The sequence below is a fragment of the Entomohabitans teleogrylli genome, from assembly GCF_001484765.1.
GTDB lineage: Bacteria > Pseudomonadota > Gammaproteobacteria > Enterobacterales > Enterobacteriaceae > Entomohabitans > Entomohabitans teleogrylli.
Window position 1 is genome coordinate 229,765 of record NZ_LLXO01000012.1, and the last position, 57,671, is coordinate 287,435.

Annotated in this window: 52 protein-coding genes and 1 pseudogene (1 of these 53 running past the window's edge); 34 read left to right on the forward strand and 19 right to left on the reverse strand. The window is 57.9% G+C overall.

Translation table 11 applies throughout. From position 1 onward, the window contains the following. On the forward strand, positions 1-1,026 hold the full coding sequence (gene ytfT / locus AQ981_RS15130; protein ID WP_161969172.1) for a galactofuranose ABC transporter, ATP-binding protein YtfT: 1,026 nt from the start codon (positions 1-3) through the stop codon (positions 1,024-1,026). Then, positions 1,013-2,023 carry a galactofuranose ABC transporter, permease protein YjfF gene (gene yjfF / locus AQ981_RS15135; RefSeq protein ID WP_058912573.1) on the forward strand — a complete coding sequence of 337 codons (1,011 nt, stop codon included), beginning with the start codon at positions 1,013-1,015 and terminating at the stop codon, positions 2,021-2,023. Before ytfT ends, yjfF begins: the two co-directional genes overlap by 14 nt. Before the next feature lie 16 nt (positions 2,024-2,039). Here yjfF and fbp read toward each other — a convergent pair whose 3' ends face one another. Continuing rightward, complete coding sequence (gene fbp, locus AQ981_RS15140; RefSeq protein ID WP_058912574.1) at positions 2,040-3,038, reverse strand: class 1 fructose-bisphosphatase; 999 nt, start codon at positions 3,036-3,038, stop codon at positions 2,040-2,042. Between the two features lie 192 nt (positions 3,039-3,230). Here fbp and mpl point away from each other — a divergent pair, with 192 nt between their 5' ends. After that, the gene (gene mpl / locus AQ981_RS15145; RefSeq protein WP_058912575.1) at positions 3,231-4,610 is read left to right on the forward strand and encodes a UDP-N-acetylmuramate:L-alanyl-gamma-D-glutamyl-meso-diaminopimelate ligase; all 1,380 of its coding nucleotides are present in this window, start codon (positions 3,231-3,233) and stop codon (positions 4,608-4,610) included. A 125-nt stretch (positions 4,611-4,735) separates the two neighbouring features. On the opposite strand, the gene yjgA is transcribed toward mpl, so the two are convergent. Next, positions 4,736-5,284 (reverse strand): ribosome biogenesis factor YjgA, encoded by a 549-nt coding sequence (gene yjgA, locus AQ981_RS15150; protein ID WP_058912576.1) that lies wholly within the window; start codon positions 5,282-5,284, stop codon positions 4,736-4,738. A 138-nt stretch (positions 5,285-5,422) separates the two neighbouring features. Here yjgA and pmbA point away from each other — a divergent pair, with 138 nt between their 5' ends. From pmbA to AQ981_RS15225, 15 genes are all read left to right on the forward strand, one after another. After that, positions 5,423-6,775 carry a metalloprotease PmbA gene (pmbA, locus tag AQ981_RS15155; RefSeq protein ID WP_058912577.1) on the forward strand — a complete coding sequence of 451 codons (1,353 nt, stop codon included), beginning with the start codon at positions 5,423-5,425 and terminating at the stop codon, positions 6,773-6,775. 54 nt (positions 6,776-6,829) lie between these two features. Beyond that, positions 6,830-7,222, forward strand: coding sequence for a cytochrome b562 (cybC, locus tag AQ981_RS15160; RefSeq protein ID WP_058912578.1), 393 nt, complete (start codon positions 6,830-6,832; stop codon positions 7,220-7,222). 125 nt (positions 7,223-7,347) lie between these two features. Then, on the forward strand, positions 7,348-7,968 hold the full coding sequence (locus AQ981_RS15165) for a malonate decarboxylase holo-ACP synthase (RefSeq protein ID WP_058912634.1): 621 nt from the start codon (positions 7,348-7,350) through the stop codon (positions 7,966-7,968). Positions 7,969-8,567: 599 nt separating this feature from the next. Further along, positions 8,568-8,912, forward strand: coding sequence for a glycine dehydrogenase (locus AQ981_RS15170; protein WP_058912579.1), 345 nt, complete (start codon positions 8,568-8,570; stop codon positions 8,910-8,912). Between the two features lie 16 nt (positions 8,913-8,928). After that, entirely contained in the window at positions 8,929-9,291 is a 363-nt protein-coding gene (locus AQ981_RS15175) for an SFCGS family glycine-rich protein (protein WP_058912580.1), read from the forward strand. 2 nt (positions 9,292-9,293) lie between these two features. Next, positions 9,294-9,590, forward strand: a complete 297-nt coding sequence (locus tag AQ981_RS15180; protein WP_058912581.1) for a DUF4312 family protein — start codon at positions 9,294-9,296, stop codon at positions 9,588-9,590. Positions 9,591-9,620: 30 nt separating this feature from the next. Further along, a complete protein-coding gene (locus tag AQ981_RS15185; protein ID WP_058912582.1) occupies positions 9,621-10,397 on the forward strand; it encodes a DUF4311 domain-containing protein in 777 nt (258 codons plus the stop codon). Between the two features lie 14 nt (positions 10,398-10,411). Beyond that, on the forward strand, positions 10,412-11,056 hold the full coding sequence (locus AQ981_RS15190) for a DUF4310 family protein (RefSeq protein ID WP_058912583.1): 645 nt from the start codon (positions 10,412-10,414) through the stop codon (positions 11,054-11,056). Between the two features lie 42 nt (positions 11,057-11,098). Continuing rightward, complete coding sequence (locus AQ981_RS15195; RefSeq protein ID WP_058912584.1) at positions 11,099-12,232, forward strand: amidohydrolase/deacetylase family metallohydrolase; 1,134 nt, start codon at positions 11,099-11,101, stop codon at positions 12,230-12,232. Beyond that, the gene (locus AQ981_RS15200) at positions 12,216-13,331 is read left to right on the forward strand and encodes a DgaE family pyridoxal phosphate-dependent ammonia lyase (RefSeq protein ID WP_058912585.1); all 1,116 of its coding nucleotides are present in this window, start codon (positions 12,216-12,218) and stop codon (positions 13,329-13,331) included. Before AQ981_RS15195 ends, AQ981_RS15200 begins: the two co-directional genes overlap by 17 nt. Continuing rightward, positions 13,328-14,068, forward strand: a complete 741-nt coding sequence (dagF, locus tag AQ981_RS15205; RefSeq protein WP_058912586.1) for a 2-dehydro-3-deoxy-phosphogluconate aldolase — start codon at positions 13,328-13,330, stop codon at positions 14,066-14,068. Before AQ981_RS15200 ends, dagF begins: the two co-directional genes overlap by 4 nt. Before the next feature lie 65 nt (positions 14,069-14,133). Next, positions 14,134-15,285, forward strand: a complete 1,152-nt coding sequence (locus AQ981_RS15210) for a lactonase family protein (protein WP_058912587.1) — start codon at positions 14,134-14,136, stop codon at positions 15,283-15,285. A gap of 49 nt (positions 15,286-15,334) precedes the next feature. After that, entirely contained in the window at positions 15,335-17,248 is a 1,914-nt protein-coding gene (locus AQ981_RS15215) for a BglG family transcription antiterminator (RefSeq protein WP_058912588.1), read from the forward strand. Positions 17,249-17,364: 116 nt separating this feature from the next. Further along, positions 17,365-17,619, forward strand: a complete 255-nt coding sequence (locus AQ981_RS15220) for a type II toxin-antitoxin system RelE/ParE family toxin (protein WP_249226320.1) — start codon at positions 17,365-17,367, stop codon at positions 17,617-17,619. Positions 17,620-17,690: 71 nt separating this feature from the next. Next, positions 17,691-17,888 carry a type II toxin-antitoxin system RelB/DinJ family antitoxin gene (locus AQ981_RS15225; protein ID WP_058912589.1) on the forward strand — a complete coding sequence of 66 codons (198 nt, stop codon included), beginning with the start codon at positions 17,691-17,693 and terminating at the stop codon, positions 17,886-17,888. 76 nt (positions 17,889-17,964) lie between these two features. Here AQ981_RS15225 and AQ981_RS15230 read toward each other — a convergent pair whose 3' ends face one another. The 6 genes from AQ981_RS15230 to treR form a co-directional block, all read right to left on the reverse strand. Further along, positions 17,965-19,071: a 4Fe-4S binding protein gene (locus tag AQ981_RS15230; RefSeq protein WP_058912590.1), complete on the reverse strand. Its 1,107-nt coding sequence runs from the start codon at positions 19,069-19,071 to the stop codon at positions 17,965-17,967. A 53-nt stretch (positions 19,072-19,124) separates the two neighbouring features. Then, the gene (gene nrdG / locus AQ981_RS15235; protein ID WP_058912636.1) at positions 19,125-19,589 is read right to left on the reverse strand and encodes an anaerobic ribonucleoside-triphosphate reductase-activating protein; all 465 of its coding nucleotides are present in this window, start codon (positions 19,587-19,589) and stop codon (positions 19,125-19,127) included. Positions 19,590-19,798: 209 nt separating this feature from the next. After that, on the reverse strand, positions 19,799-21,943 hold the full coding sequence (gene nrdD / locus AQ981_RS15240) for an anaerobic ribonucleoside-triphosphate reductase (RefSeq protein ID WP_058912591.1): 2,145 nt from the start codon (positions 21,941-21,943) through the stop codon (positions 19,799-19,801). A 408-nt stretch (positions 21,944-22,351) separates the two neighbouring features. Continuing rightward, entirely contained in the window at positions 22,352-24,007 is a 1,656-nt protein-coding gene (treC, locus tag AQ981_RS15245) for an alpha,alpha-phosphotrehalase (protein ID WP_058912592.1), read from the reverse strand. Between the two features lie 58 nt (positions 24,008-24,065). Continuing rightward, positions 24,066-25,484 carry a PTS trehalose transporter subunit IIBC gene (gene treB, locus AQ981_RS15250; protein ID WP_058912593.1) on the reverse strand — a complete coding sequence of 473 codons (1,419 nt, stop codon included), beginning with the start codon at positions 25,482-25,484 and terminating at the stop codon, positions 24,066-24,068. A gap of 222 nt (positions 25,485-25,706) precedes the next feature. Further along, positions 25,707-26,654, reverse strand: a complete 948-nt coding sequence (gene treR / locus AQ981_RS15255) for a trehalose operon repressor TreR (protein ID WP_058912594.1) — start codon at positions 26,652-26,654, stop codon at positions 25,707-25,709. 553 nt (positions 26,655-27,207) lie between these two features. Between treR and AQ981_RS15260 the strand changes: the two genes are divergently transcribed. From AQ981_RS15260 to AQ981_RS15280, 5 genes are read left to right on the forward strand one after another with little or no spacing between them, the layout of a single operon-like run. After that, a complete protein-coding gene (locus AQ981_RS15260; protein WP_058912595.1) occupies positions 27,208-27,888 on the forward strand; it encodes a vWA domain-containing protein in 681 nt (226 codons plus the stop codon). Between the two features lie 6 nt (positions 27,889-27,894). Then, positions 27,895-28,626, forward strand: coding sequence for a PP2C family serine/threonine-protein phosphatase (locus AQ981_RS15265; protein ID WP_058912596.1), 732 nt, complete (start codon positions 27,895-27,897; stop codon positions 28,624-28,626). After that, positions 28,626-30,029, forward strand: a complete 1,404-nt coding sequence (locus AQ981_RS15270) for a hypothetical protein (protein WP_058912597.1) — start codon at positions 28,626-28,628, stop codon at positions 30,027-30,029. The genes AQ981_RS15265 and AQ981_RS15270 overlap by 1 nt, the downstream gene beginning before the upstream one ends. Next, the gene (locus tag AQ981_RS15275; protein WP_058912598.1) at positions 30,026-32,578 is read left to right on the forward strand and encodes an energy transducer TonB; all 2,553 of its coding nucleotides are present in this window, start codon (positions 30,026-30,028) and stop codon (positions 32,576-32,578) included. Before AQ981_RS15270 ends, AQ981_RS15275 begins: the two co-directional genes overlap by 4 nt. A 43-nt stretch (positions 32,579-32,621) precedes the next feature. Further along, positions 32,622-35,126, forward strand: a complete 2,505-nt coding sequence (locus AQ981_RS15280) for an energy transducer TonB family protein (protein WP_058912599.1) — start codon at positions 32,622-32,624, stop codon at positions 35,124-35,126. A gap of 49 nt (positions 35,127-35,175) precedes the next feature. Here the strand turns inward: AQ981_RS15280 and ridA are convergent, their stop codons facing one another. From ridA to pyrB, 3 genes are all read right to left on the reverse strand, one after another. Then, a complete protein-coding gene (gene ridA, locus AQ981_RS15285; protein ID WP_058912600.1) occupies positions 35,176-35,562 on the reverse strand; it encodes a 2-iminobutanoate/2-iminopropanoate deaminase in 387 nt (128 codons plus the stop codon). Positions 35,563-35,641: 79 nt separating this feature from the next. After that, positions 35,642-36,103, reverse strand: coding sequence for an aspartate carbamoyltransferase regulatory subunit (pyrI, locus tag AQ981_RS15290; RefSeq protein ID WP_058912601.1), 462 nt, complete (start codon positions 36,101-36,103; stop codon positions 35,642-35,644). A 13-nt stretch (positions 36,104-36,116) separates the two neighbouring features. Beyond that, positions 36,117-37,052 (reverse strand): aspartate carbamoyltransferase, encoded by a 936-nt coding sequence (pyrB, locus tag AQ981_RS15295; protein WP_058912602.1) that lies wholly within the window; start codon positions 37,050-37,052, stop codon positions 36,117-36,119. 449 nt (positions 37,053-37,501) lie between these two features. On the opposite strand from pyrB, the gene AQ981_RS15300 reads away from it, so the two are divergent. Further along, positions 37,502-37,954 carry a NanQ anomerase/TabA/YiaL family protein gene (locus AQ981_RS15300; RefSeq protein ID WP_058912603.1) on the forward strand — a complete coding sequence of 151 codons (453 nt, stop codon included), beginning with the start codon at positions 37,502-37,504 and terminating at the stop codon, positions 37,952-37,954. A 67-nt stretch (positions 37,955-38,021) separates the two neighbouring features. On the opposite strand, the gene argF is transcribed toward AQ981_RS15300, so the two are convergent. Together argF and argL are read right to left on the reverse strand one after the other, a co-directional pair. Then, positions 38,022-39,029, reverse strand: a complete 1,008-nt coding sequence (gene argF / locus AQ981_RS15305) for an ornithine carbamoyltransferase (RefSeq protein ID WP_058912604.1) — start codon at positions 39,027-39,029, stop codon at positions 38,022-38,024. 7 nt (positions 39,030-39,036) lie between these two features. Continuing rightward, positions 39,037-39,093, reverse strand: a pseudogene (gene argL / locus AQ981_RS28550) (putative translational regulatory protein ArgL); the annotation flags it as partial. A 98-nt stretch (positions 39,094-39,191) separates the two neighbouring features. Between argL and rraB the strand changes: the two are divergent. From rraB to AQ981_RS15320, 3 genes are read left to right on the forward strand one after another with little or no spacing between them, the layout of a single operon-like run. Further along, complete coding sequence (gene rraB / locus AQ981_RS15310; protein ID WP_058912605.1) at positions 39,192-39,608, forward strand: ribonuclease E inhibitor RraB; 417 nt, start codon at positions 39,192-39,194, stop codon at positions 39,606-39,608. A 47-nt stretch (positions 39,609-39,655) separates the two neighbouring features. After that, a complete protein-coding gene (miaE, locus tag AQ981_RS15315) occupies positions 39,656-40,414 on the forward strand; it encodes a tRNA isopentenyl-2-thiomethyl-A-37 hydroxylase MiaE (RefSeq protein ID WP_058912606.1) in 759 nt (252 codons plus the stop codon). Between the two features lie 54 nt (positions 40,415-40,468). Next, the gene (locus AQ981_RS15320; RefSeq protein WP_058912607.1) at positions 40,469-41,278 is read left to right on the forward strand and encodes a hypothetical protein; all 810 of its coding nucleotides are present in this window, start codon (positions 40,469-40,471) and stop codon (positions 41,276-41,278) included. A 61-nt stretch (positions 41,279-41,339) separates the two neighbouring features. Here the strand turns inward: AQ981_RS15320 and AQ981_RS15325 are convergent, their stop codons facing one another. Beyond that, positions 41,340-41,843: a GNAT family N-acetyltransferase gene (locus AQ981_RS15325; RefSeq protein ID WP_058912608.1), complete on the reverse strand. Its 504-nt coding sequence runs from the start codon at positions 41,841-41,843 to the stop codon at positions 41,340-41,342. Between the two features lie 285 nt (positions 41,844-42,128). On the opposite strand from AQ981_RS15325, the gene AQ981_RS15330 reads away from it, so the two are divergent. Both AQ981_RS15330 and AQ981_RS15335 read left to right on the forward strand, forming a co-directional pair. After that, complete coding sequence (locus AQ981_RS15330) at positions 42,129-43,310, forward strand: YjgN family protein (RefSeq protein ID WP_058912609.1); 1,182 nt, start codon at positions 42,129-42,131, stop codon at positions 43,308-43,310. A gap of 2 nt (positions 43,311-43,312) precedes the next feature. Beyond that, positions 43,313-44,338: a M48 family metallopeptidase gene (locus tag AQ981_RS15335; RefSeq protein WP_058912637.1), complete on the forward strand. Its 1,026-nt coding sequence runs from the start codon at positions 43,313-43,315 to the stop codon at positions 44,336-44,338. A gap of 96 nt (positions 44,339-44,434) precedes the next feature. Here the strand turns inward: AQ981_RS15335 and AQ981_RS15340 are convergent, their stop codons facing one another. From AQ981_RS15340 to pepA, 3 genes are all read right to left on the reverse strand, one after another. Continuing rightward, positions 44,435-47,290 carry a valine--tRNA ligase gene (locus AQ981_RS15340; RefSeq protein WP_058912610.1) on the reverse strand — a complete coding sequence of 952 codons (2,856 nt, stop codon included), beginning with the start codon at positions 47,288-47,290 and terminating at the stop codon, positions 44,435-44,437. A 6-nt stretch (positions 47,291-47,296) separates the two neighbouring features. Beyond that, complete coding sequence (locus AQ981_RS15345) at positions 47,297-47,755, reverse strand: DNA polymerase III subunit chi (protein ID WP_058912611.1); 459 nt, start codon at positions 47,753-47,755, stop codon at positions 47,297-47,299. A 213-nt stretch (positions 47,756-47,968) separates the two neighbouring features. After that, positions 47,969-49,480, reverse strand: a complete 1,512-nt coding sequence (gene pepA / locus AQ981_RS15350; protein ID WP_058912612.1) for a leucyl aminopeptidase — start codon at positions 49,478-49,480, stop codon at positions 47,969-47,971. A 272-nt stretch (positions 49,481-49,752) separates the two neighbouring features. Between pepA and lptF the strand changes: the two genes are divergently transcribed. The 3 genes from lptF to AQ981_RS15365 all read left to right on the forward strand — a co-directional run bounded on the left by lptF (position 49,753) and on the right by AQ981_RS15365 (position 52,493). Continuing rightward, positions 49,753-50,856, forward strand: a complete 1,104-nt coding sequence (gene lptF, locus AQ981_RS15355) for an LPS export ABC transporter permease LptF (protein WP_058912613.1) — start codon at positions 49,753-49,755, stop codon at positions 50,854-50,856. Beyond that, positions 50,853-51,935 carry an LPS export ABC transporter permease LptG gene (gene lptG / locus AQ981_RS15360; RefSeq protein ID WP_058912614.1) on the forward strand — a complete coding sequence of 361 codons (1,083 nt, stop codon included), beginning with the start codon at positions 50,853-50,855 and terminating at the stop codon, positions 51,933-51,935. The genes lptF and lptG overlap by 4 nt, the downstream gene beginning before the upstream one ends. 96 nt (positions 51,936-52,031) lie before the next feature. Continuing rightward, positions 52,032-52,493: a hypothetical protein gene (locus AQ981_RS15365; protein ID WP_058912615.1), complete on the forward strand. Its 462-nt coding sequence runs from the start codon at positions 52,032-52,034 to the stop codon at positions 52,491-52,493. A 44-nt stretch (positions 52,494-52,537) separates the two neighbouring features. Here the strand turns inward: AQ981_RS15365 and AQ981_RS15370 are convergent, their stop codons facing one another. Next, on the reverse strand, positions 52,538-54,040 hold the full coding sequence (locus AQ981_RS15370) for a helicase HerA-like C-terminal domain-containing protein (protein ID WP_058912616.1): 1,503 nt from the start codon (positions 54,038-54,040) through the stop codon (positions 52,538-52,540). 139 nt (positions 54,041-54,179) lie between these two features. Here AQ981_RS15370 and AQ981_RS15375 point away from each other — a divergent pair, with 139 nt between their 5' ends. Continuing rightward, positions 54,180-55,832: a dihydroxyacetone kinase subunit DhaK gene (locus tag AQ981_RS15375; protein WP_058912617.1), complete on the forward strand. Its 1,653-nt coding sequence runs from the start codon at positions 54,180-54,182 to the stop codon at positions 55,830-55,832. 47 nt (positions 55,833-55,879) lie between these two features. Here AQ981_RS15375 and ahr read toward each other — a convergent pair whose 3' ends face one another. Then, on the reverse strand, positions 55,880-56,899 hold the full coding sequence (gene ahr / locus AQ981_RS15380; protein WP_058912618.1) for an NADPH-dependent aldehyde reductase Ahr: 1,020 nt from the start codon (positions 56,897-56,899) through the stop codon (positions 55,880-55,882). A gap of 263 nt (positions 56,900-57,162) precedes the next feature. Here ahr and AQ981_RS15385 point away from each other — a divergent pair, with 263 nt between their 5' ends. Beyond that, on the forward strand, positions 57,163-57,671 hold the 5' end (the start) of the coding sequence (locus tag AQ981_RS15385; RefSeq protein ID WP_058912619.1) for a ribosomal protein uL16 3-hydroxylase. Its footprint extends 613 nt past the window's final position; 509 of the gene's 1,122 nt are visible here — the first part of the coding sequence; the start codon lies at positions 57,163-57,165; the stop codon falls past the right edge of the window.

The window sequence follows — 57,671 nt, forward strand, 5'->3', positions numbered from 1 at the left end:
GTGATGCCCCGATCGTTAACAAACAGCGGCGCCTCTGGCCGCAAATTTCGCTGGCCTCCCGGCGTGCCGCAACTGACGGCGCTGTTGCTGGTGCTGCTGGTGGATGGCATGGTCGCCAGCCATTTCTTCCAGATTGTGTTACAGGACGGGCGGCTGTTCGGCAGCCCGATCGATATCCTTAACCGGGCGGCGCCGGTGGCGCTGCTGGCATTGGGGATGACGCTGGTGATCGCCACTGGCGGTATTGATCTGTCGGTCGGCGCGGTGATGGCGATTGCCGGCGCTACGGCGGCCTCCCTGACGGTACAGGGTTACAGCCTGACGGTGGTGCTGCTGGGGGCCCTCGCCAGCGGTGTGTTGTGCGGGCTGTGGAACGGTATCCTGGTGGCGGTCCTGAAGATTCAGCCGTTTGTCGCCACGCTGATTCTGATGGTGGCCGGGCGCGGCGTGGCCCAGTTGATTACCTCCGGCCAGATAGTCACCTTCAACTCGCCGTCGCTGGCATGGCTGGGCAGCGGTTCGCTGTTGCTGTTTCCGACGCCGGTGATCATTGCGCTGGTGACGCTGATTCTGTTCTGGCTGTTGACCCGCAAAACCGCCCTCGGGCTGTTTATTGAGGCGGTGGGGATCAATATCCGCGCGGCGAAAAACGCCGGTGTGAAAACCCGCCTTGTGGTGATGCTGACCTATCTGCTCAGCGGCCTGTGCGCCGCTATCGCCGGCATTATCGTTACCGCGGATATTCGCGGCGCCGATGCCAACAACGCCGGACTGTGGCTGGAGCTGGACGCTATTCTGGCGGTAGTGATCGGTGGCGGCTCTCTGATGGGCGGGCGCTTCAACCTTGCGCTGTCAGTGGTGGGGGCGCTGATTATCCAGGGCATGAATACCGGTATCCTGCTTTCCGGTTTTCCGCCGGAGCTCAATCAGGTGGTCAAAGCGCTGGTGGTGTTGTGCGTGCTGATTGTGCAATCGCCGCGGTTTATCAGTCTGTTAAAAGGAATGCGCCGTCATGATCAAACGTAACCTGCCGCTGATGATTACGCTGGCGGTGTTTGTGCTGGGGTATCTGTATTGCCTGACACAGTTTCCCGGTTTCGCGTCCACCCGGGTGATTTGCAACATTCTTACCGACAACGCTTTTCTCGGCATTATCGCGGTCGGCATGACATTTGTGATCCTCTCCGGTGGGATCGATCTTTCTGTGGGGTCGGTCATCGCCTTTACCGGCGTGTTTCTCGCCAAAGCGATCGGCGTGTGGGGAATTTCGCCGCTGCTGGCATTTCCGCTGATCCTTGTGATGGGCTGCGCCTTCGGGGCGTTGATGGGGCTGTTGATCGACGGTCTGAAGATCCCGGCGTTTATCATTACCCTGGCCGGGATGTTTTTTCTGCGCGGCGTCAGTTATCTGGTCTCCGAAGAGTCGATCCCGATTAACCATCCGATTTATGACACCCTCTCCGGGCTGGCGTGGCGTATTCCCGGCGGCGGACGCCTGAGCTTTCTCGGCCTGCTGATGCTGCTGGTGGTGGTTCTGGGGATTTTCCTCGCTCACCGCACCCGCTTCGGCAACCAGGTATATGCCATTGGCGGTAGCGCCACCTCCGCCAGCCTGATGGGGATCTCCACCCGCAGTACCACTATCCGGATTTATATGCTGTCGACCGGGCTGGCGACGCTGGCGGGGATTGTGTTTTCCATTTACACCCAGGCTGGATATGCGCTGGCGGGGGTCGGCGTGGAGCTGGACGCCATTGCGTCGGTGGTGATTGGCGGTACGCTGCTCAGCGGCGGAGTCGGCACTGTGCTGGGTACCCTGTTCGGGGTGGCGATTCAGGGATTGATTCAGACGTATATCAATTTTGACGGCACGCTCAGCTCGTGGTGGACCAAAATAGCCATCGGTATTCTGCTGTTTATCTTTATCGCCCTGCAGCGTGGGCTAACGGTGCTGTGGGAAAACCGCCAGCATGCGTCGGTCACTCGGGTGGCGACAGCGGGGCAGGAAAAACAGGGCGCCTGAGCGCCCTGATAAGAGGTTAATCGTCCGGGAATTCGCGGATAAAGCGTTCCACGTCGTCGACCATATGCTGGTTGCCGACAAAGAACGGGCGGCGCTGGTGCAGGCTTTGCGGGATAATATCCAGAATACGCTGCTTGCCGTCGCTGGCCTTACCACCGGCCTGTTCGGCGAGGAATGCCATCGGGTTACCTTCGTACAGCAGACGCAGCTTGCCTTCGGGATGGCTGGCGGTGCTGGGGTAGAGATAGATACCGCCCTTCAGCAGGTTACGGTGGAAGTCCGCCACCAGCGAGCCGATGTAGCGTGAGGTATAGGGGCGCTGAGTGGCGTGATCCTCTTCCTGGCAGAATTTGATGTACTTTTTCACGCCCATCGGGAATTTGATGTAATTCCCTTCGTTAATGGAGTACATATTGCCGCGCGCCGGGAAACGCATACGCTCCTGACTCAGGCAGAACACCCCGAGTGATGGATCATAGGTAAAAGCATGGACACCGCAGCCGGTGGTGTAAACCAGCATGGTGGAGGAGCCGTAAACCACATAACCGGCGGCGACCTGTTTGTTGCCGGGCTGCAGGAAATCTTCGATGGTGACCGGGGTGCCGGGCGGCGTAATGCGGCGGTAGATAGAGAAAATCGTGCCGACAGAGACGTTAACGTCAATATTGGAGGAACCGTCCAGCGGGTCCATCAGAATCACATACTTGGCGTGCTCGCAGCCGTCAAAAACGACAATTTCATCTTCTTCTTCAGAAGCGATCCCCGCCACAATGCCACGGGCTTTCAGCGCTGCTTTGAGTTTTTCGTTAGCGAACAGGTCGAGCTTCTGTTGCACTTCGCCCTGCACGTTTTCAGCACCGCTGGCACCCAGGATATCGACCAGACCGGCCTTGTTGATATCGCGGTGGATGATCTTGGCGCCGAGCTTTATTGCCGACAGCAGTGAGGTCAATTCACCGGTGGCGTGGGAGAACTCATGCTGCTTCTCGACAATAAATTCACCTAGCGTTTTCATAACACTCTGTTCCCTGCTTTAGTAGGTTGCGTTTATAGGTTGGGTAAAACGAGCACAACAATCTTAACAAACTTTCAAAACCGCGTGCGTGGGTGAATCGCTACAGCTATAGGTATAAATTCCCAAAAGACGTTTATTAGCGGATATATGAACGGGTAGAATGTGCGGCGAACGATAAAAAGGATAGTGATTATGCGCATTCATATTCTGGGGATTTGTGGCACGTTTATGGGCGGACTGGCGCTGCTGGCTCGCACTCTGGGCCATGAGGTTACTGGCTCCGATGATAACGTTTATCCGCCGATGAGCACCCTACTTGAAAAGCAAGGTATTGAGTTAATTGAAGGTTATGATCCTGCGCAGCTTGAGCCGCGTCCGGACCTGGTGATCATCGGCAATGCGATGAAGCGCGGGAATCCGTGCGTCGAAGCGGTGCTGGAAGACAATATTCCCTATATGTCCGGCCCCCAGTGGCTGCATGACTTTGTGCTGCGCGAACGCTGGGTGATCGCCATCGCCGGTACTCACGGCAAGACAACCACGGCGGGTATGGCGACGTGGATTCTGGAAGTGTGCGGCTATCAGCCGGGCTTTGTTATCGGCGGGGTGCCGGGCAATTTCGACGTGTCTGCCCGCCTTGGCGACAGTCCGTTTTTCGTGATCGAAGCGGATGAATATGACTGTGCGTTTTTCGACAAACGCTCTAAGTTCGTCCATTACTGCCCGCGCACCCTGGTACTGAATAATCTGGAATTCGATCACGCCGATATCTTTGACGATCTGAAGGCGATTCAGAAACAGTTCCATCATCTGGTGCGCATTGTGCCAGGGAAAGGCAAGATTATCTGGCCGGAAGGCGATGCCAATCTTAAGCAGACGATGGCGATGGGCTGCTGGAGCGAGCAGGAACTGGTCGGCGAACAGGGACACTGGCAGGCGAAGAAGGTAAACACCGATGCCTCTCACTGGGAAGTGTTCCTGGACGGCGAGCGGGTCGGGGAAGTGAACTGGTCGCTGGTGGGCGAACACAATATGTTCAACGGCCTGATGGCGATCGCCGCCGCGCGTCATGTGGGAGTCTCCCCGGCTGAAGCAGCCCGGGCGCTCGACAGCTTTGTTAACGCCCGCCGCCGCCTGGAGTTGCGCGGTGAAGCCAATGGCGTCACGGTGTATGACGATTTCGCCCATCACCCGACGGCGATTCTGGCTACCCTGGCGGCGCTGCGTGGCAAAGTCGGCGGCACGGCGCGGATTATCGCGGTGCTGGAACCACGCTCCAACACCATGAAAATGGGCATCAGTAAAGACGATCTGGCGCCGTCCCTGGGACGCGCGGACGAAGTGTTTCTCTACCAGCCGCCGCATATTCCGTGGCAGGTGGCCGAAGTGGCTGATGCCTGTGTGCAGCCCGCGCACTGGAGCGCCGATATTGATACCCTGGCTGAGATGATCGTGAAAACCGCTCAGCCCGGCGATCATATCCTGGTGATGAGCAACGGGGGTTTCGGTGGCATTCATCAGAAGCTGCTGGAGGGTCTGGCGAAGAAACAACAGTCAGAGCCGCAGGGGTAAGGTAAGCGGCGATTGCGCCAGCCCATAAAACGAAAAGCCGCATTCTGATGCGGCTTTTTTCTGCCATTTTGCCTGGCGGCTCTGCGGGATGGCTTATCAAACGCCGCCGGTTACTCCCGGGGCCGTTATTCCTGGCCTTCCGCCAGCTCGCGCAGATACTGGAAAATCTGGCGTGACGATTTCGGCGGTTTATTGCCGGCTTTCTCTTTCTGGGCATTGCGCACCAGCGAGCGTAGCTGCTGGCGATCGGCAAGCGGATACAGCCCGATAACTTCAGCAATCACATCGTCGCCTTCATCAATCAGCCGGTCGCGCAGGGATTCCAGTTTATGGAATAGCGACACCTGCTGGTTATGGCGGTTTTTCAACTTATCCAGCGCCTGGCGAATGGGATCGACGTCGCGCTGTCGCAGCATTTTACCAATCAGCTGTATCTGGCGGCGGCGGCCCTCTTTTTTGATTTTCTGCGCCAGGTCAATGGCGGCGCGCAGATCGTCGTCAAGGGGGATTTTATCCAGGGCATTTTTGCCCAGTTCAACCAGTTCCACGCCAAGGCGCTTCAGCTCTTCGGCATCGCGCTTAATTTCACTTTTACTGACCCAGATAATCTCGTCATCGTCGTCGTTTTCGTTATCCGGAACGTCATCGAGCCAGTCTTCGGGCTGCTTCGTCATCTCAGGCTCCTTAAAAAAGAGGCTAATACTACCAGTTCAGGCGCACACTGAGAAAGGGTTCTCTGTTAGACTTCAGTGCAGTCTATCTGTTTTGGTTGAGTCTGAAGGGCGTCACTGCGACGCGGCTTCCCTTACATTATGGCACTCGCGATGAATCTAATCACACAAGTTGCGCAGCAGCGCAAAACCCTGGAACAGGCAGTGGCTCAGGCGCTGGAACTGGCTGCCGGCAAGGCCGACGGCGCGGAAGTGGCGGTCAGTAAAACCACCGGGATCAGCGTCAGCACGCGCTATGGCGACGTCGAGAATGTCGAGTTCAATAGCGATGGCGCATTAGGCATCACCGTTTATCACCAGAATCGCAAGGGTAGCGCCTCTTCCACGGATTTGAGTCCGGATGCTATCGCGCGCACCGTGCAGGCGGCGCTGGATATTGCCCGTTACACCTCAGCCGATCCCTGCGCTGGCGTAGCGGATAAAGAACTGCTCGCCTTTGAAGCGCCGGATCTGTCGCTGTTTCACCCGGCGCAAATCGATGCCGATCGCGCCATCGAACTGGCGGCCCGGGCCGAGCAGAGCGCCCTCGACGCCGACCCGCGCCTCACCAATACCGAAGGCGGAAGTTTTAACAGCCACTACGGGATTAAAGTTTTCGGCAACAGCCATGGCATGTTGCAGAGCTACTGCTCCACCCGCCACTCGCTGTCGAGCTGCGTGATTGGCGAAGAGAATGGCAGTATGGAACGAGACTACGCCTATACCATCGGTCGCGCGATAGAAGATTTACAGAGCCCGGAATGGGTCGGGGCGGAGTGCGCGCGCCGTACTCTGTCGCGGCTGGCGCCGCGCAAACTCTCCACCATGCAGGCGCCGGTGATTTTTGCCGCCGAAGTGGCGACCGGGCTGTTCGGCCACCTGGTGGGGGCCATCGCTGGCGGCGCCGTATACCGTAAATCGACGTTTCTGCTCGATGCGCTGGGCAAACAGATTCTGCCTGACTGGCTGACCATTGAAGAACATCCTCATCTGCTGAAAGGGCTGGCGTCGACGCCATTTGACAGCGAAGGGGTCGCCACCCATCGGCGGGATATCGTTAAAGACGGCGTGCTGCAGCAGTGGCTGTTAACTAACTACTCGGCGCGTAAGCTGGGCCTGAAAAGCACTGGCCATGCCGGCGGGATCCATAACTGGCGCATTGCCGGTCGCGGTCCGGACTTCGCCGGGCTCCTCAAAGAGATGGGGACCGGCCTGGTGGTGACAGAGCTGATGGGCCAGGGCGTGAGCGCCATTACCGGCGACTATTCGCGTGGTGCTTCCGGTTACTGGGTGGAGAACGGCGAAATTCAGTATCCGGTCAGCGAGATCACCATTGCCGGTAATCTGCAGGATATGTGGCGCAATATCGTAACGATTGGCGACGATATTGAAACCCGCAGTAATATTCAGTGTGGTTCGGTACTGTTGCCGGAGATGAAAATCGCTGGTCAGTAAGTTCACGGGCGCAGTCTGCCGTGCCCGTCTGTCTGATAGTAAAGAGGTGAGCCAATGCGTAAATCTGTGGTTGCTATGCTGGCGGTATCGGCGCTGTTATTAACCAGTACCAGCGCGCTGGCGCGGGATCTGGCAGATGATATGGATACCCTGAACGACAGTTACAAAACGGTGCTGAAGACCGATAGCCCGACGGAACTGAAGGATGCGCTCAACACGATGCGCGCCGCCGCGCTGGATGCGCAGCAGGCCACCCCGCCAAAACTGGAAGGCAAGGCGCCGGACAGCCCGGAAATGAAGGACTATCGTCACGGGTTGACGATTCTCGTCGGCCAGATTGACGGCGCCCTGAAACTGGCGGCTGAAGGCAAGCTCAAAGAGGCGCAGATCGCGGCGGAAGGATTTAAGCAGACCCGCAATACTTATCATGAGAAATACCGTGAGTAAGCCGGGAACGGGCGCTGGCGCATTGCTGTTCAGGCGCTGTGCGGCAGGAAATGACCACTGCCTGGTCGCTGGCGAAGCGGCGTAGTGGTCTGTCGCCATTTATCTGGTTACAGGGATTTGCACCGATGAATAGCACACCACGTCCCCATGATTTACTCTGGCTTGCCGATAGTAGTGCGCTGGAAGGCTTTACCGAGCCCTGGGTTGCCGCTCAGTGGCGCCCGGCATTGCCGGTGGTGGTGCGGCGGGATGCGGCGCGTATCGGGCGAATTCCGGTGCTCATTCGCGGTATGCGCCACCAACAGCTGGCCGCCGGTTGGGTCAACGCCAGCCGGATTATACGGACGGTGATGCCGGAGTCGCTGACGGATACCCGGCGACTGCTATGCTCGCCGTTTGTTTCCCAGCCGCCGGTGCAGGGAGCCATTCAACTGGCGATGCAGATCTGGCCCTGGACATGGGGGATTACCGGCGATGTCGGTTATAGCCTGGCGACCGAAATCCCGCTGCTCCATGCCACTGGCGAACTGAATTTGCTAATTCGGGCGCCGCTGGCGCACAGCCGGGAGGCCTTTCGGCCGTGGCTGAGTCGGGTAAACCAACTTCCCTGCCGGACTGCGACCCAGGTAGAGACGCCTTATGGCGGTTTCGCGCTGGCGGAGTGGCTACAGGAAGGGCGTGTATTACTGAAAACTCACTACGGAACGCGTCTGGTCAGCGATCCCTGGCATATCCCCGGAGAATGAAATCTCTCGTCCTGTCTTAAATTTTTCACCGCCGCGGCGGACTGGCGCCGCCAGGCGTAACCTTCATATCCCTTATCGATAATCCCTGGTCACAGCAGGCGCTTTTATGCGGCAAACTGCGCGTCAGATGTCCTGACCCTCTGAGAATTCACCGGGCTTGATGTCGTATTTGATGGGCGTTAATGCAGGTAAGTTCATCATTATTAATGAGTTATTGCTATTTAAAGTGGCGTTAATGGCTGGCGCCATCGGCACTACCTGACATTTGGCGACGCTATGAGGGTAGAGCGCCAGATAAGTATTCCTGATAGCAAGCCTGAATTTTGCGCTACTTCGCAAAAACAAACATTAGCAACCCTGTTATTTCTGCTCATCCCCTGGCGCCGTAACGTGATTTCAATCACATAAAACCGCGGAAAAACGGTCATTCACGTTATTTATGTGGGACAGATCACTCTGACCTGCCCCTTTTCCACTTCGAAGTGGAAAACAACTCGCTACAAACCTTTCCTTGCGGGAACTAAGTTTATACCCATCAACAGTCAGGTTACTGCCCGCAGGCAGTAGCGAAACCATCAGGCAACAGCGAAGCAGGCAGTATGAATAAGGGAGCCGTAACAGTGAACGAAGCCGGAAACGGTCAGGCACAGCAAACCGAACAATTAGCAGTACGCGCGCTGGGCTGGGTATTTGACCTGCTGAAAAGCAGAAACATTATCCCTAATCCGGTGCAGGAACAGATGATGACATCCCACGTACGGGCCATGGCGCACCGTTCTGTGACCGGCGAACCGCTGCCGGAAGTGGACGCCAGCCTGTTTGAAGAGATCTCTGATGATTCCATGGAGATGGCGCGGTCGATAGTCCGGGAATTTGGCAATTTGCCTGAAGAAGAAGCCTGGCTGCTGTCGGTGCACTTCGAAGTGGCAAAAGACAATCTTTAATTTTCAGGAGAGCAACATGGAACAGATTACCGTAGTGATTGGCGATCGTCTGGGTAAAGGCCAGAAAGTGGCGGCAGGCGTCGAGCTGGCGGGCGGTCGCGCCGTGGTGGTACCGGGCGTGGCGGCGGATATGAAGCTGGGTGACGTGATGAAAGCGGAAAACGCCACCTTCGGGATCTCATTCTGCGGCAGCGGCGGCGCCGGGGCGATCACCGCGCAGAACAAATATGGTTATAAGGCGAAATACGGTATGCGCTCTGTGGAAGAGGGCGTAACGGCTATCAACGAAGGCTTCAACGTACTGGGCTTCGGCTTCATGGACAAGGAAGAACTGGGCACGAAACTGGTGGAAGCCTGGAAGAAAAAATACGGCGGCTGAACATGAAAGAACAGTTCACCACGACAGTCACCGTAAGCGGTAAGGGGAGCAGCAAGGCGCAGGCCTTTGCTGATGCCCTGAACCATGTCCAGGGCGCAGTAATGAAAAGCCAGCCGCATATTCTGTTACGCATTGAGCCTCAGGATATTCGGGTTATCCAGGCGCAGTACAAGTCGCGCAAAGAAGCGTTTCTGTTCTTCTTCCTGCGCCGGGAGCGGCATACCTTCAGCGTTACGCTGGAGGTGACGGTCAACGTGACAGCCATCAATCTCGACAAGGTGGATTTTGTCGCGCAATAACCACCGAAGCATCAACAGAAGGTTACCAGGATGTTCTTAATAATATTAATAAAATCGCTCATTATCGGCGCCCTGGTTGGCGTGGGTGTGGGCGCAGGGGCTGCACGCATGTTCCACGCTCCCACCACGCAAGGGATGGGGGCATTCCGCACATTAGGTGAGTTGAATTCCTGCGAAGGGGATCCGGCATCGCATTTCTCCTTTGGTCTGGGGTTCTTCTTTAATGCCTGGGCATCATCCGTTGCCGCGGGCTCATTCACTCAGGATGTCGATCACCGCATCATTCCTAACTGGGGCGCAGCCGCGCTGATGATCAAAAACCGCAATGTCGCAGAGACACTGCACGATCCGAAGAAAATGGCGATCTCCTGCACCATCATCGGCATGATCGTCGTTACGTTCCTTAACCTGACCGCCTCGTCAGTACCGGAATCGCTGCAGGTCACCGCCGTGAAAGTGCTGGTGCCCGCCGCGAACCTGCTGGTCAACACTGTGATGCCAGTGATTTTCTGGCTGGCGGCGATTGAAGCCGGTAAGAAATCGGGCTTCTGGGCGACGATTTTCGGCGGCTGCGCGCAGCTGATTATGGGTAACGCCGTACCGGGTCTGGTACTGGGTATCCTGATTGGTAAAGGCGTGGAAGAGAGCGGCTGGAACCGCGTTACCAAAGTCATGATGGGCGCCATCATTGTCCTGTTCGTACTCAGCGCCTTCTTCCGCGGCTTCGACATGAAGATGATCGAATCCTTCAACATGACGGTGCCGAACTGGCTTGAGCTTATCCATAACTCAATGAGCGGCAAATAACGGGAAGAGACACAATGGAACAGAATAAGAACTTTTGGTATGCCGACTGGTCGTTCCCGATCTTTGTTGGCCTGTTATCTTCCGGCGTGTTCGCCGGGACCCATATGTACTACCTCTATGGTATCGGGGCATTCAACGAAGTGGCGTTTGTCTCCATGCTGCGCGCCGGGATTGATACCGGCGTCTACGGCGCGGTAGCCGCGTTCGGCGCCAGCTTCCTGTTTGCGCGCATCATTGAAGGCTCGCTGGTGGGGATTCTGGATATCGGCGGTTCCATTCAGACCGGTGTTGGTCTGGGGATCCCGGCGCTGCTGCTGGGGGCGGGTTTTGTCTTCCCGGTCGCGAACTTTGCCGCTTCCCTGGTGACGGGTCTGGTGATTGGTCTGGCGATTGGCTATGTGATTATCGTCGCCCGTAAGTTCACCATTAACCAGAGTAACTCCACCTACGGGGCTGATGTGATGATGGGGGCCGGTAACGCCTCCGGCCGCTTCCTCGGTCCGTTGATTATCCTCAGCGCGATGACCGCGTCGATTCCGATCGGTATCGGATCGCTGCTTGGCGCACTGTTGTTCTATGTATGGCAAAAGCCGATTACCGGCGGGGCCATTCTTGGCGCCATGATCTTCGGTTCGATTTTCCCGGTCGCTATCAGCTAAGTGTTGCGGGGGCTCAGGCCCCCGCTGCATCAGGAGAGTTCCATGTATGATTTAGTTATTCGTCGGGCGCATCTGGTGGACGATACGCTCATTGATATCGCCATTCAGGACGGCCGGATTGCGGCGCTCGGTGAGGTAGCCGGAGCGGGACGGCAGGAAGTGGATCTGAAGGGAGAACACTACGTCAGCGCCGGATGGATCGATTCTCACGTTCACTGTTATCCCAAATCACCTATCTATCATGATGAACCGGACAGCGTAGGGATTGCTACCGGGGTGACCACCGTCGTTGATGCCGGCAGTACCGGGGCGGACGATGTCGATACCTTTTACCAGATTACCCGCAGCGCGACGACCGATGTCTACGCGCTGCTTAACATTTCCCGTGTAGGGTTGATCGCCCAGAACGAACTGGCCGATATGAGCCATATTGACGGCGACGCGGTACGTGAAGCGGTGAAGCGTTACCCGGACTTTATCGTTGGCCTGAAAGCGCGCATGAGCAGCAGCGTGGTGGGGGAGAACGGCATTACGCCGCTACAGCGCGCCAAAGCTATCCAGAAAGAGAACGGCGACCTGCCGCTGATGGTGCACATCGGCAATAATCCGCCGAACCTTGATGAAATAGCCGATCTGCTGACCTCCGGCGACATTATTACTCACTGCTATAACGGCAAACCGAACCGCATTCTGACCCCTTCCGGCGAACTGCGCGCCTCGGTTTCCCGGGCGATTCAGCGCGGCGTGCGTCTGGACGTGGGCCACGGCAGCGCCAGCCTCAGCTTCGCGGTTGCCCGTCAGGCGATTGCGATGGGGATTTTGCCGCATACCATCAGTTCCGATATTTATTGTAAGAACCGGATCAACGGCCCGGTGTACAGCCTGGCGGCGGTGATGTCGAAATTCCTCGCCGTCGGACTCTCCCTGCCGCAGGTGATCGATTGTGTTACCTGTCATGCGGCTCAGGGGCTGCGCCTTGACGACAAAGGCAGTCTGGAGATTGGCAAAGCGGCCGACCTGACCATCTTTGAGCTGCGCCGCCAGCCGACGGTGATGCTGGATGCGGAAAACGACGCGCTGCAGGCCGATGAGCAACTGGTGGCGCTGGCCGCGGTACGCGCCGGGAAATGGTTTACCACCGAACAAGGGAAAGCCGAACATGTCTTCGATTTATGAGAAATATAAATTAAAACAGGTCATTAACGCCTCCGGACGGATGACGATCCTCGGTGTGTCCACGCCGCGGCCGGAAGTGGTGGAAGCGGTCAACACCGGTATGAACCACTACTTCGAAATGAAGGATTTGGTGAATAAAACCGGGGATTACATCGCCGGTCTGCTGAACGTCGAGGCGGCGGTGGTAGTCTCCTGCGCTTCCGCCGGTATTGCGCAGTCTGTTGCCGCGGTGCTGGTGAAAGACAGCGACTGGCTGCTGGAAAATCTCCATACCACGGCGCTGGAAAAAAACGAAATCGTCCTGCCGAAGGGGCATAACGTTAACTTTGGCGCGCCGGTCGGCACCATGGTGGCGCTGGGCGGCGGTAAAGTGGTGGAGGCGGGCTATGCCAACGAATGTTCCGCCGAACAGTTGGCGGCGGCAATCACCCCGCGCACCGCGGCAATCCTGTATATCAAATCCCACCACTGCGTGCAGAAGAGCATGCTGAATGTCGCCCAGGCGTCGGCGGTGGCGCGTATTCATAACCTGCCGCTGATTGTTGACGCGGCGGCGGAAGAAGATTTGCAGGCTTATTACCAGGCCGGCGCCGATCTGGTGATCTACAGCGGCGCCAAGGCGATAGAAGGGCCGACCAGCGGGCTGGTGATCGGCAAACGCAAGTATGTCGAATGGGTGAAGCGCCAGGCAAACGGTATTGGTCGGGCGATGAAGGTCGGTAAGGAAGGTATCCTCGGCCTGACCTGCGCCATCGAACACTATCTGACCGCCGCCAAAGAGAGCGGAGCGGAGATGGTGGCCAAAATGACCCCGTTTATTGATGCCCTGAACACCCTGAACGGCGTTAGCGCCCGGGTGGTGTGGGACTCCGCCGGCCGCGATATCGCCCGCGCTGAAATCAAATTTGACGAGACCGTCACCGGTATCGCCACCGGCGATCTGGTGCAGGCCCTGAAACAGGGCGAATACGCTATCTATTTCCGCGGCTATAAAGCCAATGAGGGCATCATCGAGGCCGACGTGCGCAGCGTGACCGCCGCTCAGCTGGAGATTATTTCCCGCCGCATTAGTGAATTACTGAAGGAGAAACAGGCATGAAACTGACCCCGAACTTTTACCGCGACCGCGTTTGTCTGAACGTACTGGCCGGCTCGCAGCAAAACGCCAAAGAGATTTACGAGGCGGCGGAAGGTCATGTCCTGGTGGGCGTACTGTCGAAGAACTATCCGGACGTGGCCAGCGCCGTGGCGGATATGCGTGAATATGCGGCGCTTATCGATAACGCGCTGTCGGTAGGGTTGGGCGCCGGCGATCCCAACCAGTCGGCGATGGTGAGCGAAATCTCCCGCCAGGTTCAGCCGCAGCACGTTAACCAGGTGTTTACCGGCGTGGCGACCAGTCGGGCGCTGCTCGGCCAGAACGACACTGTGGTGAATGGGCTGGTGTCGCCCACCGGTACGCCGGGCATGGTGAAGATCTCCACCGGACCGCTGAGCTCCGGCGCGCCGGACGGTATTGTGCCGGTGGAAACCGCGATTGCTCTGCTGAAAGATATGGGCGGCAGTTCAGTGAAATACTTCCCGATGGGCGGGCTGAAAAGCCGCGACGAGTTTGAAGCGGTGGCGCGCGCCTGTGCGCAGCACGATTTCTGGCTGGAGCCGACCGGCGGTATTGACCTGGAAAACTATACTGAAATCCTCAGGATCGCCCTGGATGCCGGGGTCAGCAAAGTGATCCCGCATATCTACAGCTCAATCATTGATAAAGCCAGCGGCAACACCCGTCCGGAAGATGTACGCGCCCTGCTGGCGATGACAAAACAACTGCTGGGTTAAGCCTGGCTGCCGATCGCCTTTCCGTCCGGAAAGGCGATCTTTTTCCGTTTACCTGAGGGTCCGCTATGCCATCATCACGTTCATTACTTGTCGTTGCTATGGCTATTCTGGTGTCCGCGCCGCTGACGGCCGGGGCGCAATATGCCTGGGTTGGTACCTACAATCCCAACGGCGAAGGGTTGTACCGTTTTCAGATTGACGCCGCCACTGGCGCCCTGAGCCAGAAAACCCTGGTCAGTTCGCTGCCAAATGCCGCGCAGCTAACCCTGTCGGCGGACGGCTCAATCCTGTATGTCGCCAGTGAAGTGGAACAGGGGGTGATCCAGGCCTATCAGGTAAACGATAAAGGCGAACTGACGCCGCTCAACCAGGTCAGTTCCGGCGGCGCCGGGCCGGTTTATCTCTCGCTGATGCCCAATGGCCGTCACCTGCTGGCGGCTAACTATGTTAGTGGTTCGGTGGCGGTATTCCCGGTGCGCCAGGACGGTAGCCTCGGCGAAGCCAGCGATGTGAAACAGGATCAGGGACCGGCGGGCGCCGCAAAACCGGCCGCGGCGGTGGAAGGCAGTTTTGCAATCAGCGATCACGACGGGCCTCATGCCCACATGGTAGCCAGCGATCCGGGTGGTAACTATGTATTTTCTACCGATCTCGGGCTGGATCGCATTTATCAGTACCGTTTTGATGAAGCCAGCGGCACGCTGCAACCCAACGATCCGCCGTTCATTGATGCCTCTTCCGCAGGGGCCGGTCCGCGCCATTTCGTGTTTACGCCGCAGGGCGATGCGCTGTGGTTGATTAACGAAGAAGCCTCCACCCTGACGCATTATCAGCTTAACGATAACGGGACGCTGAAAGAGGGGAAAACCGTGAGCGCCTTGCCGGCGCATTATAAAGGCACCAGCTTTGCTGCCGGTTTAGTGCTCAGCCAGGACGGCAAACAGCTTTACGTTGCTAATCGTTTACTGAATAGCGTGGCCCATTTTTCGGTGGGCGCCAACGGTACCCTGACGCACCAGGAAGATGTCTGGACCCGCGGAGATTACCCGCGCACCCTGACGCTGGATCCATCCGGCAAACATCTTTATGTGATGAATCAACGCAGCGATAACATTACATATTTTAATGTATCTGCGGCTGACGGTAAGTTAACATTCACTGACACGTGGACGCCGGTAGGTGGACCGTCACAGATGGTTATCTCTCCGGCGCAATAAGCAGTTTGACGGGCGCAGCGATGCGCCCGGGTAAGAAAAGGAAAATCTTGTGCGATTCCCCAACCAGCGGCTGGCACAGCTGTTCGACATGTTGCAAAACGAAACCCTGCCCCAGGATGAGCTGGCGCGCCGTCTGGCGGTGACGACCCGGACGGTCAGGGCGGATATTGCAGCACTCAACGCCCTGTTACAGCCGTACGGTGCCCAGTTTATTCTTAATCGTGGGGCGGGGTATCAACTCAATATCGTCGATGACCAGCGTTATGCGGCTCTGAAGAGCCACTCGCCGGCGCCGCTGCGTATTCCGCGCACCGGGCCGGAGCGGGTGCGCTATTTGCTGGTGCGCTTTCTGACGTCGGCATTCTCCATCAAGCTGGAGGATTTGGCGGAAGAGTGGTTTGTCAGCCGGGCGACGCTACAGAATGATATGGCGGAGGTCCGGGAGTGGTTCAATCGCTATAACCTGATCATTGAAACCCGCCCCCGCTACGGGATGAAGCTGTTCGGCAGTGAAATGGCGATTCGCGCCTGCCTGACCGAACTGCTCTGGCAGATGGCGCAGGAAGATCCGGACAACCCGCTGATTACCAGCGAAGCGCTTAACGCTGGTATTCAGGAAACCCTGGCCCGGTCGCTCCAGGAGTGTTTCAGCCGGTCGCGGGTGCGGCTGACCGATGAAGGGGAGCGTTTTATCACGCTGTATTGCGCGGTAGCGGTGCGGCGTATCAGCGAAGGCTATCCGCTGGGAGAGTTCCGCGCAGACGATGTGGTGGATGAAAACGCCCGGGAGATCGCGCATCAGATCGCCGGCGTTCTGCGTTCCCTGACCGGCAAGCCGCTGGCCGCCTCAGAAGAGGAGTGGCTGCAGGTGCATATTGCCGCGCGCCAGATTCAGGAGATGGCGCCCAGCGACATCAGCGCCGACGACGATGAAGCGCTGGTGAACTACATTCTGCGCTACATCAACACGCACTATAACTACAATCTGCTCAACGATAACCAGTTGCACGCCGATCTGCTTACCCATATCAAAACCATGATTACCCGGGTGCGCTACCAGATAAATATTCCCAATCCGCTGTTGAGCAACATCAAGCAGCATTACCCGCTGGCGTGGGACATGACGCTGGCGGCGGTGAACAGCTGGGGTAAACACACGCCGTATACCATCAGCGAGAACGAAATCGGTTTTCTGGTGCTGCATATCGGCGTTGGGCTGGAGCGTCATTATAATATCGGCTATCAGCGCCATCCCCGGGTGCTGCTGGTGTGTGATACCGGCAATTCGACGGTGCGGATGATTCAGGCCATGCTGCTGCGGAAGTATCCGCAGATTGAGGTGACGCGGATTATCTCTCTGCGCGACTATGAGCAGCTTGCCGCGCCGGAGGAGGATTTTGTGATTTCCACGGTGCGTATCGCGGAAAAGGATCGCCCGGTGGTGGTGATGTCGCCGTTTCCTACCGAATACCAGCTGGAGCAGATCGGTAAGCTGGTGCTGGTGGACAGGACGCGCCCGTGGATGCTGGAAAAATTCTTCGACAATGCCCATTTCCTGATTCTTGACGAGCCGATAAGCCGCGAAGCGCTGTTTGAGCGGCTGTGCCTCCAACTGGAGCAGGAAGGGTATGTCGGCGCCGATTTCCTCGATTCCGTAATCGAGCGTGAGGCGATTGTCAGCACCATGCTCGGTGAGGGGATTGCGCTGCCGCACTCCCTGGGATTGCTGGCCAGAAAGACCATTGTCTATACGGTGCTGGCCCCTCAGGGGATTGTCTGGGGGGAGGAGACCGCCCAGGTGATCTTCCTGCTGGCTATCAGCAAGAATGAATATGAAGAGGCGATGGCGATTTACGATCTGTTCGTCACTTTCCTGCGCGAGCGGGCGGTGGCGCGGTTGCGCGACAGCAAAGATTTCGCCAGCTTCAAAGCGGTGGCTATCGAGTGTTTGAGTAAGCTGTGAGCGACAGGCTTTCTGATACTGCGGCGTCGCGGTATCTCAGAGGTTCGGTGTCTTGTCTGTTGTTTCTTTTTTACATCAATATCTTGCGATCCCATTGGCAGGTTCTGGCAGAAAGCGTGGCAACATCGTACTATGACTATACCTTTCAGCAGGTTGGTCAAACTCAGGCCGATCGCGACACGGAATCGCTGGATACCTCTTTTACTTTACTCGCCGATATGCCGCAAATCGGCAGAGATTATCCCGCGGTTGACGATATGATGTGTATAGCATTTCAGCGTCATACGGTGTTTTACCGTGTGCGGGATAGCGATATTCTGATTGTCCGTCTTCTTCATCAACAAATGCATTCAATGAACTATCTGAGCTAAATCCCCGAGGGGAAAGGCACAACAGCGTGATACACATTGGGCTGGCAGGGTAACGATAATAAGGAACCATCATGGCAGTGATCAAAGCAGATGTGGTGCGGGCGCGCATCGATCCGGCAATTAAAGAGGATGCAGAGCGCGTACTGGAGAAACTGGGAATGAATATGTCGGATGCGATCCGCATCTTCCTCACCCAGGTCAGCCTGCGTCAGGCGTTTCCGGTAGAGCTGAAACTACCGCAGGCAAGTGACAAAACCAGCAAGTCCTGAGCCGGCGCAATGCCGGCTTTTTTATCGGCTCAGCCATCCACGACGGGCTGACGTTAATGCCGGACGTTTAAACCGGCTAATGACCAATCCTCCACGATTCAGGAATCAGACGGAAATAGATCTGTTCCGGCACCGGGCTGTCCCACGCCCCGATCAGCATGGCAAACGCGACGGCGGCGAAAAGTATGCCGAGCACCAGCGCGGCCATCGCGGCGCCGGAAACCGCCGTTTGCCGCCACAGCGGTTTAACGCCAGCGTCTGCCTGGTACTGGCCGCCCGGCGGCTGGCGCAGGGAAAAGTTGAGCGTCGAGGCCACAGGGCAGGATTCCACGCAGCTCATACAGGCCGAGCATTCAACGGTGGTGACCTTAATTAACCGATCGACCGGGATAGCGGACGGGCAGGCTTTGGCGCACTTGCCGCAGTCGATACAACTGTCCGCATTGCGGCGAATGCGAAACGGCGAGAGCAGTGAGAACAGCCCCAGTAGAGCGCCATACGGGCACAGATAGCGGCACCAGAAGTTGCGGATAAACAGGCTGGCAAAGGTGAAGAAAACGACGCAGGAAAGCGTAATGGTGCCGATATTGCGGAAAAAATCGAGCATCTTCACGTCGATGATCAGGCCGTAGGGAGACATCAGGAAATACTGAATGCCGCGGGCTGACATGGACAGAGAAATATACAGGAAAAAGCTCAGCAGCAGATATTTCAGGCCGCGCAATGGGATATCCAGCCAGCGCGGCAGCGTTAAGTGGCAGCCAAAAAGCTTTTTACCCAGATTTCCCACCAGTTCTGAGAGTGTGCCGATGGGGCATAGCCAGGAACAGAACGATTTTTTAAGCAGCAGGCTGGTGAGGATAAAGGCGCTCAGCAACAGCATTGAGGCCGCGTGGACCGGCGGAAGATGCCCGGTTTCCAGACTGTACTTGATGTTCATCAGTCCGGCTATCGGCAGCCAGCCTTCAATGCCGCCTGGACGGGACACAAAGGTGCTGGCGCCGCCGGTTTCGTAATAGCGCACCCAGAACCAGAACGCGATGCCGATATAGATATTGATGGCCAGCATTAAGCATTGCGTCGCCCGGCGCCAGGTTAAGGCGTTGCGCCAGTCGTTCCAGGGGCGTTTACCGCCGATAGTACCGGGACGGCGCTGCCAGCGTGTTGACGGTCTTTCACTCATACCCTGCTGTTTCCTTGTGGGCCCGGTGGCTGAAGAACCTGACGTGCTGTCACTCAGCGTAAGTGATGTACCACCTGGTTGCTGCTGCCGCGCCAGATCAGGGCCGGGTCTTTTAAATCCTCAACAAATTTCCCATCCACCAACACGTTAATCAGATCCACCACCGCCATTTGTCGCTCGTCCAGTTCGCCAAGCCGATAGCCGGTCCAGATCCAGATATCCTTGCCAGGACATTCGTCACGTACCCGCTGGACCAGCGCCAGCACCGGCGCCACGTTCTGCGGATGCAACGGATCGCCGCCGGACAGTGATAATCCCTGGCGGTGAATGCGGCTGTCGTTCAGATCGGCAATAATGCGATCCTCCATCTCCCGGGTGAAGGGAACGCCGGAATTGAGCCGCCAGGTGCTCTTGTTGTAGCAACCCGGACATTCATGGACGCACCCGGAGACGAACAGTGTGCAGCGGGTACCGGGGCCGTTGACGATGTCAACGGGGTAGTATTGGTGGTAGTTCATCCTGTTCTTATTCTGCTTATCAATTACCGCCATAGCGGCGTTGGCTGCGCTCATTCGCCCGGGTCACTTACTCCAGTAAGCTCCCCGGGACTTATTCACTGGCCGCCTTGCTCTGACGTTAATTGCGTTGCGGCATTTTCCGCTGTTCTTTAAGGTTGCTGCGTTGCTGCTCCATCCTGACGGTGACGCCAGAAAGGCCGGCGATAGCTTTATTCCAGCGCTTCCATCTGCCCGTTGCCGAGATGCTTCACGCGCCGCTTCACCTCTTCCTGCTTGCCGGCGTTGAACGGGCGGGCGTCCGGGCTGCCGAGATAACCACACACCCGGCGAGTGACCGATACTCGTGAGGCGTCGTGATTACCACATTTCGGGCAGGTGAAACCCTTGCTGGTACATTCAAATTCACCGGTATAACCGCACTCATAACACTCGTCGATCGGCGTATTGGTCCCGTAATACGGCACGTGCTGATAGCTGTAATCCCACACGTCCTCCAGCGCCCGCAGGTTATGCTGAATGTTCGGGTATTCGCCGTAACAGATGAACCCGCCGCTGGCCAGGGGCGGATACGGCGCCTCAAAGTCGATCTTGTCGTAGGGGTTAACCTTTTTCTCTACATCCAGGTGGAAACTGTTGGTGTAATACCCTTTATCGGTCACCCCTTCCACCACGCCGAAATCAGCGGTATCAATGCGGCAGAAACGATCGCACAGGTTTTCGCTCGGCGTACTGTACAGGCTGAAACCATAGCCGGTTTCCGCTTTCCAGGCGTCCACCGCCTGGCGCAGGCGCTCAACAATCTGCACCGCTTTGGCGCGCAGCGCCGCGCTGTCATAAATGTGCTGTTCGCCGAACAGCGCATTGATGGTTTCGTGGATCCCGATATAGCCCAGCGAAATAGAGGCGCGGCCGTTTTTGAAAATATCGGCAATGTTGTCGTCGGCCTTCAGACGCACGCCGCAGGCGCCTTCCATATACAGAATCGGCGCAACCCGGGCCTTGACCCCTTCCAGACGGGCAATACGCGTCATCAGCGCTTTTCTGGCCAGCTTCAGACGATCGTCAAGCAGCGCCCAGAAGGCCTCTTCGTTCCTGCCCGCTTCCAGCGCGATACGCGGCAGGTTAAGGCTGATAACCCCGAGATTGTTGCGTCCGTCGTGGATCATCTCGCCATTTTCTTCATACACGCCGAGGAAACTGCGACAGCCCATCGGCGTTTTGAATGAACCGGTCACCTTCACCACCTGATCGTAGTTAAGGATATCCGGATACATACGTTTACTGGCGCACTCCAGCGCCAGTTGCTTGATGTCGTAGTTCGCATCGCCGAACTTGTGGTTCAGGCCGTCGCGAATAGCGAACACCAGTTTCGGGAACACGGCGGTTTTGTGGTTTTTACCCAGCCCGGCGATGCGGTTGCGCAGAATCGAAGTCTGGATCAGACGCGACTCCCAACTGGTGCCGAGGCCGAAACCAAAGGTGACGAACGGCGTCTGGCCGTTGGCGGTGTGCAGGGTGTTAACTTCATATTCCAGCGACTGGAAGGCGTCATAACACTCTTTTTCGGTGCGCGCTCGGGCATAGCCTTCGGCGTCCGGGACCTGCCACTCTTCGGCAATCTGCTGGTGTTTTTTAAAGCTGGCGGTCACGAACGGCGCCAGCACTTCGTCAATACGGTTGATAGTGGTGCCGCCATAAATATGGCTGGCGACCTGGGCAATGATTTGCGCCGTCACCGCCGTGGCGGTAGAGATGGATTTCGGCGGTTCGATTTCCGCGTTGCCCATCTTAAAGCCGTGGGTCAGCATGCCTTTCAGATCAATCAGCATGCAGTTGAACATCGGGAAGAAGGGCGAATAGTCCAGATCGTGGTAGTGAATTTCACCGCGCTCGTGAGCCAGCACTACATCGCGGGGCAGCAGGTGCTGCCTGGCATAGTGTTTGGCCACGATGCCCGCCAGCAGATCGCGCTGGGTGGGGATCACTTTACTGTCTTTGTTGGCGTTTTCGTTGAGCAGCGCGGAATTGGTCTGCTCCACCAGACCGCGAATTTCCTGGTTCAGGCGGCCGCGCTTTTCCCGGGCGATATCCCGGTCATGGCGATATTCAATATAAGCGCGCGCCAGCTGTTTGTAATTACCGGCCATCAGCTGGTTTTCTACTGCCGTCTGGATCTCATGGATGTCCACCTGACTACGGTTTTCCATCTGGGTCCGGACGACATCTGCGACGGTGGCGCAATAATCTGCGTCATCGACTCCCGCTGCTTTAGCCGCACGAAGAATCGCTTCTTTGATGCGCTCTGAATTGAAAGGTACTTTGCACCCATCTCGTTTCATCACATGCGGTGTCATGATCTCTCCATATTGAGTAAAAAAGGTTATCCACAGAGGTCTGGATATTTCCGGGGGCGCTGTTTCGCTTGCGCATCAGCGTCTTTCCCGGGTCCGGCCCTTTTTATCCACAGCAAATCCCCACGTTATTATTGGTGGGTTGATGCTATTGTAGACGGAAAATACAACATATTGGGCCGGAATGCATTTTAAAGTCTATATATAGTGATTTTCATCAAAGATGTTTGCGAGTTTCTTGATGCAGAACAAAGTAAATCCTGTGGTCCTGCTCTGGCGGGCGCTACGGGGAAACAGAAATATCTCTTAAATGTATTGTACAAAAACCGCGTTTTTTCTATGGATACCCTGAGGTAGCCGGAGCATTGGCGCTCCGACCAGTCCGCTATTGTGCAGCTTGTGCCGCAGGCGTTACGCGCTTTGCAGCCACCAGACTGCTTCATAGGGGCGCAGTGTGATGTCACTGCCCGGCGTCGGCGCGTCAGGGTAGTTGTGCATCATGACCTGGCCGCGGGCGGTAATCTGCTCCAGCGGCAGCGTCTCTTTGCTCAGGTTGGCGACCACCGTCAGGGTTTGATCCTGCCAGTTGCGCTGATAACACCACAGGAAAGGGTGAGCCGGCAGCAGGTCCTGGTAATCCCCGAAGGTGAGTACCGGCAGCATCTTGCGCAGTTGGATCAAACGTTGATAGGTGAAGAACACCGAATCTTCGTCGTCTAGGGTGGCGCGGGCGTTAATGGCGGGATAGTTATCGCACAGTCCGATCCATGGCGTGCCGCGGGTAAAACCCGCGTTGTCGCTGTCGTCCCACTGCATCGGAGTGCGGCCATTATCCCGCGACTTACTGGCGAGGATCGCCAGTAGTTCGTCGCTGTCGCGGCCAGCGGCGCGCAGTTCGGCGAACATATTGTGGCTCTCGACGTCCCGATAGTCGCTAATGGCGGAGAAATGCGGGTTGGTCATCCCCAGTTCTTCACCCTGGTAGATATACGGCGTACCCTGCATGCCGTGCAGCACCATGGCCAGCATTTTCGCGGCCGGCACCCGCAGCGCCCCTTCGTCGCCAAAGCGTGAGGCGATGCGCGGCTGATCGTGGTTACACCAGAATAATGCGTTCCACGCCGCACCGTGCATGCCCTGCTGCCAGTGGCGAAACAGCGCTTTTAGCGCCACGTAATCCGGCGCCGCCAGGGTCCATTTCTCGCCGCCGGGGTAGTCTACTTTCAGATGGTGGAAATTAAAGGTCATCGACAGCTCGCTGCCGTCCAGCGCGCCGTAGCGCCGGCAGTGTTCCAGCGTGGTGGAAGACATTTCCCCGACCGTCATCAGGCCGCGCGGAGTAAAGACGTCACGGCTGAACTCCTGCAGGTATTCATGAATACACGGGCCGTCGGTATAAAAGCGCCGGCCATCGCCGCCGTTGTTATCGTCCTGAAAATCCCGGTCTTTGGAGACCAGGTTAATAACGTCGAGGCGCAGTCCGTCGACCCCCCGATCGGCCCAGAATTCGCAGACTTTTTTCAGCTCATCGCGCAGCGCCGGGTTTTCCCAGTTGAGATCTGCCTGTTCCGGCGCAAACAGATGCAGATAGTACTGACCGCTTTCCGCATGCCAGCGCCAGGCGTTGCCGCCAAATTTGGAACGCCAGTTATTGGGTAACTTGTCCGGCGTGCCGTCACGCCAGATATAAAATGAGCGGTACGGGCTGGCTTTATCCTGCGCCTGGCGGAACCAGTCATGGCGGGTGGAGGTGTGGTTAAACACCATGTCCAGGATAATGCGGATATCGCGCCGGTGGGCCTGCGCGACCAGGGTATCGAAGTCGTCAAGGGTGCCATAGGCCGGGTCGATGGCGGTGTAATCGGCTACGTCGTAGCCATTATCCACCTGCGGCGAGAGATAAAATGGCGTCAGCCAGATAGCATCCACCCCGAGGGTTTTCAGGTAGTCGAGGCGCTGAGTCACCCCCGCCAGGTCGCCGGTGCCGCTGCCGGTGGTGTCCTGAAAACTCTTCGGATAGATCTGATAAATAACGCCGTTTTGCCACCAGGGCAGAGTTGTCTTCATGGTGCAGTCCTGCAATAAAACGGAAGAGGCGCGGATCCCCGCGCCCGGGAGAGCGTCATCAGGCAACTTCCAGTACGCCCTGGCGGAATTTACGCCGGTACATGGCGCTGGTCAGTACCAGCGGCACAACCACCGCGACCAGCATCGCCAGCGCGCAAAGGGTCCAGTAACGCGGCTGGATTGAGAGGATCCCCGGCAGGCCGCCGACGCCGATGCCGTTCGCCAGTACGCCGTTCAGGCCGCACAGCAGGCCGGCAAGGCCGGAGCCAATCATGGCGCACAGCATCGGGAAGCGATACTTGAGGTTAATACCGTACATCGCCGGCTCAGTGACCCCGAGATAAGCGGAGATGGCGGCGGGAACGGAGATTTCGCGCTCGTTGTGCTTGCGGCTACAGATAATAATCCCCACCACCGCAGAGGCCTGGGCGATGTTCGACAGCGCGATCAGCGGCCATACTGGCGTACCGCCCATGCTCTGGATCATCTGCATATCGATAGCCAGCGTGGTCTGGTGGACGCCGGTAATCACCAGCGGCGCATACAGGAAACCGAATAATGCCGCGCCTATCGGGGCAAAACTGCCGGTCATCAGATGACGTACGGCGAAAGCGACGCCGTCGCCGATCATGCGGCCGAACGGGCCGATCAGCGCGTGAGCGAGGAACACCGCCAGCAGCAGAGAGCAGACCGGCACCACTACCAGGTAGAGGTAATCGGGGACCAGACGCTTGAGGCGCGTTTCAATCATACCCAGCGCCAGGCCCGCCAGCAGGGCGGGGATGACCTGCGCCTGATAGCCGACTTTGGCGATGGTGAACAGACCGAAATTCCACACTTCCGGTGCCTGGGAACCGAGCAGATAGGCGTTCATTAACTGGGGCGACACCAGAGTGACCCCCAGCACAATACCGAGGATCGGCGTGCCGCCCATCTTCCGTACTGCCGACCAGCAGATCCCCACCGGCAGATAGAAGAAAATCGCCTCGCCGATCAGCCAGAGAAAATCGTAGATAGACTGTAGTGCGGGATACATTTGCGCCAGCGTCTGGCCGTTGCTCATTGGCACATCGCCAATAACGTTGCGGAAGCCGAGGATCAGACCGCCGCTGATCAGCGCCGGCAGCAGCGGGAAGAAGATCTCCGCAAAATGGGAGATGGCGCGTTCGTGCCACTTCATATTCTGGCGCGCCGCCAGTTTGGCCTGCTCTTTATCCGCCGCGCTCCGGCCGGTACTGCGCAACAGCGCCTGGTAGTAATCGCCTACTTCCGTACCGATCACCACCTGGAACTGGCCGGCGTTGGTGAAGCAGCCTTTGACCATCGGCAGCGCTTCGATCTCTTTAGGTCTGGCGCTGGCCGGGTTGTTCAGTACGAAACGCAGCCGGGTAATACAGTGGCTGACAGTAGCGATATTGTCGCGGCCGCCGACCAGTTCGATCAGCCTGTCGATGTCCTGTTGTTGTACTTTGCTCATGATAAGACCCTGTGGGTGTCCGCACGCGATCGCTCTGGCCGGGGGATACCGCTCCCCTTTGCTGGCGCCTGTCCCGTAAACCAGACGCCGCCGGAAGGGTGCTGTGCAGAGAAAGTGTGTCAGGTGAAAGCCTGAAAACAGGGTAGCGGTGAACGGATTTTACTGGAATGGGAACGTTCCCTATCCTGGCGCGCGATCACAAAATTTGTGTCGCGGCGGCGATTAGCTCAGGGTGGCAGGGACCACTATCTGGCGTAATTCAGCGTGCTGAGAGATCTGGGCGATCAGTTGGGAAGCCGCTTCCAGCCCGGCCTGCGCGTAACCGGGATCGACGGCGATAATCTCCGGATGGAGAAATTTCATCAGCGGCGTATTGCCGACACTGGCCAGTTGCACGTCGCCACGCTGCTGTTCCTGGAGGTATTTGCTGGCCCCCAGCGCCAGGGTATCCGTGGCGCAGATCAGCGCGCTGGTCTGCGGGGTCAGGACGCCGGCGACCTGCTCATAGCCCTGCTTCATGGCGAGGCCGGGCAGGGCGTCGACCGGGGTAAGGCGCAGTTTTTTACACCAGGCGAGGTAGGACTGGTGGCGGCGTAAACCGGTGGTGGTATCGCTGTGCGGTACGCCGAGAAAGCTGATATGGCGGTGCCCCTGGTCGTAAAGCGTTTGCATCAGGATGGCGATAGCCCCTTCATCGTCGTAACACACGGAGGCATAGCCTTTGGCATCCCGGGCGATCAGCACCAGCGTGGACTGCCAGGGCTGGAGCATTTTTTCGCTGATGCCGGTAAAACCGAACAGGATAACGCCATCGATATTGCGCCGGCTCAGCATTCCGAGGTGCTCGTCCACCAGTTGCGGGGAGAACTGACTCTCCATCATGATAGGGTCATAGCCTTGTTCATAAAGGCTCGGCAGGATGGTCTGTACCGCCAGGTTTTCCGACAAAGAGTCCAGGCGAGTGACGATAATGGCGACCACTTTATCGCTCTGGCCGCGCATCGCCCGGGCGGATCGGGAAGGGGAAAATCCCTGTTGTTGCATTACCGCCTCCACCCGTTCCCGGGTGCGGGCGCTGACGCCGCTTTCATTGTTCAGAACGCGTGAGACCGTGGATTTGCCCACCCCGCTCAGGCGTGCGATATCTTTGATGGTCAGTCTGTTTTGCATGGTCTCTGCCTTATGATCGCCGCTACGCACCCAGTGAGGTTATGCTACTCACCCGTCAGGGTTGGGTAAAGCGCTGCTTTCTCTGGATTTGTATGTCGGCGGATTATGCAGGGCGTAGGGTGATGGCGTGGGGGCGCGATAGTGCCCTTCATTATTGCTCCGGGCGGAGACGGTGAAAATACGCGGATATTGCTGGTTAATAATATTGATATATATTATTTGAAATTATCTATTATTGATATTTAATATTATTAACTGGAAACTTTCGGAATTATTAAATATTTCTTCAACTATTCAGGATCTTTTTCGCAAAGAGTGCTACTGTTCATAGCGGTACCTTTTTCCATTTCAATTAACGATTCTTTCATTGATAATTCCTTTTTCAATTGCCCCTTTTTCCGCAGCTCCGGCTGCGGCTTTTTCTTATACTTGCGGATCGGCGCCAGGTCTGATGTGTGAAGTTATCTATCTCCAAAATAAAGTAGGTTATATTTTAAATCGAGGTTGCTTACTGTAGCCTGCCCTTTTTTATGGATAACTAAGGATTATATTCATGAACGGAATCATTCCTGACGTTTCATTTATTAATAATAATGAACAGCGTACACCGCTAATTCTGGTTCTGGATTGCTCGGGAAGTATGTCCGGGGAGCCGATAGAGCAGCTTAATCAGGGGCTGGCGTTGCTGGAAAATGCGCTGAAAACCGATGTTATTGCCGCTAAACGGGTACGTCTGCTGGTCATTCAGTATGGCGGCCATGATGAATGCCGTATTCTGGGGGACTGGTGCGATGCGATGGCGTTTAACGCGCCACGCCTTGAGGCCAATGGCCTGACGCCTACCGGCAAAGCGGTAGAACTGGCGCTCAATGAAATTGAAGCGGAAAAACAGCGCCTGAAGCAGGCGGGTGTGGCCTATACACGTCCATGGCTATTCCTGATGTCCGATGGCGTGCCGACCGATCTCTGGGAAGGGGCGGCGGAATATTGTCGGGCTTCGCAAGCGGCTCATAAAGTTGCCGTATTCCCGATCTGCGTCGGGGAGGGTGCCTCCGCGGATGTGATGGGACATTTTTCACAGCACGGTATTCAGGGCGTGAAGCGTCTGCAGGGGCTGCAGTTCCGCGAACTTTTCCTTTGGCTGAGCGCCAGTATGCAGGTGGTTTCGCAATCAGTACCCGGCGGGCAGGCGCAATTGCCGCCTACCGATAACTGGTCCAGCGCGCCGGTATAACGTGCTATGTGGCGAATTTATGGTGCCTCGGCGGTGGGCTGGTCCCATCAGCAACATCAACTGCCCTGTCAGGATGCGTTTTATGCGGTGTCTGATGGCGAACGCATGATCGCCGCCGTATGCGATGGCGCCGGCTCCGCTCGTTTCAGCCATGATGGCGCGACATTTGTGACCCGGCAAATTGTCGCGCGTCTGCTGTTAATGGGGGATCGGACGCTGACAGAACAGGCACTGCGCGGCGAAATTGAACAGGTTCGTCTCGATCTCAGTCTGCTGGCCGCGGAGTACGGTCATGACGTGGAAGAATACGCCTGTACGCTGCTGGTCGTCTGGGTAGACGCCAGCCAGGGGTGGATCATGCACCTGGGCGATGGCAGCGCGCTGATGCAGGGGGCAAGGGAAGATGAACGGGTATTTTCTGCTGCCGAGAACGGCGAATATGCCAATCAGACCTGGTTTTTAACCTCTGAGAGCTGGCGGGAACATCTGCGTATTCAGCGGGTCGCTTTTCCGGTGCAACAACTGGTGATGATGACCGACGGGGTCCAGCCCTTTGCCCTGGATAAAGGTGGTGAAGGTTTGTTTGCGCCGTTTATGACGCCGGTTATTGATTACCTGCGCCGCCAGTCGGTTCAGGAGGGCAGCGCGGCGCTGCGGGCGACACTGGACGATCCGCGTACGCAGGCGATTACCGGCGATGATAAAACGCTGCTGATTGCTCTGCGTGGGGCACTGTAATGGCCGCGCTCTGTTTTTATGATTCCCGCGGCCAGGCGGTGGTCGCCGGGGAGCTGATTAAAAGCGGCGGCGCTGGCAGCGTATACCATCTCGCCAGCTATCCGGGCGCCGTGGCGAAGATTTACCATCCGGGTCAGGACAAAGCCAGCTGTCAGCGTAAGGTCAGGGCGATGCTGGCGCTGGCGCCGGATATCGCGCCGGTGACGCTGGATGATCAGACCCAGGTGATGCAACTGGCCTGGCCGACGGACACGCTGCACAACGAACGCGGCGAGTTCATCGGCTTTATCATGCCGGAACTGGACGTTAAGCGCAGTATTGAGCTGGAGTATATTCTGCAGCCGGGGCAGGCGCAGAGCGCCGGTATTGCGGATAGTCTGGGCGTAAAGGTCAGTCTGGCGATGAATCTGGCGTCGCTGGTGGCGGCAATCCATACCCGGCGCCACTATATTATTGATATGAAGCCCGTCAACCTGCGTTTTTACCGGGAGAGCCTGTATGTAGCGCTGCTGGACTGTGACGGATTCAGCATTCAGGGGCAGGGAGAGCGTTTCCCGGCCGGGCAATTCACGCCGGAGTATCTGGCCCCGGAATTTCAGCAGTCCGGCAGCGTGCCGGGCAGCCAGGAGGAGCAACAGGATCGTTTCGCGCTGGCGGTGATCATTTTCCAGTTGCTGAACTTTGGCCTCCATCCCTACAGCGGTCGGCCACTCAGCGGGCAACTACCTACCCATATTCCCGGGCGTATCGGCGCTGGCGCTTATGCCTATGGGCAGACCGCCAGCCAGTTGATTAAACCGGCGCCCGCCAGCGGGCATAGCCAACTCCCCGCCGATGTGCGGCGCATGTTTGATCTGGCTTTTGGCCGCCATGCGCATCTGCGGCCTTCCGCGGCTCAGTGGGTACAGACGCTGCGCCCTTACGCCCTGCGTAATACGCGCAAAATCGTCGCCTGCCAGCGCGACGCAAAACACCAGCATTTCGCCGGCCAGGGTTGTGCACTTTGCGAGCGAGAGCGGCAACATAAAAAAGCGCTTCAGGCGCAGAAAAATACCGCCAGCGTACCTGCCGCGGCGCGTTCCGGCCCGCGGCGATCCGCTGGCCCGACGGTAGCGCCTCCTCGTCCCACAAGGCCACAGCCCCGGGCCGCTACGCCGCAGCCGGTGTCTCCGCCATGGTGGCTAACGCTGAAACAGCGGGTGCCGACAGTGGTCTGGCATACGCTGCTGGCACTGCTGGTTCCCCTTGCGATTGGCTGGCTGTGCGCACAGCCTGAAGAGTGGCAAGTGAAAAGCGTAATGGGAAATTCCTGGCGGGAAGGTATGCAGTTTGTGGTGATAGCGGCGGCTGGCATCGCGGTGTTATACCGAACGCTAAGGGCGATTGTGCGGAGCGTACCGTGACGGACAATACGCTGCCGATCGTCCTGTCGTTTTCCGTGATTTTGCTGCCGTTAGGCTGGATCTACATTAAGGCTCCTCACCTGAGAGTCGCGCTGACGGTCGGTCTGGCGATTGTGGCGTTAGTAATGCCTGCGAGCGTTATCGGTATCTGGAAGGGGTTGATGCTGGCGACAGGTATGCTCTGGCCGTCGGCGCTGAATTTTCAACAGCGGAATTTTTTCTCCGGATTGTGGCTGAGCGGGCTGCTGTTTTGTGCGGCGCTGGGCTATGTCGCGGCGGCCGCCCGGCGACCCGCATACGGGGCAGCGGCCGGATTATCTCTGGTGGCGATGGCGTTTCTTTCGTCGCTCAATATGCCGATTTCCGAACAGGAATCCCGTCGCCGGCTGGCGCAAAACCAGTTTGCAGCCTCCCCGGAGTGGAAGAAGTATCGCGCGGACAGCGCGGCGCTTTTTTCCTCGCTGGTCTCGTCGTCGCGTTTTCCGCCGCTGTTTTCTTCCTCGCCGCCTCCTGCTTTGCGGGAATCCTTTCAGGTTTTTTTCTGGTTCGGGGATTATTACCAGTTGCTGAAACTAAGCCGTGAGTTTCACGCTGCGTTTGTGCCTCACGCTATCGCTGCTGATGTGGAAAACACGGAGCAGATATGGCGCCAGGCGTTGCGTAATGCGCCAGTGGTTGATCCGCGCGCCGAAGCGCAGGCGGCCAGGGCGTTACAGGATGCGGCGGTCTGGATGGCGGATCGCGGCGATGTGCGCTTTGCCGCGGCGCTATTCGCATTAATCAGCGCCGATCCGGAGCAATGGCGCGCGGGGACATTGGTTGACGGTTTCGCCCGGGCGGCGCAGCTTAATCCGGAAAATCACGCGGCCTGGCTGGGATGGGCGCTGGCGAGCACGTTATCGGTGCAACAGCAGTTAAATACCAGCAAGATTGATGACCCTATCCGGCAGATTATCCAGGCGCTGATGATTGCCGAAAAGTGGCCCGATACCCCCTCATCGCCGCTCCAGTTGCGGTTGCAGCAGTTTATTGAGCAACTACCGCGCGTACCACGAGAAAATTTCGCCATTTTGCGGGCGCGGGCACGAGTACAGCTCGATCGCCTGGAAAACCGGCTTTCGCGGCCAGAGGTAGTGGCGCAGGCAAACAGGGTATTGCTACTGAACCCGGTGGTTAACGCCGCGGAATCCGCAGCCACTAAATATCGCAAATATTCCCGGGATGATCAGGGGATTGGCCTGGCGGAATGGCCGGGTCGGGAGCAGCCCCTGACGACGATTCCCTGGCCTTATAGCGCTCCGGAAACGTCGGCGCGGCAGTGGCATTCGGTGCTGGTGTCTGTGGACGTATCTGCCTCCGGCGATCCTGTCGCCGCGGCGATTGAGCATAGTAGCGGCGTCGTGGCCTTTGAGCGCCAGGCGCTGGAAAGCGCCTGGGGTCACCGCTACCCGACGCGATCGCAGGGGCAGCGTTATCTGCTGCCGGCGTTGTTTATCAGCCTGCCCGGGAGTCCTGGTGCCGATAGCGGGTTTAACGACAGTAAGCTCTGGGCTGAGCGACTGGCGCGGCGGGCGGCGCGGCGCGACCTCGCCGGGGCCAGGGCGCTGGGGAATGTATTAAGGTTGCTGGCAAGCCGTGCGACGCGCGGCAACAATCAGCAATCAGCGTTCAGCAGCGAGCTTTGGCAGTGGGAAAAGCAGCGGCTGGCGTTATCGTTGGGGGCAACGTCCATCTCGTCTGATGTGGAACGTGCGCAAATATCGCTGAAAACCCTGGAACCGTTGTTCACTCGTTATCCAGGGCAGGCCAGGCTGTATCAGATTCGGGCTGAGCTATATAAGGATCTGTGGCGCGGGAAAAACGATCCCGAGGCTTTGCGCCAGGCTCGTGAAGACGATTGGCGGGCGCTGGTTCTGGATTGCGATAATCCGCGGCACTGGATGGAACGGGGAGTGGAATGGATCGATAGCGATCCGGAGCTGGCCGTCGGCGCGCTGGTGTATGCCCGACATCTGCAAATGGCAAAGGGTGATAAGGGGCCGGGAGTGCTGGCGGTAACAGAGGTCGGCATCAGAGATCGCTTATTGCATGCAAAGCCGCGTGGTCCAGTCCTCCTGGCGCGATTACGCCATGATTTTCCGGAGATCCTGGGGACCGGGGAACCCGGGAAGTCTCAGCCCGCGCTGTCGCAGCCGTTACCGCTATTACCCAGCCAGCAGCCTCGTCAGGCGGCCTATTACTGGCCGGATGCCCGGGGTCAGGTGGTCGTGGACTGGCAGCAGGCCGGTATTACCACCCCTCATTTACCGGTATTCCCGAGAACAATGCCGGATATTGTCGGCAGCGGCAGTAAAACGGTGACGTTGCGCATTGATGTGGATCGCCACGGCGCGCCATACCTGGTGATGGTGGCGCGCAGCAGCGGCGTGCGCGAATACGATGAGGTCGCGCAGGCCCAGGCCTGGCGCTGGCGCTTCACCCCCCAGGCCAGTGAGCGGCCAGTCGACGTCCCGGTTAGTTTCCGCTGGCCAGTCAGGGCGGCACAATGAGCTTGCCGTTAGGTCCTGCCAGACCGATGGAGATAAGACGCGCATGAGTGTGTTCTGGATCTCTGTCATTACAATCGGCTTATTTTTCTGGGGCTGTGTTTATCCGCCGGCTTTTATGTATGCCGTACTGGCAGTGGTTTTCGGTTTGCTGCTCCCCGGGCCGTGCGTCAGATTGTGGGAGTTAATGCTGGCGATACCGAACCTGATGTGGCCGGAGGTGATGAGCTATCAGGCGCGCCATTTTTTGTCCGGGATGTGGCTGACCGGGCTCTTGTTTACTGGCGCATTATTGTATGTGGCGGCTACCCGCAATGTCGTGTACCTGGCGTCCGCGCTGGTGGTACTCCTTTCCTTGGTGGCGATCAGCGTGATTTCGGTGCCTTCTGAACAGCGGATTCAGCATCTGCTGGCAGAAAAACGGCGCACCGACAGTTGGCTGAACAACTACATCGCACTCAGTGAATCGCTCTTCTCTGACATTCTCAGTCTGCCGTATTCTGCGCCTTCTCAGGGGCATGTCACGGGATTTGAACATTACGATACGCTGGTGAAGGTAAACCAAAACTTCCGCCGTGGTTTTATTCCGGGTTATCTCAAAAGAGACGTCCGTATCGCGGAAGAGCTTCATCAACGCGTCAATTTCAAATATCTGGATGCGCAGCTCGCCCGGCAACTGGCCGATGCGGTAAAACCGCTGGCGGATCGCGGCGATCTGCTGTTGACCTCTGCCGCGCTGAACCTGATGACCGCTCCCGCGAAAACCTGGCATCAGATGTCGCTGGCGGATGACTTTGCCGTTGCGGCCCAGCGCGAGCCGCAGAATGCCGGCGCGTGGCTGGGCTGGGGTATCGCCCGGACCCTGGCCTTTGAGCGGAAACTGACGGCGCAGGAAAAAGAGCGACACGTTAACCCGGCGCAGCAGGTGATTCGGGCGTTTATGGTCGCTCATAAAAAGCATATTGAAACGAAGAGCATTGATGATCTTTCCAGTGAACTGCGGGGGTTTATCTATCGGGTGAACTCAGATAACCCGGCGCTATTTCACGCCTTGTACACCCTGATGGCCAGAGCAAGCGTTCAGATTGATCGCCTGAACAATAGAGTATTACCTACGGAAACGGTGGTGAAAGCCAATGCGCCTTTATTCCGGACACCGTTAAAAAACAGCACTGATCTGGTACGCAATGGGCGGTTTATTCCGCTGGCGGGGGCTGATTCACCGTATCCCGGTATCGCATTTGCCGACTGGCCGGGCAGCGGTGCGCAGATTCGCTGGCCGATGCTGGAAAGCCCACCGCCGACGCAGGCGACAGCGCTAGTGTCGATTGATGCCTCTGCCGGAGGAGAGCCCCAGGTTGTCACCATTGAGCAGAGCAGTGGGGTACAGGCGTTTGATGATATGGCGCTTTACCATGCCGGCTGGCATACCTTTCCGGTGAGCGAACAGGCGCGGCGTTACCTTTTGCCGGTGACATATATCAGCCTGCCGCAAACGGTACGCCTGAGCGATATCCAGCACTGGATGCTGCGCCTGGCGCGCCAGGCGGCGCGTCATGATACCGCCGGATATTACCAGTCGGTGGCGGTTGTACAGGAATTACATCGTCGGCAGGCGGCGGGAAAACCGGACGATCCGCGGGTTCGACAGGAGTGGCGGGCGTATGAAACCCAGGCCGCCCGGGAAAAAGATCCGGCGCGCCGACACATGCTGCTGATGCAGGGGCTGGCGCGTTATAGCGCCCGCTATCCGGATCAGGGATGGCTGTCGACCCTCAGCGCTCAGCAGCAGCTTACGCGCTGGAAGCCAGGCAACTACGATACGCTCTTCAACGCTGTGCGCCCGGCATTTTCTGTCGCGATATCGCGAAACCCGCAGGACAGCGAAGCATGGCTGGGATGGGGAGCCAGTTGGCTGAACGACGATCCGGAAGTGACCGTCGGCGCGCTGATTCATGGGATATCGCTGATGCGTCAGCATCCGCCGCAAGGCAGCGCGACGGTGATATGGCAACGCATCCAGCCTCTGATGTTGATGGACCTGTTACGCTGGCGAATCATACTGGCCCGGACCATTACTGATTATCCTGAATTCCTCGTTGATGGGCAGAAAAACGTGCCGGCACTACCGCCTGAGTCGCTGCTGGCCGTCCAGGAGCATGGTAAGCGACAGGCGCTGGCCCGTCAGCCGTTGTCGCCGCTGTCGGCCAGGGAAAGCGACTACCCCCATCCGCCAGCGCCCGATATTCCAGCAGATGGGCGCGGCAGGGTTGATGTCGAGCGGCAACAAATGTTCGGCCTGAGCGACGCGCCGCTGCCGGCGTTTCCGCAGGTGATCCCCGATCGTCTGATCGGCAATGATCGTGAAATCGTCAAACTGGCCATTGATGTCGGCAAAGATGGGCGCCCGGTGATGGTGATGGTCCGGAGCAGTAGCGGCGTACCTGACTGGGATGCTGCGGCGCTGGTCAGCGCTTACCGCTGGCGTTTTACGCCGCGGGAAGCCCCCTGGCGCGTTGAAATACCGGTGGTATTTTACTGGCGGGAATGAGGTGGGTGAGTCAGGAACAGGGCCGCAGCGGTTCTGCGGCCCGACAGGATCAGCGGCGAACCGCGATAGCTTCGATCTCGATTTTCACGTCTTTCGGCAGACGGGCCACTTCCACGCACGAACGCGCCGGGAAGGGGGCGCTGTGCTCGGTGAAGAAGGCCTCATAGGCCGCGTTCACCGTGGCGAAATCATTCAGGTCTTTAACGAAAACGGTCGTTTTGACGATATCGCCCACTTTCAGGCCGGCCGCTTCAACAATCGCTCTGACATTTTCCAGCGACTGGCGCGCCTGGGCCGCTACGTCTTCCGCGACGCTACCGGTTTGCGGGTCCACCGGGATCTGGCCGGAGGTGATAATCATATTGCCAAGGTCGACGCCCTGAACGTAAGGACCAATAGCCGCCGGGGCCTTTTCCGTACTGATGATGCCGGACATGTGTTCTCCTGAAATCGTTGACCACGATAGATTAAGTTATCCACCCACGATCCGGGTGGAATAACCTATTTACCAGACATCATCCGGCCAGCACAACCTGATGCGCAAACTCTTTCTCACAATATTTGCATTTCAGCGTAATGTTTCCGGCATTGCTCTTCACGGCAAAGCAGGAGTCCACCGGCTCGGCGCGGCTGATGCAGTTGCTGTTCGGGCAGATCAGCACTTTTTCAATGCGCTCCGGCAGGCTGGGGCGGCTTTTACCGACCACATCGTAATTATCGATGCGGTTGACGGTGGCGTGGGGGGCGTACAGCGCCAGTTGATTGACCTGCTCATCGGTGAGGAAGGTGTTCTCAATTTTGATCAAGTCCTTGCGCCCCATCTCGCCGGAAGGTAGGTTCAGACCGATGGTAATGCGCTGGTCGGTTTGCGTCAGGGCGAACAGCGACAGCAGCTTAAAGCCGACCTGAGCCGGGATATGGTCGATGACCGTTCCGCATTTAATGGCTTCAACCTGTAATTTGTTATCGTGTGTCATGTCAGAGTCTCCCTTACAGAGCTAAATCGCGGTTCAGAACCAGGGCCAGCAGCGCCTGACGGGCAAAAATACCGTTGCCTGCCTGCTGGAAATACCAGGCGTGCGGCGTTTTATCCACATCAATGGTGATCTCATCGATTCGCGGCAGCGGATGCAGGACTTTCATGTCCGGGCGCGCCCCTTCGAGATCGGCGGCGCGCAGAATGAACTGCGCCTTGACGTTGGCGTATTCGGACGGGTCGAGGCGCTCTTTCTGCACCCGGGTCATGTACAGAATATCCAGTTGCGGCACCACCTCTTCGATAGTGCTGTGCAGGCTCCAGGCAATGCCTTTTTCAGTGAGCATATCGAGAATGTACTGCGGCATGGCCAGCGCATCCGGGGCGATGAAGAAGAAGCGGTTACCGTTGAATTTGGCCAGCGCCTGGGTCAGGGAGTGTACGGTGCGGCCATATTTCAGATCCCCCACCATGGCGATATTGACGTTTTCCAGCCGCCCCTGAGTTTCCTGAATAGTAAACAGGTCGAGCAGCGTTTGAGTCGGGTGCTGGTTGGAGCCATCACCGGCGTTGACCACCGGAATACCGCCGGAAAACTCCGTGGCCAGCCGCGCGGCGCCTTCCTGAGGGTGGCGCATGACAATCGCGTCCACATAGGTGCTGATCACCGAAATGGTATCGGCGAGGGTTTCGCCTTTTTTGCCCAGCGACGTGTTGCTGCTGTCGGAAAAACCGACCACCGACGCGCCCAGGCGATGAATTGAGGTCTCAAACGACAGCCGGGTGCGGGTGGAGGCTTCAAAGAAGCAACTGGCGATCACCTTGTGCCTGAGCAGCTCCGGCTGCGGATTGGCTTTCAGTTTTGCGGCCGTCTCCAGTACCAGTTCAAGCTCATCGCGGTTGAGATCGTTGATGGAAATTATGTGTTTCTGATAGAGCGGATTGGCCATGGGTATCTCCTTTATCGCATCACACCGGGCGATCGCTGGGCAAAAAAAAGCCCCTCAACGAGGGGCTTGTGAAATACGGTATAGCAACGGGAAGAAGAACGGCGCCGCCGCGCCTGCATTCAGGCGGCGAGGGGTGATGAATTGTTCAACACACAGAACCATGCTTCCTCCCGGCAAATTGTCGGGCATTATACGCGCCTGAAATCGCATATCAAGCCCACTAATCCACATTTTTGCCAGGGTAATCGGTTGCTTTGCATAGTCAGTCACAATCAGCCATTTTTTATGCCGCGAGGATTTGCGCTGTGATGGCCGGTTAGCGCAGGCGCACAGGGGGAACAAGGGTGAAATATGCGCCACGACAGGTTTTGGTTAAATAGCACTGGTATGGTAGATGACGGCGGCGTATAACAGCTGTTTTGAAACGTTGTTTTATTAAGGGAAAAGAGATGATCATTGGCAATATTCATGCGCTGCAGCCGTGGCTGGCGGAGACCTTGCGCAACGCGATTGAGCACGTGAAGCAGCACGTCTCGCCGCAGACGCCGGTCGGCAAATATGACATTGACGGCAACCGGATATTTTATATGGTGTCGGAAGATACCACGGCGCCGCTGGCGGAACGCCGGGCCGAGTATCACCGGCGTTACCTGGATATTCAGATAGTACTGGCCGGACAGGAAGGCATGACCTTCAGTTGCCTGCCGCCCGGTAAAGCGGAGACCGACTGGCTGGCGGATAAAGACATTGCTTTCCTGGCGGCGGGGGAGCAGGAGAAAACCGTGGTGCTGGATGAAGGGGATTTTGTGATTTTCTGGCCCGGCGAAGTACATAAGCCGCTGTGTGCGGTCGGGACGCCAGCCGTGGTGCGCAAAGTAGTGGTGAAAATCGAGATGGCATAACGCCACGCATAATTTGACGAAGGCCAGGGCATGGTGCGCTGGCCTTTTATTTCTGGCTGGTGGATGGTTATTGCCGCGCGAGGGTCGCCACCATCACCGCCTTAATGGTATGCATCCGGTTCTCCGCCTGATCGAAGACGATGCTGGCCGGCGATTCGAAAACCTCGTCGGTCACTTCCATACCGCCGTGCAGGCCGTACTGTTGCGCCATCTGCTGGCCAAGCGTGGTTTGATCGTCGTGGAAGGCTGGCAGACAGTGCAGGAACTTCACCTGCGGATTACCGGTCAGCGCCATCATGGCCGCATTGACCTGATAAGGGCGCAGCAGGGCGATACGCTCGGCCCATTTCTCTTTCGCTTCTCCCATCGAAACCCAGACATCGGTATAGATAAAGTCGGCGCCGTTGACCCCTTCGGCAATGTCTTCCGTCAGGGTAATTTTGCCGCCGGTCTGCGCCGCCAGCGCCTGGCATTCCGCAACCAGGGCCTCTTCCGGCCAGCAGGCGCGCGGCGCCACCAGCCGCAAATCCAGCCCGGTCAGCGCCGCGGCTTCCAGCACGGAATTCCCCATATTGTTGCGTGCATCGCCGGCATAGACCAGGGTCATCTCGTTAAGCGCTTTGCCGGGCAGATGTTCCTGCATGGTGAGCAGATCCGCCAGTAACTGGGTCGGGTGAAACTCATTGGTCAGGCCGTTCCATACCGGCACTCCGGCATACTGCGCCAGGGTTTCCACCACCTGCTGGCCGTGGCCGCGGTACTGAATACCGTCATATATCCGGCCCAGTACCCGGGCGGTATCTTTAATCGATTCTTTATGGCCAATCTGACTCCCGCTCGGCCCGAGGTAAGTGACCCGGGCGCCCTGGTCATAAGCGGCAACTTCGAAAGAGCATCGTGTACGGGTTGAGTCTTTTTCGAAGATGAGCGCAATGTTTTTACCGGTCAACAGCGGGATTTCGTTGCCCTGTTTTTTGGCGCTTTTCAGCGTGGCGGCCAGTGTCAGCAGTTCGGCGATTTGCGCCGGCGTGAAATCGAGTAGCCTGAGAAAGTGTTGGTGATAGAAGTGGCTCATATGTACCCCCATGGCGCATGCCGCTGATTGAATTAAAATTCAATTTATATGTATGAATATTCATTTGCAACCCTGTCGCACAAATCTTTCCTGCGAAGGGTAGAGGCAATTCTCGCGGTATGTGACAATAATGCTATCTGCCGACACACTGAGGAACGAGCCATGGCAAACGCGGAACGACTGGAAGAACAGCGCGAAGAGACGCGCCTGATTATTGAGGAATTACTGGAAGATGGCAGCGATCCGGACGCGCTGTATACCATCGAACACCATTTCTCCGCCGATGATTTCGAATCGCTGGAAAAAATGGCGGTCGAGGCTTTCCGTCTGGGCTATGAAGTAACCGACCCGGAAGAGCTGGATCTTGATGAAGGCGAGGTAGTCATCTGCTGCGACGCCCTGAGCGAGAGTGCGCTGAATGCCGAGCAAATCGACGCTCAGGTTGAGCAACTGATGGATCTGGCGGAAAAATTTGATGTCGAGTATGACGGCTGGGGCACCTATTTTGAAGATCCGGACGGCGAGCAGGGCGACGAAGAAGACTATCTGGATGACGACGACGACGGTGTGCGTCACTGATTGACCCGGTACGGCGGCCAGCACCGCCGTACCGCAAGGACTGGCTCATGGATTACCAACAATTACTCGCTCCGGTTTATCAATTCCTGCACTGCGTAACCCCTCAGTCCTGGCTGGATAAAGCCCGGCAGCCGGAAAACCTGGCGCTGCTGCTCACTGACCATATGATTTGCGAGCTGAAAGCGGCCCAGACGGCAATGCTGCTGATTCGTAAATACGTTGCCGACAAAACCGGCTCGGATACGCTGCTGGGCTGGCTGCAGCCGTATGAATCCTTTACCTTTCGCGATGGCCCGGAGCCGGATTTCGCCGCGGTGCATAAGCGTATCAGCAAAAGCGTGATGCCGAAAACCGACGATCCGTGGGGCCAGCAGCTTATCGACAGTATGGTGTTGTTGATTAAAGAAGAGCTGCATCACTTCTGGCAGGTGCGGGAAGTGATGACGGCGCGCAATATTCCGTACCGCAAAATCACCGCCAGCCGCTATGCCAGAGGGTTACTCAGCGAAGTACGAACCTGGGAACCGGCCACTCTGGTGGACAAACTGATCTGCGGCGCTTATATCGAGGCCCGCTCCTGCGAGCGCTTTGCGGCGCTGGCGCCGTATCTGGATGAACCGCTGCAGGCCTTTTATCTGTCGCTGTTGCGCTCCGAAGCCCGCCACTATCAGGACTATCTGACGCTGGCACAACGGGCGTCGCCCGACGATATCGCCTCCCGGGTACGCCACTTTGGCGAAGTGGAGGCGGCGCTGATCAGTGCGCCGGACCGTGAGTTTCGTTTCCACAGCGGTATGCCGCAATAATACCTGAAAGCGCTCTATGCTTAGCAGAGAGCCTGAATTATTCAGAGAATTAACATGACTTATTTACCGATTATCGCCCTGCTCGGGGTGTTGCTGATCGTGGTGGTTTATCTGGTCATGCGCAAACGATCGCCGGTCATGCGCCTGCTGTCCGTGGCCATCGCCCTGGCCGCCGTCATCGCGGCGGGGTTATTCTGGCACCACCAGCGCGGCGCGCCAGAGCAAACCGGGCAGACGACACAGTTTGATGAGGCGATGGCGCGGGTGCCGCTGTATCAGGCGATTCAGGAAAAAGACCCTGCGCTGTGGCATCACCTGCGCGAGCAGGCGCTGGCGATGCAGCGCCAGGGGAAAAGCGAGCAGGAACAGCTTGATACCCTGCAGCAGCAGATCCTGCGCGTCTCAATGCTGCGTCTGCAGCAAACGCCGGACGCCGATGCCGTGGCGTATATGAAAGCCAATATGGCCCAGACGGCGCTGATGGAGAAGCAGGGAGAGGATATTTGCTTCCGCTTTCTTTATCCGGCGGTGAAAGGGGGCGTTAATCCGCTGCGCTGGCTACCGCCGGATGCGGTGGCGCAGCGCATGAAGGTGGATGCGCAAATGTACAATGCCTCGTTTGGCGCTCAGAAACATACGGTGACGGAGGATGAACGCGAGCAGGCGCATCGCGATGTTCAGCCGATTATCCGCAATCTGATCCAGCGCTATGGCGACAATTTCGATCTTACCGCGCACCCGGAGCGCGCCGTAGGCCAGGAAGCGCTGGTGTGTGATATGGTCCAGGCTCTGTGGGAAGAGGTGTTTAAACTGCCGGAAGATCGCGCCGCGGCGATTATTCGCTACTCGGTGGCGGTTAAGTAAACCGCCACTGGCGGCGCCGCCCGCGTTGAGCTATTAAAACCGTTAAACCGCGGCGGGGGCATTACAGGGTTTTTAGCATCCGCACTTCGCAGTCTACGTGGCCGGTGCAGCCCAGCGCTTCGGGGATATGCTCGAAGCCCAGCTTTTCATACAGCCCAATGGCCTGGTTGAGGAAGCCGGTAGTTTCCAGGTAGCACTGGCGGAAACCCTGTTCGCGGGCAAACTCCAGCGCCTGAAGCGCCAGGGTTTTCGCCAGCCCTTTACCGCGCGCTGCTGGCAGGAAATACATCTTTTGCAGCTCGCAGATACCCGGATCGCTGCAGGCCAATGGCGCGACGCCGCCGCCGCCCGCGATCTGCCCGTCGATTTCCACTACCCAGTAAGCGTGGCCTGGCTGGCTGTACAGTTCATAGAGCTGGTCCAGATTGGGATCGGCGACGGTATAGCCTTTATCGGCGGTCAGTCCAAATTCGGCGGAGACCTGGCGAATGACCCTGGCAATGGCTAAATTGTCCGCTTTTTTTATCAGGCGCAAATTAATGTTCGGAAAGCTATTGTTTCTCATACATATAACTCAATAATATCCGTGTCTATTTAATATCATTTGTCCCGGCCCTGGTTCAAGTTGCATGTTAGCCAGGCGTGGCGACCCGCATTTTTCCCCTGCTAAACCGTGTTAAGACGCTACAAAATACCTCTGGCAGCGCGGCGGTAATCGGAATTTTCAGGAATGGCTTCCATGGCAGATAAGGATATTGCGACACTATTCGCCGTCGGGTTTATTGTTTAACAAGTCTATGGTTAAATGACGCCGATGGGATAGTTTCTATGTTTGCAAAAGGGATCTTTTATGGATGTTCAACAGAGCGCACAGACGCGCCTGAATAAAATAAATGCATTTATTTTTCATGGTAAGAGCGGCGAGTATTTTTCAATCTGGCTGGTTAATTTATTATTAACGATCATCACCCTGGGAATTTACTCTGCCTGGGCGACGGTGCGTAATAAACGTTATTTCTATGGCAATCTCGAACTGGATGGCGATCGGTTCGACTACCACGCCAGGCCGATGCAGATTCTGCTGGGCCGACTGCTGGTGATTGGCGCTATCATTATTTTTTATCTGGCGATGTTTCTGATGCCGGCCTTTGGGGCGGTGATAGCGATTGTGTTTGCTGCGCTGATCCCGTGGATAATCATTCGTAGCTGGCGTTACCATGCGATTATGAGTAGCTATCGCGGCGTGCGTTTTAATTACCATTGCCGCATTGGCCGGGCTTACTGGGTGATGTTCGGCTTTCCGGTGGTCGCGGTACTGGGTGTCGTCGTGTTGTTTTCTGGCCTGAATTTCGCGGTGCACTCCTCCGGTAGTATCGCGGCGGCGCTGATTGTGGGCCTGCTGATGATTATTGCGCTGGCCGCCGGCAGCGTAGTACTGAGCGGTATTTTCGCCGCTATGCGCTATGACCTGTATGTCAATAATCTTTATTTTGGCAATCAGAAATTTACCGCGGCGCTGAGTAAGAAAAAATTTATTAAGATGGCTTTTATCTCCGTATTAATCATCTTACCGTTCGTCCTGTTAAGCTCCGGCATGATGGTGGTATCGCTGGGAACGGCGCTGGCTTCTCCGGATGCATATGCCGCGCTGTTAGTCGGCAACGTTTTCATGATTATCATGGTGTATCTGATTATGCTGGCAGGCTTTTTTATTGCCGCCTGCTACCTGTTTGTCGCTCATCGTAATTATCTGTTTTCCCGGACCTCGCTGTGTGACGGGCAACTGGTGCTGCGCTCTTCGCTGACCACCGGGGAGTACCTCGGTTTGCTTATCACTAACTCTCTGCTGGTGATATTCACCCTGGGTCTGGCGTCGCCGGTCGCTCATATTCGCCATGCCCGCTATCTGGCGGAAAATACCCATATCGAAGGGGATACGTCGCTGGCGATGGTAAATGCCCACGGCGATACTGCCGGCGTGGCGGTCGCTGAAGAGATGGTGCAGGCGCTGGATTTGAACATCGGACTGTGATGATGGTCTGCGAGGGGTACTATCAGCCTCCCGGACGGGCGCAGCGCGTTGCCGCGTCGCTGCGCCCCGGTACGACGTTGGTACTGCATACTGATGACGGGGAGCGGCTATTCGCGCTGGAGGACATTACGGTGTCCGACGCGCTGGGCACCATTCCGCTGTTTATCACTTTTCCCGATGGCGGGCGCTTTGTGCCCGCCGAGGATGCGTCTTTCCGGGCGTGGTATTTCAGTCAGCGCAGGCCGGGTCTGGTTCACCGTCTTGAGCGCCACAAGTTTGGCGTGATCATCGCGCTGTTGATTTCGCTATTCTGTGGCGCATTCTGGTATTACGGCGCGCTACCGTGGCTGAGCCAGACAATAGCACGTAGTGTACCGGCGGCGGCCGAACAGCGAATCGGGGAATATGCGCTGTGGCTGCTGGAAAAAGATAGCGGCTTCAGGGCGTCGGCGCTGCCGGAGGAGCGTCAGCGGGCGCTGGGGGCGCTGTTCCGGCAAACCCTGCCGGCGGAGATGCGCCAGGACCCGACGCCGGTGAAACTCAGGCTGATGCGCATCCCGCAGGGGGCCAACGCGTTTATGTTGCCTGACGGCACGCTGGTGATGAGCGATCAACTGGTGGCGCTGGCGAAAAGCGATGATGCGCTGGCGGCGGTGATGCTGCATGAAATGGGCCATCATCATCACCGTCACGGTATGCAGATGCTGGTGCGATCGTCGCTGGTGACGCTACTGATGATGTGGGCGATGGGGGATGTCAGCGGGATTGGCGATACGCTGTTGCAGTCCGCGGCGTTCCTTGACCAGATGCAGTTTTCCCGGGATATGGAGCGCGAAGCGGATCGGTTTGCGGTTGCCGGGATGCGCGCGCAGCAGCGTTCGTTGGCGGCGATGATCGAGGTGTATCAGGCGCTGGAACAGAGTGCCGCAAAAGAGGAAGCCGTGTCGGATGAGTCGTGGAGCTGGGTAAGCACGCACCCGGCAATGAGCGAGCGTCTGAAGATGCTGCGGGCGGAAGCCGCGCGCTGACCGGCAATAATCGCTGTGGGTTGTGCTGACCTGCGTGTGGCAGACAATAAAAAGGCCGGTTTCCCGGCCTTTTCCGTACTTAAGCTCAGACAATCATTACAGCGCGGCAATGACCGCCTGCTGCTCAATCAGCTTCGCTTTCGCCTGCGCATAACCGTCCAGCTTCTCGCGCTCTTTGGCGATCACCGCCTCCGGCGCCCGGGCGACAAAGCCGTCGTTGCCCAGCTTGGCTTCAATACGGCTGATTTCACCTTCGATTTTGGCCACTTCTTTCGCCAGGCGCGCCAGTTCGGCGTCCTTGTCGATAAGCCCGGCCATCGGGATCAGCAGCTCGGCGCCATCGATAATTTTGGTTACCGATACCGGTCCTTTATCATCCGCCGGCAGCACAGTGATGCTTTCCAGACGCGCCAGGGTTTGCAGGAAGTTACGGTTGTCGTTCACGCGACGCACGGCATCCTGGCTACAGCCGCGCAGCAGCAGCTCCAGCGGTTTACCCGGGGCGATATTCATCTCCGCACGGATATTACGCACCGCGACAATCGCCTGCTTCAGCCATTCGGTATCGGCCAGCGCCGCTTCATCCACCTGCGCGGCGTCGAACTGCGGGAATGGCTGCAGCATGATGGTATCGGCGCTGATACCTTTAAGCACCTTCACGCGCTGCCAGATGGTTTCCGTGATAAACGGAATAATCGGATGCGCCAGACGCAACAGGGCCTCCAGCACCGTCACCAGCGTGTGGCGGGTGCCGCGCAGTTCGGCTTCGCTGCCGCCGTTCATTACCGGTTTGGTCAGCTCCAGGTACCAGTCGCAGAACTGGTTCCAGGTGAATTCATACAGAATGCCCGCCGCGATATCGAAACGGTAGTTATCCAGCGCTTCGCGGTACGCCTTCACGGTCTGGTTGAACTCCGCGAGAATCCAGCGATCGGCCAGCGACAGGGTCATCTCGCCGCCGTTAAAGCCGCAGTCCTGATCTTCGGTATTCATCAGCACGAAACGGCTGGCGTTCCACAGCTTATTACAGAAGTTGCGGTAGCCTTCCAGACGCTTCATATCCCAGTTGATATCGCGACCGGTGGACGCCAGCGCCGCGAGAGTGAAGCGCAGGGCGTCGGTGCCGTGTGGTTCAATACCGTTGGGGAACTGTTTTTCAGTACGCTTGCGGATCTTCTCAGCCAGCTGCGGCTGCATCATATTGCCGGTGCGTTTCTCCAGCAGATCGTCCAGCGAAATACCGTCCACCATGTCCAGCGGGTCGATAACGTTGCCCTTGGATTTGGACATCTTCTGGCCTTCTTCGTCGCGGATAAGCCCGGTCATATAGACGGTCTTAAACGGCACCTGCGGCTTGCCGTCTTCATCTTTGATGAAGTGCATGGTCATCATGATCATGCGTGCAATCCAGAAGAAGATAATATCGAAGCCGCTCACCAGCACGCTGGTGGGGTGGAAGGTTTTCAGCGCTTCAGTGTTTTCCGGCCAACCCAGCGTTGAGAAGGTCCACAGCGCTGAAGAGAACCAGGTGTCCAGCACGTCGTCGTCCTGGCTGAGGGCGATGTCCGCCGGGATGTTGTTTTCCTGACGTACTTCTTCCTCGTTACGGCCAACGTAGACGTTACCCTGCGCGTCGTACCACGCCGGGATCCGGTGGCCCCACCACAACTGGCGCGAAATGCACCAGTCCTGAATGTCGCGCATCCAGGAGAAGTACATGTTTTCATACTGCTTCGGCACAAACTGAATATCGCCGTTTTCCACCGCTTCGATAGCCGGTTTGGCCAGCGGCGCAACCCGGACATACCACTGATCGGTCAGCATCGGCTCGATAACCACCCCGCCGCGGTCGCCGTACGGCACCGTCAGGTCGTGCGGTTTCACCTCGTCGAGCAGGCCCAGCGCGTCGATAGCGGCGACCACCGCTTTACGGGCGGCGAAACGTTCCAGATTGCGGAACGCCTCCGGCAGTTCGCTGCTGTAGACAGTGGATTCGACGCCGTTAGTATCGAAGACTTCGGCGCTGGCGCGGATATCGCCATCGAAGGTAAAGATGTTGATCATCGGCAGCGCGTGGCGCTTACCGACTTCGTAGTCGTTAAAGTCGTGGGCCGGGGTGATCTTCACGCAGCCGGTGCCTTTTTCCATATCGGCATGTTCGTCGCCGACGATCGGAATACGGCGGTTGACCAGCGGCAGCATCACGAATTTGCCAATCAGGTCTTTGTAGCGCGGATCTTCCGGATTAACCGCCACGCCGGTATCGCCCAGCAGGGTTTCCGGACGGGTGGTGGCGACCACCAGATAATCTTTGCCGTCCGCGGTTTTGGCGCCGTCGGACAGCGGATAGCGGATGTGCCACATCGAGCCTTTCGACTCGCGGTTTTCCACTTCCAGATCGGAAATCGCGGTGCGCAGTTTCGGATCCCAGTTCACCAGGCGCTTACCGCGGTAAATCAGGTCCTCTTTATACAGGCGCACAAAGACTTCTTTCACCGCGTTGGACAGGCCTTCATCCATGGTGAAGCGTTCGCGCTCCCAGTCCACCGAGTTACCCAGACGGCGCATCTGACGGGTGATGGTGCCGCCGGATTCCGCTTTCCACTGCCAGATTTTTTCGATAAAGGCGTCGCGACCGTAATCGTGGCGGTTTTTCCCTTCTTCGGCGGCGATTTTGCGTTCCACAACCATCTGGGTAGCGATACCGGCGTGATCGGTACCGGCCTGCCACAGGGTGTTTTTACCCTGCATGCGCTGGTAGCGGATCATGGTATCCATGATGGTCTGCTGGAAGGCGTGACCCATATGCAGACTGCCGGTGACGTTCGGCGGCGGGATCATGATGCAGAAGCTCTCCTGGCCGGTGTCGCCATTCGGTTTAAAGTAGCCCTGCTGTTCCCAGTGCTCGTAAAGCGGCTGTTCGATTTCTTGTGGGTTGTATGTCTTTTCCATTGTCTGCTATGTCGTTCCGGGCACCGGCGGGGTGGCCGTGGTCAAGTGGAAACCGGCGACGCGGTAGGCTTTGTAGCGTTCGCGCGCCAGCTGTTTCTGGGATTCCTCGTAAGGAACGAAGTCTATCACTTCCGGGAAAGCGGTGGCAAAATCTGCAAACTGCGGCAGCAGGCTGATCAGCAGGTCGCGGGGGGCGCTGCCGCGCCGCGCCGGCCAGGCCAGCTCCACCGGCGCGCCGGCGCGCGGGCCTTCCCCTGCCAGATTGTGGGGCACGAAGCTGTTCGCGTCGCGCTGCCACAGCGCCTCGTCAAGGCGTATCGCCTGGGCTTCATCGCCGCAGGCGATCAGAATACGCTTTCCCGTACGCCAACGTTCCGCGGCAAGGTCGCACACCAGCTGTTCCACGGCGCTCAGGCCGTCAGCGGTGTTGTCATGGTCCAGCAGATAGAACGTTGCGTTTTTCATTATATGTGGCTTCTGTGGTTCGGTTTAAACGGAGCGCCATCGGCTGTGCGTATACCCTGAATTCTTCGCGTTGCCGCAAGACGGCGCGTGAACGCATCCCCTTAAATGAGCGGCGGGGGAGAGCGAACGCAGGCAACCTGAAGTATCACTGATATAAACATCCCCCGGCGCGACAGGTCACGCCGGGGGAGGCTATCTTACCACGCCTGCGCCTTACTCTTCGCCGCTAAATCCGGCGCGATTGAGCAGGAACTGCGACAGCATCGCCACCGGGCGCCCGGTGGCGCCTTTGGCTTTGCCGGAGCGCCAGGCGGTGCCGGCGATATCCAGATGCGCCCAGTTGTACTTGCGGGTAAAGCGCGACAGGAAGCAGGCCGCGGTAATGGCGCCGCCGGGACGGCCGCCGATGTTGGCCATATCCGCGAAGTTGGAATCCAGTTGCTCCTGGAATTCGTCGCTCATCGGCAGGCGCCAGGCGCGGTCGCCCGCCAGCTCTGACGCGCCGACCAGCTCGTGGGCCAGCGGGTTGTGGTTCGACATCAGGCCGGTGATATGGTGGCCGAGGGCGATGACGCAGGCGCCGGTGAGGGTCGCGACATCGATCACCACTTCCGGCTCAAAGCGCTCAACGTAAGTCAGCACATCGCACAGCACCAGGCGCCCTTCGGCGTCGGTATTGAGCACTTCCACAGTCTGGCCGGACATTGTGGTCAGCACATCTCCCGGGCGATAGGCGCCGCCGCCGGGCATATTCTCACAGCCGGCCAGCACCCCCACTACGTTGACGGGAAGCTGTAGCTCCGCCACCATGCGCATCACGCCGTACACCGCCGCCGCGCCGCACATGTCGTACTTCATTTCGTCCATCGCTTCGGCAGGCTTGATGGAGATACCGCCGGAGTCGAAAGTCAGGCCTTTACCCACCAGCACGATGGGGCGAGAATCGGCGGCGGCATTGCCTTTATATTCGATAACCGACATCAGCGACTCGTTGCGCGAGCCCTGGCCGACCGCCAGATAGGCGTGCATGCCCAGCTCTTTCATCTGCTGTTCGCCGATAACCCGGGTGACGACATTCTTACTGAAGGCGTCCGCCAGCTGGCGGGCCTGAGAGGCCAGATAGGCGGCGTTACAGATATTGGGCGGCATATTGCCCAGATCTTTGGCGGCCTTGATGCCGGCGGCGATAGCCAGGCCGTGCTGGATGGCGCGCTCGCCGCTGGTCAGTTCGCGGCGGGTGGGAACGTTGAAGACCATTTTGCGCAGCGGGCGGCGCGGCTCGCTTTTATTGGTCTTCAACTGGTCGAAGCTGTACAGGGTCTCTTTGGCGGTTTCCACCGCCTGGCGCACTTTCCAGTAGGTATTGCGCCCCTTGACGTGCAGCTCGGTCAGGAAACAGACCGCTTCCATGGAGCCGGTATCATTCAGCGTGTTGATGGTCTTCTGAATGACCTGTTTGTACTGGCGCTCGTCCAGTTCACGCTCTTTGCCGCAGCCAATAAGCAGAATACGTTCAGACAGCACATTCGGAACGTGATGTAATAACAAAGTCTGACCCGGTTTACCTTCCAGCTCGCCGCGGCGCAACAGGGCGCTGATGTAGCCGTCGCTGATTTTGTCGAGCTGTTCGGCTATCGGGGAGAGACGGCGCGGCTCAAAAACGCCGACAACAATGCAGGCACTGCGCTGCTTCTCAGGGCTGCCGCTTTTTACACTGAACTCCATCCACTACGCTCCTGAATCTTAAAGACAACAGCGGCGGGTATGGATAGAATTGTAACTTTCATTACCTGTGTCCGCTGTTGTGATGACTTCGTGTTAATCTTAACGAATGATTTTACCGGTTTCAGCGCGCCAAATGTCATGTGCCGGACGTGAAACCGTCGGATACATCAATCTTAGCGATGTTTTCAACGACTCAAGAGAATAAATGACCTTTAAGCGATGAAACAAGCCATTTTCCTGCAAAAAGACTCGTTTTCACAGGCGTATTTAATGTGATAATCATAAGATATCTGGTTCGCGAGACGCTCAAAAGCCAACTGGCGATCCTGTTCATTCTGCTGTTGATCTTCTTTTGCCAGAAACTGGTGAAGATTCTCGGCTCGGCGGTGGACGGTGAAATCCCCACCAGTCTGGTGCTCTCACTGCTGGGCCTGGGGCTGCCTGAAATGCTCCAGTTGATCCTGCCCCTGAGTCTGTTCATGGGGCTGTTGATGACTTTCGGGCGCATGTATACCGAAAGCGAAATTACCGTTATGCATGCCTGCGGCCTGAGCAGTTCAGTGCTGATTAAAGCGGCGATGCTGTTGACGCTGTTCACCGGCGTGCTGGCGGCGGTGAACGTGATGTGGGCGGGGCCGTGGTCGTCGCGCCATCAGGACGAGGTGCTGGCCGAAGCCAGGGCCAACCCCGGGCTGGCAGCGCTGGCTCAGGGCCAGTTCCAGCAGTCCGGCGACGGCAACGCGGTCCTGTTTATCGAAAGCGTTGATGGCAGCGATTTCCGCGACGTGTTCCTCGCTCAGTTGCGCCCGAGAGGCAACGCGCGGCCTTCGGTGGTGGTGGCGGATGCCGGCCATCTCTCCCAGCGTCCGGACGGTTCCCAGGTGGTGACCCTCAATAAGGGGACGCGCTTTGAGGGAACGGCGATGCTGCGCGACTTCCGGATCACCGATTTCCAGAACTACCAGGCGATTATCGGCCATCAGCCGGTCGCGGCGGACGACGATGACGCTGAGCAGATGAGTATGGCTATGCTTTGGAGTCAGGACAGCAATAAAGCCCGCGCCGAGTTCCACTGGCGTATTACGCTGGTGCTGGCGGTAGCGATTATGGCGCTGATGGTGGTGCCGCTCAGCGTGGTAAACCCGCGTCAGGGGCGGGTATTGTCGATGCTGCCGGCGGTGCTGCTGTATCTGGTATTTTTCCTGCTACAGACCTCAATTCGCTCCAACGGCGCCAAAGGCAAGCTGGACCCGATGATCTGGATGTGGCTGGTGAATATGCTTTATCTGGCGCTGGCGCTGGCCCTCAACGTCTGGGATACCGTGCCGGTGCGTAAATTCCGCGCGCGCTTTGCCCGTACAGGAGGCGCAGAATGATCGGTTTTGGCGTTCTTGACCGCTATATCGGTAAAACCATTTTTAACACCATCATGATGACCCTGTTCATGCTGGTGTCCCTGTCCGGCATTATCAAGTTTGTCGATCAACTGAAAAAGGCCGGCCAGGGGGCGTATACCGCGCTGGGCGCGGGCATTTATACCCTGCTGAGCATACCGAAAGATGTGCAGATCTTCTTCCCGATGGCGGCGCTGCTCGGCGCGCTGCTGGGGCTGGGGATGCTGGCCCAGCGTAGCGAGCTGGTGGTGATGCAGGCATCCGGCTTCACCCGTATGCAGGTGGCGGCGTCGGTGATGAAGACCGCGATTCCGCTGGTGCTGCTGACCATGGCGATCGGCGAGTGGGTGGCGCCGCAGGGGGAACAACTGGCGCGTAACTACCGGGCGCAGCAAATGTACGGCGGCTCGCTGCTCTCCACCCAGCAGGGGCTGTGGGCGAAAGACGGCAACAGTTTTGTCTATATCGAACATATCAAGGGCAATAACGAGCTGGACGGTATCAGCATCTATAACTTCAACAAGGAGCGGCGCCTGGAGTCGGTGCGCTATGCCGCGACGGCGAAGTTTGATGCGCAACAGAAGGTCTGGCACCTCTCGCAGGTGGATGAGTCCGATCTGACTAACCCGAACTGGATTGACGGCTCCCAGACCGTGAGCGGCACCTGGAAGACCAACCTGACGCCGGACAAACTGGGCGTCGTGGCGCTGGACCCGGACGCCCTGTCGATCAGTGGCCTGCACAACTACGTGACCTATCTGAAGTCCAGCGGCCAGGACGCCGGGCGCTATCAGTTGAACATGTGGAGCAAGATTTTCCAGCCGATCTCGGTGGCGGTGATGATGCTGATGGCGCTGTCGTTTATCTTCGGGCCGCTGCGCAGCGTGCCGATGGGGGTAAGGGTGGTGACCGGTATCAGCTTTGGGTTTGTGTTCTATGTGCTGGATCAGATCTTCGGTCCGCTGAGCCTGGTGTACAATATTCCGCCGCTGCTCGGGGCTCTGCTGCCCAGCGGTACCTTCCTGCTTATCAGCCTGTGGCTGCTGATGAAAAAAGCCTGACCCGTCATCCGGCGCTTTCCGCGGCATACATTAGCGGGAAGCGTCGGGAACCTCGCTGTCGTGATATCGCACAATCCCCATGGATGGCCGGGACATATGATAAAACCCCTGTCGCTGCTTATTCGTTCCACGACCTCTGTTGCCATTGCTCTGCTGGAGGGGCTGATATTGCTGCTGTTCAGCGCGGCGCTGATATTTATGGATATCACCCCGCTGCTGGTGCTGGAAATGATATTGTCTGGCGGGCTGGCGGCAGGATATGCGCTGGCTGCGCGGACCTTTCGACGCCGGATGCAGGCTGTCGGCATGGTGGCGCGCGACTCGCCGCAGGAGAAAGACGCCGATCGGGTGCTGTGGCTGTTTTCCGTTGTCGAATGGCTGATGACACAGATCCTCAGGCTGGCAATAGCGGCATTTATCTATGGGCTGATAGTACTGCGCGAGCATCCGGTTTTTTATCTGCACCAGGGACTGCTGGCGGTGTTGGCCGTGGGCGTCTGGTGGCGGCAGGGGCGACTGGAAAAAGAGCGCAGTCAGTGCGGCTACGGCGATGCCTGATAGAGAGCCGGAGGCGCGGCGGCATCGCTCCTCCGGTTAGGGCGCTAGCGCCGGCGTCCGCCGAGGATGCCCCCCAGTACGCCGCGCACGATCTGGTTGGTAATCTGCCGCGCCGCGCTCTTTGCCATGGTCTGCACTACGCCGTCTTTCTTACCGCCGCGCGGTCCGGTGGTGCCGAACAGAATGTCTTTCAGCCCTCCTAACAGCCCGTCATCGGCGGCGGCATTTTTACCGGGGACCGGCGGCGTATGTTGTTCATCGGCGGCCTGCTGCACGCCTTTTTGCAGCATTTCGTAGGCCGATTCGCGGTCTATGGCATCTTCATATTTGCCGTACAGCGGCGAGCTATTGAGCAGCCCGTTGCGCTCATCGTCAGTCACCGGTCCCATCCGCGAACAGGGAGCGATGACCATGGCGCGCTCCACCACCGAAGGGCTGCCTTTTTCATCAAGGAACGAGACCAGCGCTTCGCCGGTGCCCAGCTCCTGAATGGCTTTTTCGGTGTCAAATGCCGGGTTGGGGCGCATAGTCTGGGCGGCGCTTTTAACCGCTTTCTGGTCTTTGGGGGTGAAAGCGCGCAGGGCGTGCTGCACCCGGTTACCCAGTTGCCCCAGCACGTTATCCGGGATATCGGAAGGGTTCTGGGAAACGAACCAGACGCCGACGCCTTTGGAACGGATCAGGCGGATAACCTGCTCAATCTTATCCAGCAGCACCTGCGGCGCGTCGTTAAACAGCAGGTGAGCTTCGTCAAAGAAAAACACCAGTTTAGGTTTGTCGGGATCGCCGGCCTCCGGCAACTGCTCATACAGTTCGGAGAGCATCCACAGCAGGCTGGCGGCATACAGTTTCGGCATCTGGTAGAGCTTTTCCGCCGCCAGAATGTTAATGATGCCTTTGCCGCTGGTATCGGTGCGCATCCAGTCATGGATATCAAGCATCGGTTCGCCGAAGAAGTGCTCCGCTCCCTGCTGCTCAAGGGTCAGCAGACCGCGCTGGATGGCGCCCACCGAGGCGGAGCTGATGTTGCCGTACTGGTTCTGGAATGATTTAGCGTTATCGCCGACATACTGGGTGATGGCGCGCAGATCTTTGAAATCGAGCAACAGTAGCCCCTGGTCGTCGGCAATGCGGAAAATGATGTTCAGCACCCCAGACTGCACCTCGTTGAGGTTCAGCAGCCGCGCCAGCAGCAGCGGACCAAGATCGGAAACCGTGGCACGTACCGGATGACCGCGCTGGCCGAAGATATCCCACAGCACCACCGGGTTCGGGTGCGGCTGCCAGTCGCTGACGCCAATGCCGTTCAGCCGCGCCAGCAGCTTTTCTGAACTCTGACCCTCTCTGGCCACCCCGGTCAGGTCGCCCTTCACGTCGGCCATAAACACCGGTACGCCGATTTCTGAGAACGATTCGGCGAGTTTTTGCAGGGTGACGGTTTTCCCGGTGCCGGTTGCGCCGGTAATCAGCCCGTGGCGGTTTGCCATACGCGGCTGAAGGTAGCAGGTGATATCCGGCGTTCTGGCGATAAGTAGTGGGGCGGTCATAATGATTTCCTTTCAGATTTTTCTCGATAAAAGCATAGCAACGCTACGCTTTTCATTACACCGGATGTGTTCTTAATTTGCGATACATCACCCACCAGCGACTATGCTTTGCATACCAGTTACTGATTTTCAGGAAACCATGTCCAGATTCTTTTACAACGACCGCAAACAGCTGGTCGATGACGCGATAGAAGGTGTTATTGTCTCTTCGCCGTGGCGCAACCTGACCCGGCTGGATATCGATCCGGCCATTCGGGTGGTGGCGCGCAGCGACTGGGATAAGAGCAAAGTCGCGATTATTTCCGGCGGCGGTTCGGGCCACGAGCCGGCCCACGTGGGGTTTGTCGGTAAGGGGATGCTTACCGCGGCAGTATGCGGCGATCTGTTTGCCTCGCCGAGCGTCGAGGCGATCCTCAATGCCATTGTGGCGGTGACCGGCGATCGCGGCTGTCTGCTGATTGTGAAGAACTACACCGGCGACCGGCTGAACTTTGGTCTGGCGGCGGAGCGGGCGCGGTATTTCGGCCTTAAGGTGGAGATGGTTATCGTGGCGGATGATATCGCGCTGCCGGATAACAAACAGCCGCGCGGCATTGCCGGTACTGTGCTGGTGCATAAAGTGGCGGGTTACGCCGCCGAACAGGGGCGATCGCTGGGGGAGGTGCGCGCCCTGGCGCAGCGCGCCTGCGACAGCGTATTCAGCCTGGGCGTGGCGATGCAAACCTGCAACATGCCAGGCAACGAAGAGCTGACGCGCATTAAACCCGGCTCAGTGGAGCTGGGGCTGGGGATCCACGGCGAACCGGGCGTAACAACGGTGAATACCCGCAATAGCCGGGAAATTATTGACATTCTGGTGGGCCATTTACAGCAGAAAACCGGCACTGAGGCGCGGCTGGTGATGCTGATTAACAACCTCGGGGGCGTGTCGGCGCTGGAAATGGCGCAGCTCACTAAAGAGCTGGCGCACTCCGGACTGCGCGATCAGATTGATTTTCTGGTGGGACCGGCGGCGCTGGTCAGCGCGCTGGATATGAAAGGGTTCTCCCTGTCCGCCATGGTGCTGGACGACGCGATTACTGAAGCGTTGCAGGCCGAGGTACAGACCAGCGGCTGGCAGCCGATGGTGATCTTCGCCCCGATGCTGGTACAGACGCTGCGTCTGGTAGAGGAACGGGTGGATGCCGAGCCTTCGGAGAATGATCGGGTCAGCGCGCTGCTCAGCGCGGCGACGCAAACCCTGGAAGCGCAGGAAAACCGCCTGAACGCGCTGGATGCGCGGGTCGGAGACGGCGATACCGGATCGACATTTGCCCGCGGGGCGCAGGAAATTGCCCGGCTGCACAGCCGGCATGCGCTGCCGCTCAACGACACGGCGGCGCTGCTGCAAACTATCGGCGAGCGGCTGGCGACGGTGATGGGCGGTTCCAGCGGCGTACTGATGTCTATTTTCTTTACCGCCGCCGGGCAGAAAATTGCCGATGGTCAGCCGTTAGCGGAAGCGCTGATTTTCGGGCTGGGCCAGATGAAGCACTATGGCGGCGCGCAGCCCGGCGATCGCACCCTGATTGATGCGCTGGAGCCGGCGCTGGGGGCGTTGAAAGCCAAAGGACTGGAGGCGGCGGCGCAGGCGGCGGCAAAAGGCGCCGACGCCACGGCGGAGATGCTGCAGGCCAGCGCCGGGCGTTCTTCTTACCTGAGCAGCGATAATCTGCAGGGGGTTAAAGATCCCGGCGCGGTGGCGGTGGCCGAAGTGTTTGCCGCGCTGGCCGGGAAGCGAAAAGCAGGATAAGTCACCGCTGCCCGGCCTGAAAATGACCGGGCGAAGGGAAGAACGGATCAGAAATCGGCCTGCAGTACCACCCGGTAGCGGGCCTTGCCATCGCGCACATGCTGGATGGCTTCGTTGATGCGCGACATCGGGTACAGTTCGATCTGCGGCGCGACATGGGATCGGGCGGCGAATTTGACCAGTTTGCGCAGTTCGGACGGTGAGCCGGTGGCCGACCCGGAAATACTGCGATCGCCGCCGATCAGCGTGAAGGCGGGCACCGGGAATGGAGTCATTACTGCGCCGACGGTGTGGAAGTTACCGCCCCAGGCCAGCGCCTGGAAGTAAGGCATCCAGTCGAGATCGACGTTCACGGTGTTGATGATCAGATCGAACTGCCCGGCCAGCTCGGTCAGCGCCTGCGGATCGCGGCTGTTGACCACCCGAGCGGCCCCCATGGCGCGTACCTCCTGCTCTTTGGCGGGGTTGGAGCTGAAAGCCGTGACTTCACAGCCCATGGCGCGCAGCAGTTTGATGGCAATATGCCCCAGCCCGCCGATACCGATAACTCCGACCCGGCTGCTGGCGGTAACGTGATGCATCAGCAGTGGTTTGAATACGGTGATGCCGCCGCACAGCAGCGGCCCTGCGGAGGCGATGTCCAGCGCTTCCGGCAACGGGATCGCCCATTGCCAGTCAGCGCGGATCTTATCGGCAAAGCCGCCGCGGTTGATGATAGTCGGCACGCTGCCTTCCAGGCAGTTGACCTGGTTGCCGCCGATACAGGCGTCGCAGTGGCCGCAACTGCGCGCCGTCCAGCCGATGCCGACCCGCTGGCCGATTTTTAATCCTTTGTCCTGCGCCGCTGAGCCAAGGGCGCTCACCCGGCCAATCACTTCATGCCCGGCGATCAGCGGGTACTGCGACATTCCCCATTCATTGTCGATCATCGACAGATCGGAATGGCAGATACCACAGTATTCGACGTCGACCTCAACATCTTCTGGCAGCAATTCCCCGGCGTCGAATTGATACAGTTTCAGTTCCGCACCGGCCTGGTCCGCGGCATAGCTTTTGATAATGGTCATAATACTTCCTTCGTTTTTGGCATTCAGTTGTGGCACTGAGAGAAGTGTAGAGCAAGACGCTAAAGGGCGCGTTGGCGGAAGGTGGCAACCGGGCGGCGCGGTGCCCTGCGTCGCCGTCCGGTGAGGCCTGGTGCAGCGCGGGTACCGGCAAACCCGATAAATCGCGACCGATTTTTGTTCAGGGCAATTGACCGCTGACAAAGCTCGCCGGGTATCAGGCTCTTTATAATCAGGCGCGATTATCTTCTCAGAGTATCTTACCTATGGCGTATCAATTGAATATTAACTGGCCGGAATTTTTAGAAAAATACTGGCAGAAGCAACCCGTGGTGTTAAAAAATGCGTTCCCGAACTTTGTCGATCCGATTACTCCGGATGAACTGGCGGGGCTGGCGATGGAGCCGGAAGTCGACAGCCGTCTGGTGAGCCATAGCGACGGTAAATGGCAGGCCAGCAATGGTCCGTTTGAGCATTTTGACGGGCTGGGAGAGACCGGCTGGTCGCTGCTGGCGCAGGCGGTTAACCACTGGCATATGCCATCGGCGGAGCTGGTGCGTCCGTTCCGGGTGCTGCCGGACTGGCGGCTCGACGACCTGATGATTTCGTTTTCGGTGCCGGGCGGCGGCGTTGGCCCGCATATCGATCAGTACGATGTGTTTATCATCCAGGGAATGGGCAGCCGCCGCTGGCGGGTGGGCGATAAACTGCCGATGCGCCAGTTTTGTCCGCATCCGGCGCTGCTGCATGTCGATCCGTTCGAGCCGATTATTGA

Bases quoted from the DNA above. Each gene is read 5' to 3' on its own strand.
- yjfF (WP_058912573.1), top strand. From the start codon at position 1,013: ATGATCAAACGTAACCTGCCGCTGATGATTACGCTGGCGGTGTTTGTG.
- fbp (WP_058912574.1), bottom strand. From the start codon at position 3,038: ATGAAAACGCTAGGTGAATTTATTGTCGAGAAGCAGCATGAGTTCTCC.
- mpl (WP_058912575.1), top strand. From the start codon at position 3,231: ATGCGCATTCATATTCTGGGGATTTGTGGCACGTTTATGGGCGGACTG.
- yjgA (WP_058912576.1), bottom strand. From the start codon at position 5,284: ATGACGAAGCAGCCCGAAGACTGGCTCGATGACGTTCCGGATAACGAA.
- pmbA (WP_058912577.1), top strand. From the start codon at position 5,423: ATGGCACTCGCGATGAATCTAATCACACAAGTTGCGCAGCAGCGCAAA.
- cybC (WP_058912578.1), top strand. From the start codon at position 6,830: ATGCGTAAATCTGTGGTTGCTATGCTGGCGGTATCGGCGCTGTTATTA.
- AQ981_RS15165 (WP_058912634.1), top strand. From the start codon at position 7,348: ATGAATAGCACACCACGTCCCCATGATTTACTCTGGCTTGCCGATAGT.
- AQ981_RS15170 (WP_058912579.1), top strand. From the start codon at position 8,568: ATGAATAAGGGAGCCGTAACAGTGAACGAAGCCGGAAACGGTCAGGCA.
- AQ981_RS15175 (WP_058912580.1), top strand. From the start codon at position 8,929: ATGGAACAGATTACCGTAGTGATTGGCGATCGTCTGGGTAAAGGCCAG.
- AQ981_RS15180 (WP_058912581.1), top strand. From the start codon at position 9,294: ATGAAAGAACAGTTCACCACGACAGTCACCGTAAGCGGTAAGGGGAGC.
- AQ981_RS15185 (WP_058912582.1), top strand. From the start codon at position 9,621: ATGTTCTTAATAATATTAATAAAATCGCTCATTATCGGCGCCCTGGTT.
- AQ981_RS15190 (WP_058912583.1), top strand. From the start codon at position 10,412: ATGGAACAGAATAAGAACTTTTGGTATGCCGACTGGTCGTTCCCGATC.
- AQ981_RS15195 (WP_058912584.1), top strand. From the start codon at position 11,099: ATGTATGATTTAGTTATTCGTCGGGCGCATCTGGTGGACGATACGCTC.
- AQ981_RS15200 (WP_058912585.1), top strand. From the start codon at position 12,216: ATGTCTTCGATTTATGAGAAATATAAATTAAAACAGGTCATTAACGCC.
- dagF (WP_058912586.1), top strand. From the start codon at position 13,328: ATGAAACTGACCCCGAACTTTTACCGCGACCGCGTTTGTCTGAACGTA.
- AQ981_RS15210 (WP_058912587.1), top strand. From the start codon at position 14,134: ATGCCATCATCACGTTCATTACTTGTCGTTGCTATGGCTATTCTGGTG.
- AQ981_RS15225 (WP_058912589.1), top strand. From the start codon at position 17,691: ATGGCAGTGATCAAAGCAGATGTGGTGCGGGCGCGCATCGATCCGGCA.
- AQ981_RS15230 (WP_058912590.1), bottom strand. From the start codon at position 19,071: ATGAGTGAAAGACCGTCAACACGCTGGCAGCGCCGTCCCGGTACTATC.
- nrdG (WP_058912636.1), bottom strand. From the start codon at position 19,589: ATGAACTACCACCAATACTACCCCGTTGACATCGTCAACGGCCCCGGT.
- nrdD (WP_058912591.1), bottom strand. From the start codon at position 21,943: ATGACACCGCATGTGATGAAACGAGATGGGTGCAAAGTACCTTTCAAT.
- treC (WP_058912592.1), bottom strand. From the start codon at position 24,007: ATGAAGACAACTCTGCCCTGGTGGCAAAACGGCGTTATTTATCAGATC.
- treB (WP_058912593.1), bottom strand. From the start codon at position 25,484: ATGAGCAAAGTACAACAACAGGACATCGACAGGCTGATCGAACTGGTC.
- treR (WP_058912594.1), bottom strand. From the start codon at position 26,654: ATGCAAAACAGACTGACCATCAAAGATATCGCACGCCTGAGCGGGGTG.
- AQ981_RS15260 (WP_058912595.1), top strand. From the start codon at position 27,208: ATGAACGGAATCATTCCTGACGTTTCATTTATTAATAATAATGAACAG.
- AQ981_RS15265 (WP_058912596.1), top strand. From the start codon at position 27,895: ATGTGGCGAATTTATGGTGCCTCGGCGGTGGGCTGGTCCCATCAGCAA.
- AQ981_RS15270 (WP_058912597.1), top strand. From the start codon at position 28,626: ATGGCCGCGCTCTGTTTTTATGATTCCCGCGGCCAGGCGGTGGTCGCC.
- AQ981_RS15280 (WP_058912599.1), top strand. From the start codon at position 32,622: ATGAGTGTGTTCTGGATCTCTGTCATTACAATCGGCTTATTTTTCTGG.
- ridA (WP_058912600.1), bottom strand. From the start codon at position 35,562: ATGTCCGGCATCATCAGTACGGAAAAGGCCCCGGCGGCTATTGGTCCT.
- pyrI (WP_058912601.1), bottom strand. From the start codon at position 36,103: ATGACACACGATAACAAATTACAGGTTGAAGCCATTAAATGCGGAACG.
- pyrB (WP_058912602.1), bottom strand. From the start codon at position 37,052: ATGGCCAATCCGCTCTATCAGAAACACATAATTTCCATCAACGATCTC.
- AQ981_RS15300 (WP_058912603.1), top strand. From the start codon at position 37,502: ATGATCATTGGCAATATTCATGCGCTGCAGCCGTGGCTGGCGGAGACC.
- argF (WP_058912604.1), bottom strand. From the start codon at position 39,029: ATGAGCCACTTCTATCACCAACACTTTCTCAGGCTACTCGATTTCACG.
- rraB (WP_058912605.1), top strand. From the start codon at position 39,192: ATGGCAAACGCGGAACGACTGGAAGAACAGCGCGAAGAGACGCGCCTG.
- miaE (WP_058912606.1), top strand. From the start codon at position 39,656: ATGGATTACCAACAATTACTCGCTCCGGTTTATCAATTCCTGCACTGC.
- AQ981_RS15320 (WP_058912607.1), top strand. From the start codon at position 40,469: ATGACTTATTTACCGATTATCGCCCTGCTCGGGGTGTTGCTGATCGTG.
- AQ981_RS15325 (WP_058912608.1), bottom strand. From the start codon at position 41,843: ATGAGAAACAATAGCTTTCCGAACATTAATTTGCGCCTGATAAAAAAA.
- AQ981_RS15330 (WP_058912609.1), top strand. From the start codon at position 42,129: ATGGATGTTCAACAGAGCGCACAGACGCGCCTGAATAAAATAAATGCA.
- AQ981_RS15335 (WP_058912637.1), top strand. From the start codon at position 43,313: ATGGTCTGCGAGGGGTACTATCAGCCTCCCGGACGGGCGCAGCGCGTT.
- AQ981_RS15340 (WP_058912610.1), bottom strand. From the start codon at position 47,290: ATGGAAAAGACATACAACCCACAAGAAATCGAACAGCCGCTTTACGAG.
- AQ981_RS15345 (WP_058912611.1), bottom strand. From the start codon at position 47,755: ATGAAAAACGCAACGTTCTATCTGCTGGACCATGACAACACCGCTGAC.
- pepA (WP_058912612.1), bottom strand. From the start codon at position 49,480: ATGGAGTTCAGTGTAAAAAGCGGCAGCCCTGAGAAGCAGCGCAGTGCC.
- lptG (WP_058912614.1), top strand. From the start codon at position 50,853: ATGATCGGTTTTGGCGTTCTTGACCGCTATATCGGTAAAACCATTTTT.
- AQ981_RS15365 (WP_058912615.1), top strand. From the start codon at position 52,032: ATGATAAAACCCCTGTCGCTGCTTATTCGTTCCACGACCTCTGTTGCC.
- AQ981_RS15370 (WP_058912616.1), bottom strand. From the start codon at position 54,040: ATGACCGCCCCACTACTTATCGCCAGAACGCCGGATATCACCTGCTAC.
- AQ981_RS15375 (WP_058912617.1), top strand. From the start codon at position 54,180: ATGTCCAGATTCTTTTACAACGACCGCAAACAGCTGGTCGATGACGCG.
- ahr (WP_058912618.1), bottom strand. From the start codon at position 56,899: ATGACCATTATCAAAAGCTATGCCGCGGACCAGGCCGGTGCGGAACTG.